This window comes from Akkermansia sp. N21116 (assembly GCF_029854705.2).
GTDB lineage: Bacteria > Verrucomicrobiota > Verrucomicrobiia > Verrucomicrobiales > Akkermansiaceae > Akkermansia.
Genome location: NZ_CP139035.1, coordinates 288,358 through 346,028, shown reverse-complemented (window position 1 = coordinate 346,028; position 57,671 = coordinate 288,358). Strand labels below are relative to the sequence as shown.

Genomic DNA, 57,671 nt, shown 5'->3' with positions numbered 1-57,671 from the left:
TCCACGGCACCATGGCGGAGGAAACCTGTTCCAGGCACCCGTAGGGGTAGTTCAGAAGGAAGCGCATGCTGTCCGCCATGAACACCATCGGGGAGGTTGACAATTCCACATTCAGTGAGCCTTTGGCCTGTTGCAATTCGCGCGAGAGTGTCTTGGCAGGATCCCACGATGTTGACTGGTCGAGGGAGAAGGCGTGGCGTTCCCGAAGCAGGGGGGCGGGGAAGGTGACCGGGAAGCGCGATTCCACGCGGTCGGAGAGCCCCACCGCATCGGCTTCGGACAGGGGCTTGCCCTCCTCATCAACCGGGCGGACAATCCAGGTCAGGGCGGCTTCTCCGGTTCCCGTGAAGGTGACGGGGAGCGAGGCGATGGCGGTGCCTTTGTCCGGGATGGTGAGCGTGCAGGAGGCGGTGTTGACGCGGGCGATAGACGGGTCTGCCGATTCCAGCGTCACCTGCCATTTGCCTTGGCGGGGGGTAGTCTTGGAGAGCTCGACAGTAAGCTCCAGTTCGTCGCCTTGCGACGCGAACATTGGCGTTCTGGGGTCTGCCATCACAGGCTTGTTGACGACGTAGGCGGAGGCCCCCGTGCCGAAACGCGCGCCCTGGACGGCAACGGCTACGACGCGGTAGCGCGTCAGGGTGTCCGGGTTGGTGTAGCTGACCTCGAAGCCCCCCTTGTCATCGGTGACCAGATCAGCCTTCCAGAAGGCGCTGGGGTTGAAGTTGCGGCGCAGGCGACCAGTAAGGTCGGAGTTCATGCTGAGCGAATCTCCGCCGCCGACGAAGATCCCTTTATTGTCGAAGCTTCTCGACGTCAGGTTTTCATCCAGAAGCCGCCCCAGAGGGGAGAATGTTTTGACGTCCAGAATGCGCGTCTGGTAGAAGTGATCCAGGGGCATGGGGTTCTTGTAACCCAGGATGGAAAGGATGCCTTCATCCTCGACGAAGAGGGTGACTTCGGCACCTTTGACGGGCTGGTTGGCTGCGTCGGTTACCGTCCCTGAAAGCTTCTGCTGAGAGCCGGGCAAGACGCTGGTTTCAGGCGTGTTGCAAGCGACCTTGAGGCGGTATGCTTCGGGGTCAACATTGAGGCGGCAGTAGCCGAGTTTCAACTGAGGCATGCCTGCGATGCGTTCGCTGTCGATGGCTCCCTTGACCAGGAAGATGGAGGCATAGACATTGGGGGCATCGCCTTCTTCGATAGGTACTTCGACGACGCTGTCCGACAGGGTGACGCGCTTGCAGAAGGCCCTCATCACGCGCTCGCGTTCCACCATGACGACTACGTCGCCTTCAATCGGGGTTTGGAGAAGGATTTTGGCCGTGTCGCCTGCCCTGTAGAGCGTCTTGTCCGGGACGAGCGTCATCCCCAGACCGTTGTAGCACCGCCAGGGGGAACATCCCTCGCCGTACACCCAGTATTCGGACGCGGTGAGGAAGGAGTGGCCTTCTTCATCCTGCCCGGTGATGGTAACGGTGTAGATACCCGGCTGGTTGGTGGGTATGGTGACGCGCTTCGGCAGGACTGCTTCGGGGCGTTCCGGGTGAGCCGGGATGAGGGCTTCGTCCGAGAAGACGCTGATTTGTTCTTCTTCGTTTTTGACTGTCGTCTCTTCGCCGGAGAGGAAGCAGGTGGGGACGAATATCTGTCGAGTCACATCAATTTTGACGGGAATATCGCGGGAGTATGACTTGCCGTCGAGTCCGACGGCGATCAAGTCCAGCTGGAGGGGACAATTCATGCTGCTCACGCGGGAATCGCGCTTGAGTCCGATGTAAACCTTGGCGGGGTCGATGCGGGTGGTGGCGGATCGTAAGACGTTGGTTTTGTTGTCATTGGTGATGATGCAGGAGGCTTCGAGCAACTGGGCTCGGTTTTGCTTGTCGCGAGTCAAAGTGAGTTCGGCACGCGCCTTGCCTTCCATATCTGTGGCTCCGGTTTGAGTGTTGGAGAGGGACATTTTGTGCCAGTCGTCACCCGCGCCGTAGTAGTGGGCCCAGTAATCGGAGTCGCCATTGCGATAATCTCCGAATTCGTAATCGGACAGGTTTTTCGGATAGAAATTGACGGGGCAGGATCGCAGGAACCAGTTTACTTTGGCTCCAGAGGCCGGGATGCCCGTCAGATTGATGGCAGTGGCGGATACGGGAACGGTGGTGGCCCCCGGTTGAAGCGGGGCTATGTCCATGGTAACCTCGAGGCTCTGGCGTTTGAAGTCGTGAACCGGGATGTCGATGGTGAACTCACGGTTGGTCTGTTCCCATTGGCGCTGTACGAAGTCAAGATCGCTGAGGGCATCATCATCGCGGAACGAGATCGCCTTTTTGTCCTCCTTGTTCTTCGGGAAGTACAGGGTTGCCGTGTAGGTGCCCGTGACATCGTCGGGGAAGGTGACGGTGATGTCGAATGTACCTTCCGGCGAGATGCGAACGGGCTGTTGTGCAAAGGTTTGTCCATTGACTGGCGACTGAATCGAGAAGACGGCCTGGGCATACGCATCGGTATCGTTGAGAATATCGTTGACGAGCAGGGAACGGACAATCCCCTTGATGTGAGCCTGTTCTCCGGGTTTGTACAGGTTTCTATTCGTGAACATGAATACGGTGCGGAGGGGCAACTTCGTCAGATCATCCTCCGATACAGCCATCCAGTATGGGGCATGGGCGATCTTGTCGTCTCCATGGGAGATTTCGGAGTCCCAGCTGTATATTTCTGCTTGATCCAGGGACAGAGTCAGCGAATCGTCACCGGAGAACAGACGGAGCATCTTGGCATTAGCGGGCACCTCCATCGTGCATAAACCATCCTTGATGCTTCCGCGAGCCAATACCTGGCCGTTGTCTTTTGTGATTTGGCAATCACCGTTGGGGAGAGCCTTGCCGGTCGAGAGTCTGTAGGCATACATGGAGATGGTGTCTCCTGCCCGCTTCCACAATATACCCAGATCGGTTACCTGGACGAGTGCCTGAGCCGTGCAGGACACGGTGGTACGGTCGGAGAACCGATAGTAAGGCCACCCGTTCCCACCAAATTTTTTGTAGGCTTTCAGGGTGTTTTCCGGGACATTACCAGTAATGTTGACGAAGTACATTCCCGGGGCAATCCTCCGGGAGAAGAGTTTGTCGAGGGAAAGTGCCATCTCGCCTGTGGTGGCCTCGATGGAAACTTCCGGGGATTCGAATTCATAGGGTAGGAGATCGTAGGGAAGCAGGCGCATTTCCCTTTGTTTGACGGATTCGTCCTCGCGGTCGTCTCCAGCGTCCTTGCAGTAACGGTCATAATGGGCCAGAGCCTGGGGGGCAAACGAGAGAGGCAGCTTTTTGGCCTTCACGTTGATATTTTCAATCCTGGTGTAGTCGATCTGGAAGCTGTGTGTTCCATCTGCCAGCATGATGGAGTTGCCGGCATCCAGCCCGACGGACGGATCGTCCGGCCTGACTTCAGCCTCCGCGCCACACTTCTCATGGGAAAGGTACTGTCCGTCGATGGCGACCAGGTCATGGGCTTTGACCTCGCATCTAAAGGGGGTATAGGCATCAATGGCAATCGGAATGCTTGAGGTGAAGCTACCTCCGCTACGGCCATATTCATCCGGTTGAATGACTTTGTTGGAGTCCAGATAAAAGGTGATTTCCTCATTGCCCAGCTGGACTGTTTTGGCAAGACCGTTCGAGGTGTTGACGGCTTCCTTGCCGTCCGCCCTGATGGTGATTTTGTCCCGGAAAATGTCTAACATATCTTTCGTGGCAATGGGGACGGATGTATGTAAGATGAATCTCTTGCCATTGTTTGTCACTTTGCCGGAATTAATCGCAAATGCATTGATGTCGAATATCTGCACTGTTGTTCCGCTTCTGGGCTTGTCGAAGGGAGCGGGTGGTGCCTGTTCGCGGATGGTGACACTGTAGCGATGACCGATGGTCAGGGGAGATTCCGGAATGAAGCCCAGGATGACCGGGATGGTATCTTCCGGGGCATATCCCTTGTTCTTTTGGAGCCAGTTTTTCAGTTCCCAGGAGTAATATGAGTTGTTTTTCTTCTCCAACTCGATGGCTTCAGCGACAGTGAAGCGAATGGCTTTGGCCGGGATAGTCTCTTTGTTGGAGTTATCCTTGAAGACGGGCTTCTCGAATTGATCGTTCGAGATAGGCTTGTCGGCTCCGACATACACAATGGGAAGCCTGCCCCGGTGACTGAATGTCTCGACCGAAAAATCGTTGAATAGCTTGCCATGGGATTGGCACAGCACCTCAGGCAGAGCATTGCCGGAGATGTAACGCGCGGACGGATCTGCCTTCCATGTGTAGATGGAGCGGAAGGGAGGCTCTTCACCAACGGTGATGGCGGCGATGTTCGGGGTTTCCCATGTGGCCTCGAATTGCAGGGCTGGCTCGGTTTTCAGAAAACCGCTTGATACAGGCGTCCCCACCAGCTCTCGTTCTACGACGGCTTCGTCAAAGACAATCAGCATTTTTTTATCCTTCATCATCATCTCACCATTTTGATGGTAAATGACTTTTGGGATAGCATCCGCTACAATGGCAGATGTGAAAAAAAGGCTTAACAAAACCCCATAAAAGCGAACATTCATTTGTCCGTTTTTATGGGTAAAAAATACTTGATTTACAAGAACTTTATCCGGCTTTACGTCGTTTTTCACGAAGGATCATTTTTCTTCTTTCCCGGGAGTGATGAACAGGCGTTCGCTGAGGGACAATCCGTACACCTGGGGTTCGTACATGAGTTCGGTTTTGGCGGGTGGAGCGGTTGCTTCCCCGGTGCGAACGACGCGGGCGAGGTAGGTGGTCTGGAAGGAATCCTCCTTTCCCATGTTGTCTTCAATGGCGACATTGCGGCAACCCGCCTGCTTCGTGGTGACGATCAGAGAGATGCGTACGATGTCTCCAAGGTGTAACTCGGAGGCCGCCTTCCATGTATTATCGTCTTGCAGCACTTCATAGGTACGTGTAACGCGCATGCCTTTGCCTGTGACGCCGGGGAAGTCGATTTGCTCGGGCTTGCCTTCGGCTTGGATATGGACGTAGGCTCTCCCGTGACCGGAGACGGCGAGGCTGCCTGCTTCCTTGCAGGGGAAAGGGAGTGTCTGGCTGACGGATTTGCCATCGGTGGGGACGCTGGCAGCAGTATTGGGCGACAGTTTTTTCCAGCCGAGGATGACTCCTGTGTCGGTGCAGGGGCGGTTTTGAGGAATCCTGCACGGGCTTTCCTTTGAAGTCGTTGCCCTGATCATCCTTCCCGGTGATGGAAAGAACGGCGTTTTCCTGTGTGGGCATACCGATGGTATTACCTCTTAAATTGCGGACGAGTCCTTTGATATGGGCTGTTTCTCCGGGCTGGTACATGCTTCGGTCGGTGAACATATATACTTGGCGGAGATCATACTGGTCGATGTCGATTCCAGGGAGATCCAATTCACCGGGGAGTGTTTTGACGTTTTCAGCATAAAAGCTTAACAAGTCAATATTATGACGATTACGGAACGGGCCCGAGGAAGAATCTTCCATCAAACTGGAATGGTCGAACGGTTGAGTGAGGGCATCATTCTCCGAGTTGATGCGGATGATGTCGGTCCCTTCCGGGATACTGAGTTTAGCCATGCCCTTGTCGATCTTTCCCTGGGTGAGTACTTGCCCATCGTCATCCATCAATTGTGCTATGCCATCTTGTACGGCTTTCCCCTTGCATTCCTTCGCAAAAGGAGCTCTCCGTGGAAAAAGAAGGAAACATTACTTTTTTGTCTGTAAATCGGGCGGAATCCAAGTCTCTCCTTGACTATGGAAAAGAGGTAGGGTATGAGCTAAGTTTCCCAAGAATTTGATAATCGTGAATACAGATTCCTCCATACTATTCGGTCACATTGACGACTTCCTCTGGATTCGATGCTCGGGCCGCGGCTCCTTTGCCAACAGTCCGCTGGTCAAGGACATTGCTGAACCTTTTATTAACGACGGCGGCAGATTTGTGATCATTGACCTGGAAGTCTGCGTTGGCGTTGATTCTACATTTATGGGGACATTAGCCGGCATTGCACGGCGCTTGATTCCATTGGGCGGCAGTGTGCAGATCGCCTCCCCTACGGATCGTGCCCGTGCGGCTCTGGAAGGCCTTGGCCTGGATGCCCTGCTGGATATAGAGCCTCCCTCCGCTCCCTGGCGCGGCCATTTGGATCAGATCCGCAATCATCTTCAACCAGCCGTTTTGGGAGACGCTCCCCTGCGCGGCGTGGAGCAAACGAGGCACGTTTTAGATTCTCATTTGACGCTGAGTGAATTGAGTGAAGATAATGCCGCCAAGTTTAAAATGGTAACGGAATGCCTTCGCAAGGAGCTCGATAAACATTCCGACGAGTCCTGATTACCTGTAGAATTATCGTTTCATGGACGTATCCGGATCATGGCCCGGAGATTCCGGTGTCGGAAGTCTTGCCTTTTCCTATGCGGAATGGACACATGCGTCTTGTGTCCGGGAATACCGGCTTGATCGGACAGATCTTCCTCCGGAAATTCAAATTCAGATTCTTTGGCTGGAGGGATTGCTGGGACGGGAGTTTACCGATGATTCCGGTCGCAAGGTTGCTGTGCTGGATCCGGGGAGTTGGAACAGGAATGCCGGTCCGGACTTTTTAGGAGCCCGTATTGCTTTCGATGGCGATGTCGTCCGGGGAGATGTGGAATTGGATGCCACCCCCGAGGACTGGGAGGAACACCGCCATGGCTGCAATCCGGCGTTTGACCGGGTTGTACTCCATGTTTCCTGCCTTCCGCCGGCACATGGATGGTTTACACGTAATTCCCGGCACACCCGGGTGCCTCTGGCGGTCATTCCGGAGAGGATCCTGGTCGAAGCGGCGGCATTGCCGGCTTCGGATGTTTTCGTACCTCCGTGCGGTGCGTGTTCTCCTTTGTTTCAAACAATGTCGACAAGCCAGGTGGAGCGTGTGATGCTGGCTGCGGCTGCTTACCGCATGGAACGCAAGAGGAAGGCTTGGCGCATATTGGCCGGAGCGGTGGGAGAGGAACAGGCTCTTTTCGAACTTCTGGCGGAAACGCTTGGCTACCATGCCAACAAGGCTGCCATGAAACATTTGGTGCGGAGGGCTCCTCTGAAGGAAATCAGGGGTAATTCCGAGGCTTTTTTATTTGGAACGGCTGGTTTCCTGGTGCCTGTCCTCCCGGAATCGTGTTCTGACGAAGCGAGGCTTTACCACAAGAAACTCTGGGATTGCTGGTGGATGAACAGGGAGCGCCTGGAACTGGCCCCGGAACGGGCCGTGAGATGGGTTTTGTCGGGAATTCGTCCCGCCAACCATCCCCAAAGGCGTGTGGCGGCTTTAGCCGTGCTCGCCTCCCGGCTGGATGAGTTGCATGCGTTGTGCTCCATGAAATGTGTTCGGAGTTTGCAGGAATTCCTGGCGGGTATACGGCATCCTTATTGGAGTTTCCATACGACGCTGCCGTCCAATCGCCGGACATCCCCTCTTTCCTTGATCGGGAAGGATCGCTCTCTGGACTTTGTCATCAATCATGTTCTGCCCATGGACGATACTCCGGAAGCTTGGAATCTTTATCTGCAAATTCCTGCCGGGCAGACGAGTTCACGAGTTGAAAAAGCGGCTATGCGCCTGTTGGGAAAACGGGACGACTCCGGGCAATGGCTTCGCAAAGCCTGGATGCACCAGGCCCTATTGCAACTTGATGCGGATTTTTGTGGTAAATCCCCATGTGAAAAATGCCCGCTCCCGTCACAAGTCCCGGAATGGTTGTGACGAGAACGGGTAATGGATACCAGGAATGATCCCGTACCTGCTGTTACCTCAACAGGTACGGGAGATAGGTTAGCAATATAACCAGAAGCTGGATGAAGACAATGAACTGGAAGACAGAACCGGATCATCAGGGTAGGGATCAGCCCATGAGCTGGAACTGTATTCATCACCGGATCCGCTGGAATCCAAGGAACTGGACGGTGGCGGCATGCTGGAAGAACTCCGTTGCGTGATGGTAATGGTGTTCTTATAGGGTGTTCTCGGATTATTGACGTCGTCCGCATTGTCGGCGACGGTGACTGTCCAGAAACAGGTCCGGTCTTTAACTTGGCCGTCGTGGCAGGTGATATCGAGGTAATACTCGTTATTGACGAATCTCGTCGTGACGACAGCCGGTTTCACCCAGCTTTGGTCGCCTCCGATTTTGAAGTATTTTTTGTTGGATTTCATGTAGCAGTAGGCTTTTCCGTTTTCGAGCAAGGTGACGAATCCGGGGAAAAGCCCCAACTCCTCATCTCCGAAAAGATACGGAGGAAAATCCGGCCCCGTTGCGGAAGGCGGATCGTAGATGTGTGCTACTGAGTCGGAGAATACGTCTGAGTTTGAACTTGTACTCATATATTTGTTTTCTATTTGGTTATTATTTTTATATGGAATCGGTTGTTGCTGAATGCAGCCGACTGTTAAACAATAGAGATTTTTAGAACGTTTGACAAATAATGTCGAATTGTCTTATTCCCAACTATTTGTAAATAATTTATATGAATGACAAGATGTGCCGCGGCGAAATTCTACCCGGAATCGGAAAACGGCGGATTTTCCCATTAAAGAAGGGGTTGCCTCACCCGTTTGTGAGACAACCCCTTCCTGTTTTTTGATGCTGTTTCCAGATAGGATCCGGGATCAGAATGTGTAGTGCACGGAGGCGTTACAACCCTGGTTAAGCATGCCGGAACGGTATTCCAGGTCATAGGCTGCTCCTATGGACCATTCCGGGGTGATGACCCAGTTTACACCGGCTCCTGCTTTGAGGGCATTGCGTCCGGGATGGATACCGTCGGCCTTGATCGTATCACCATAGGAATCCAGCTTGACGGAAGGATTGTTGCGGGATACGTCTCCGACATAGGCTACGGTTGCAAAGGGCAGGAGGCACTGTCCGTTGCCAAGACCATAGCGGGCTTTCCAGGTAATGCCGACGGGGACGCTCCAGTTTTGCATGGAACCGTCTTTGTAGCTGATACGGCCTGTGCCGTAGTTTTGGGTGAAGTCGTCCTGTGCTCCATGGACGAAGTCGATTCCCGCGAACGGAGTCAGGCTATGCTTGTCGTTGATCTTGATTTCCCAGGTTGCTTGAAGAGCGAACTGGAAGACGTTGTCGTCCCATTTGGCATGGGCCGGAGAGCCGATGACAGTGGTATCCGCCTTGTTCTCGACGGATCCGTAGGCAAAGGAAGCCTGGATGCCCCAAGTATTCCGGGCGTTGACTTCTTTGAGATAGCTTCCGTAAAGGGCGACCATCATGGCGTCCTGGTCGATCTTCCCAAGCCCATTGTCGGCCTTGTTGGAACCGAATGTCTGGCCGACGGCCAATCCGGTAGTCCATGCCTTGGCGAAGGAATAATCTCCACCGACGGCATAGCCGCCTCCATTGTAATCGAACCCGCTGCCATTCTTGGACATGCTGGTGAAGTCACCCAGTCCGGCGACCCAGACATTGCCGCGTCCCTGATGGGGGAGGCTGGCCTGGGAAGAGGCGGTATGTGAGAAGTTGGAGACGCTCCGGGTGCTGCTCCATAAAGCGTTGGCCAGGGTGCTTGCCTCGGCTACCTTGATGGATTCGGCCGTTTGGCGGTCAATGGTTCCCGTCATGATCAGCTGATTGCCGATCCATGAGAGGGAGTATTCCTTGAGAATGTCCGTTGCTCCGTCAAGCTTCGAAAAAACGGGAGTGTCTGTTCCCGTGACGGAGGAAGCTCCCGAGGCATCGATCAGATTGAGGCGGATGTCCGTGCTGTCAGCCGTTAGCAGGTTACTGCCCAGCTCAAGGACGACTTCCGGTGCATTCCAGACAAGACTGCCCTGAATGTCCATGGCGGAGTAGGTACTGGTTCCTTTGTTGCTAGTCGTAGCGCGTGTCGTGCCGTCGATGAAGAACGTCACGGAACCTCCATCGACGGACAGTCCGTTCCGGTAGTCCTGGTAACCGGGGCTGTTGCCGACATAGAGTCCGGCTTGCGACAGGGTGACACTGTCGGTGAACGTCCCGCTGCCTTTCAGCTGGCTGCCTTCGTGGACAGTCAATGCCCCTTGTACGGTGGCATCGCGCAGGACGAGTCCGGCCGGGGATTCGCTGCCTACGGTTACGGTGCCTCCCTGGGTACCCAACATGGCATCCTTTCCGTCCAGTTCCAGCGTAGACTGGTCGATGACGGCTTCTTGAACGATGTAGCTGCCTGTTGCCTTGACCGTACCGTTATTGGCCTTAACGGTCAATTTACCGGCAGGAGTGGAACTATCGGAGCCGGAGATGCTGTAGCCGGCCGTTCCGGCGGCATTCCAGACCATTTCCTGTCCATTGCCCATGATGAGGTTGCCGCTTTCGCCGCTAACCTGGCTGGAGGTCACGCTCGTCATGTTTGACTGGGACAAATCCGCCGTCCCGCCCGAGAGAGTCAGGGAGGCATCTCCCTTGATCGAATCGACGATGATCGTAGATCCTTCTCCGATTTGGACATTGGAGCCGTCGGGAATTTCCACCGGCTTGTCGGTACCGGCGAGGATTTTGCCGGAAAGCAGGTAGGAAAGCGTGTAATCGTCTGGGTTGAACCCATTGATCAGCTGGGAGAACAAGGCTTTTTGACCGTCGAAAATCTGCTCGGCGTTGATATACCATGTAGTATCACCCGTATTTGCGATGGTGGTGCCCAATCCGGCTCCGGCATCGGCTGTGACGGTGATGCTGCTGCTTAGTCCGGTGGAAACGGGAGTCAGGATACTGCCGGAAAGGATCAGGTTGCCTGTTGTAAATGTTTGTCCGTCAGATACGTGGATTGTTCCCGTACTGTTGATGGTTCCTTGGTTGGTGATACTTGCTCCGTCGCGCAGGAATGATAGATCGGAGGAGGTCAGCGAGGAACCGACTCCAATGTTCAGTTCATTGACCAAGTCTCTTTGTCCGGTGATTTCCCAGTGGGCGGGGGTATGATCCGCTCCTACAGCCATTCGAACATAGGAAACGGTATCGCCACGATTTTCAGCCATGTTGATAGTTGTTCGGATGTCGTAGTCGAAAACACCCTTGGAATCGGTCGTGCCTCCTAGGAGATTGATGGCATCCTGGCCGTCGCCGGATCCTCCCAGTTCGACAATGCCGTCAATTTGGGCACCGGCGTGGAGTGTCAGGATATCCGCCAGGTTGTAGATGTTCAGTTGTCTGCTGGCTGCGTCGATTATCTGGCCCGATGAAGCGAAATTTTGCTGGTAACAACCGCTGAACAAGGCATAAACTTTGTCGGAGCCCTCTGCTCCCGTGGCGGAGATTTGGGCATGTTCGCCAATTTCCGTGGTAATACCAAGCCCCATAATTGCGAAAGAATAATCCCCTCCTGTTGTAGCCCGGATGGTCCCGTCAAGTTTCCCAGTTGTAAGGCGCCCATGGGAATATATGGCATATGCGGCGGCTTTGTCCGAGGAGGAAGCCGTGATGGAACCGTTGATTCCGAGATTTCCCATGGTGACGCTGCTTTCGGAATATATGGCTCCGGAGATGCCGGAGACTGCCGATGTAGAAATGTTGCCATTGACGGATCCAATTTCCAGTGTCGCGATAGTATTGACAGCCATGGAGCCGCCGTCTTTACCCGTGAAGAAGGCAAAAGCATCCGCTCCCGCACTTTCAACGGTCAGACTGGAGCCTGCCCCGAAGTCTCCGGTGATAATACCCCATTGAGCGGCAAGACCAACGGCGGAAAGGCGCTTGGATATATCTTCGCTCTTGGACTGTACATGAATATGGCCGTCCATATTGCCCAGTTTGTTGACGGTGATGATACCGGGCATATCGCCAACGGTGATGTCCCCCAAGACCAGGAAACCATAGGAAGCGCTTAGAGCGCAGGCTTCAAACCCCCCGGTTTGTACGGAAATGTTGGATGTCGATGCGATGGATCCGATGACAAGATTACTGCGGATGGTCGAGTCATTGCTCAATGCCGTCAAGGCATAGGCAACATTGCCGGTTTCCGATGTGACGGAGATATTTCCTGCAATGGCATTCTTGATAGTTAAACCGGTTTTGGCATACATGCCGTATGAGGAGAAATTGCCCGTGACGTCAATGTTGCCCGTACTTCCGATGGAATCGAGGGTGATATCTCCCGTTTTAGCCCACAGCCCGTAAACTGTCGTGCCATGGCCCAGCACTTTGACGGTACCGTCGATGGAGCCGGTAATACCTATGCTGCCGTTTTCGGTGGAGATACCGTAGAGGCGGCCCGCCTTTTCCGGTTGGGGGGTGGCAACGATGATTTTCCCGCTAGCCTGGATGCCTCCCAGGGCGATATCTCCGGATTTGGCGTAAATTCCATAGCCGTACGCGGAGGCACCGGTAGTTTCGTTGTTGACGCTTGCGGTGATGGCTCCGGCTATAGAATCCCGGATGGAGATCCCGCCCGAGGTTGTAGCGATGGCATAAGCGTAGTTCCCGGATACTGAAGCACTGATCGATGCACTGGACGTGATGGTATCAATACTGATGGCACTGGAGGCACTGATCCCATAGGCATAATGTGCGGACGATGTTGCCGAAATGGTCGAACTGATCGTACCGATGGGTTGGGTATACCCGTAAGCTGTTATTGGAGAGGAATAATTTCCTGCTCCATCAACTACTAGCGGGGAGGTGATATCTTCTGCATGGGCAGACACGACCATGCCGGAAGCGGCAAGGGACAGGGCTAGTCCGCAGAGGATAGTTCTGGCACTGCGGCGGGAATGACTGGGCATTCCGGAGGAGCAGGCCGGTTCGTTCCCGAATGGGTACGAAAATGCGTCGTTACCTTTCAGGGAAGGTAACCCGTCATGATGAGCTTCAAGCAAGTGAAGCGCTGGAGTATAATTCATGGTTTGGTCTAGACTGCCGGAAAACCCGCCGGCGGTTAGTAATAACTCTCAGGCTGGCGATCTGGCTTCATGAATTCCTTGGCATGGAACCCACATACAGTGGCGGTACCGCTCCGGATTTGCACCGGATTCCCCATCTATTCCCTGTCCGTGCGACGGACTTCCCAGAGAGGAATGTCATGATAACGGATTTGACATCCGTTACAATCCTAAAGTAGAGAATGTATTATATTGCTGATTGTGAGTGATATGCGGGAATATGAATCATGCTGGACTATTTCCGGGAAATAGAATGGTAATTTCCGTGATATCCTGTGATTAAACCATGCGCAGGCTTCATCTGGCGGATGTCAAATACGCCCTCCAATCCAGCTGCCGTCAATTCCTGGAGAGGAATTGAAACCGGGAAATTTCTTCCAGAGACATGATATGCTCAATGCCACAGGCAACTTCATCCGCACGCGCTTCTTCCATGTCCATCTTGCTCATAAGAAATTCTTTCACCATGTTGTGGCAAGAGATGACGCGATCGGCTTGTTTCCGGCCTTCCCGGGTGAGCGTGATGGGGCAGTATTGTTCGTATGCCACCAGTCCCCGTTCTTTTAGTTGTTTCATGGCAAGCGAAACAGAAGGTTTTGTAACGGTCAACGCGTCGGATATATCTCCTACCGTGGCACATCCTTTTTCCAGCTCAATGTGGCGGATTGCTTCCAGATAGTCTTCCAGGCTGTTGCTCAGTTCCAGTGTGGAGATTTTTTTGCGCATGAGAACAAGTGTTAGGTTTATCTAACAACACTAGGGATCGAGACACTCGAAGTCAATTTTTTCTTCTGAAATCCATCTGAATATCGATGGAAACCGATCTTTCAAATGTCTTAAATTAGATTGAACTAATTTTTATTTCTGGAGAATTTTACTGCATGGATTACATATAAATATTTAATAATAATGGTATTATGTATTTGAAAAGAGAAGGGCGATCAAGGGTGTTTCAAAGGGGAGCGAGGAAAAGAGTTGACTAAATGTTAGCCAAAGCTAACTTTGCTGTGTTGCGTGACTCCTTCTCATGCGAAATCCGGGAAATTGCTGCTTTCGGTCTGATGCGGTGGAACCGGGTCAGCCATCCAAAGGGTGGATCGTGAGGAGGAGGAGCATAAGCGGCAAATACTATCAAAGAAACAGCACGAACTATGAAGACTAGCTACCTGATACCCGCCCTGATGACCTGTTCCGGCCTTTGCATGGTCGGCTTGGCATCGGCAGCCGTTTCCGACGTCGCTCCGGTAGTGGAGGACCTCGTCGAAGGCAAAGGCTCCATTCTGAATGACATTGATTTGTTCGGAGATGAATATGGCGATGAGAGTACACCCATACCCAATGATGCATTGACCAGGGCATTGACGGATTTGCACAAGAGCGCCTACGAGAAGGCTAGGTTGCAATTTGTGCTGGAGCAGGCATTTCTGTATACCCGGGGGCAGCATTCAGCACCGGAAACCGCATCTTCCCAGAGCTGGTATAAGTTGCACGCACAAGCCGGTTTGCAATTGATTTCTTCCGATCGTCACCAGGGCACGTGGATCAAGAGCGAGCTTTCCGGTTCCGTGGCTATGAACCGTCACACGCATCGTACGACTCTTGACGATTCGTGGGGAGCAAGTGGTCCTGCCAATTGCGACGTTTTCGAGGACGGGTATTTTTACATTCCCGAACTTCTTCTCACCCAAGGGTTTCTGGATGGACGTCTCGTCATTATGGGAGGTATTGTCAATCAAACGAATTACTTTGACGCCAATACCTATGCCAACAGTACGTTCGGACAGTTCGGCGGGGCGCCTTTCGTGAATAACCAGGTGCTGCCTTTGGGGGATTCCAATTTCGGTTTTGTGACGCAATACCAGTTTAACGAGAATTGGTTTGTCCAAATTGGCGGCAACATGATGGATAATGAACCGCAACGCAATCCCTTCCACAATACACGGGGCGATTGTTTCAATGTGATTGGTGAAATTGGCTGGACGCATGAGAAGGCCTTAGGCATTGGAACGGGAACCTACCGTTTGCAACCGTTCATGTTCCATGCGGATGGCGAGAATCACGGAGGCGTCGCTTTGAACCTGGAACAGGATCTCGGTGACAGCCCTTTTGCTCTATTTGCTCGTGCCGGATGGTGCAGTGCGGAAGTTGGCAATGTCTGCGGTGCGGAAGTCCAGGCCTCGGCCGGGGTGATTTTCAAGAAGCCGTTGGAGATGATGACGGGGTTGAAGGAAGCCGACGGCAACTTCCTGGGAGTCGGTTTCTCCGTGAGCAAGCCGGATGGCGATACGCTGGCGGAAGAACATTCTGCACATGACCGTGAAATGATTCTGGAATGTACGTATAGTTTCTCTATCACACCCTATTGCCTGATTCAGCCCGCTTTCCAGTATGTGAAGAATCCTTCCGGTCGCGATGATGTGGATTCGGCCAGCATCTTCTCCATCCAATGTGTGGTGACGATGTAAGTACGAATGTGTCTGCATATGACCGTTTCATCTTCCTTGTCGTGCATGTATAGAGAAGTTCATCCTTCTATTCCGCATCGGCATTGAAGGGGTCTTGATGACCCAGCAACGCCGCTTTCTCAATTAAGCAGGGGGGAGCGGCGTTGTTTTTTGTTTATCGCAAAGGAAGAGAGAGGCGTTTGAAACGTCTGTGTTCCTGAACGGGTTGGGTTTTCTTGTCGGGCGAAGATACCGTAGTTTTTCCCGGGGTAGAAGCAGTGACGGATTGGTTCTGTACGGTTTCCGAGCGGGCGGTGTTTGCCTGGCAAGCCCCTGTTAACAGGCAGCCGAGGCTCAATATAAGGCAAATGTATCGATTCATGATTTGTTGTAGGCGACTGGTTGTAGCCGCTGATCGTTAGATTAGCATGTATGTCCATTCGTTGAAAGGTTTTTGGATTGACTAACAACAAGTTAGGCAAACTTAACGCACGGAATGGAGTTATGGTGAACAGTTTAGGAAACGGTGAATTTATGACAAACGGCAATGACATCGGAGTTCCCTGCATGGGATTGGATTGTACCGGTGATGAAATCCAGAGAAAAAAAAGAGCTCCGGAATTTGAACTCCGAAGCCTTTGAAAACACGGGAGAAACAGTGTCCTTTTCTGGAACTTACTTCTTGGTGTTTTTAGTAATGGTTTCCTTGTAATCAAGCGCCTCTTTTTCGACATCCTGATGGATGAAGACGGGAGTCCCGAGGGAGGTCTCCTTATACAAGATTTTTGCCGTGGACGGCTGGAGGCGGATGCAACCGTGAGAAACGGGACGGCGGCGGACATTGCCGACATGAAGTCCGAGTCCGGCTCCTGTCAGACGCTGCCAGTACGGCATGGGAGAACCGACAAATTTACCGCCTTCGGGAACCGGATCGGTTGCGTTGGCGTTGGAGTCGATGCATTTGCCATCCGCATCGTACATTCTACCGTACAAGTTGGATGTATGATCGACTTCCTTGGCGATGACTGTATAATTTCCTGCTTTGGTCGGGAAGGCGCTGACGCCTGTCGAAGTCGGAAAGTCGATGGCAACCTGATGATCAATGTAGAGTCTGCCGCGCTGTTCCTTAAGACAGATGTGAATTTTCTTCTGATGCTTGCCGGGCAGATTCAGGAGAGTTTTGTCGATATAGGTGCCGTAGGTCTTAGGGTAGTCCTTGCTTGCCACGAAGTGGGCATAACTTGTCGGCGAAAACGGATTAACGTAGGAAGGATCTTGCTTATTCAATTGCCGGGGAGCGACCTCGTCAACCTGTTCTTCCTGCAGGGAAGAACAGGCTGTTAACAAGGAAAATCCAAGGACAGGAAGCAAGCGATAAAAGGTAGCTGTCATAAGAAAGGGATCTCCCGGCAATTATTTGCGGGGGATGGACAGCTTCTGGTTGATGCCGATCAGATCGGATTTCAGGCCATTTGCTCGCTTGATGGCGGTAACAGTTGTTCCATAGCGTTTGGCAATGGCTCCGAGCGTGTCACCCTTCTTGACGGTGTAGGTTCTGGAGGAAGATCTCTTGGGTGTCGATTTTTTGGAGCCGCTCCTGGTGTTCTTCTTGGCAACAGACTTCTTGCTGCTGGAAGAGTTGCTTACCTTGGGCTTGGCGGGAGGATTGTATGTGTACGGATTGTCAGTTCCGGAAACGGAGTTGTAGACTCCGGTTTCGCTCGTGTCTGCATTTTCCGCGATCCACGGAGGAATGGTGCCGCTGGCGATCGGATCTGCCAGTTCGGGTTCGTCGGGATAACCACTGTTTTGGTGGGTACAGGAAGAGAAGGACACGGCTAGAGCCGCGCAAAATGCCGGAATAATGAACTGCGCTTTCATGCTGCCAGATTGCATATCAGAATGACGGGGGACAATTCAAGGCGCGAGCGCGTTTTTATAACTTTTTTTTCAATCCTGGGATATTGAAGAAGCTGATGGCCGTATTTGTTGTGATTTCAGAGAGTTGTTGCAGGGAAACATTCCTGAGTTTGGCGATGAATTCGGCCGTCTTGACGAGATGGGACGGTTCATTTCTTTTTCCTCGTAACGGTACCGGGCTGAGATAGGGGGAATCTGTCTCCAGCATCAGGCGTTCCGGCGGGCACCAGGCAGCTACGTCGGGAAGGTGTCCGGCGTTTTTGAAGGTCACAACCCCGGTGAAAGAAATCAAACCGTCCACGAGGTCGAAAATCTGCCGTGCATGGCTGATTGTGCCGATAAAGCAGTGGAAGACGGGACGGACCCGCCCGGCGTATTGTTTTGCGATGGATAGGGCATTCCGGAAGGAGGAGTCTCCTTCACGGTCTCTTGTATGAAGGACGATGTTGATCCCCAGTCGGGCAGCCAGTTCGAAGTGGTATTCCAGGGATTCGTGCTGGCGGGTCTTGTAGACGGTTTCGCTGCATTCCCTGGGAGCGGGGTAGAAATAATCGAGACCGGTTTCTCCAATGGCGGCCGGGGTGATATCGGCGAGCATGGCCTCCAGTTGCAGCGGCCAGTCGTCGGTGGTTTCCATGACATCCATAGGGTGCAGTCCCAGACAAGCGGAAACGGCATCCGGGAATTCCCTTGCCCATTCGATACTTCCTGACCAGTCTTTCTGGCAGGAACCGAGGGTGACCATGTGAAGGACTCCGTTTTCGACGGCTCTCCGGATCAAGTCATGGCGCTGGTCGGAAGCGAATTGGCGGGAAGCCAGGTGGCAATGGGTATCGATGAGCATGGCGGGAAAAGGAAGGGGTGAACACTGCGAGAACTAAGGCATTTTTCGCACCGGGGAAAGGGAATTTTACAAAACATGCGATGACACGTTTTCTGGTGAACCGGGTATTTTGCCGCTTGAAAGGCGTTCTCTTTCGTGTCAGTGCGTATAGGCATGCGCTTGATGTTATTGACGAGTGTTCTGGCTGCCGCGTGTATTTGGATAGGCCGGGCACAAGCTGGTTCTGTCCCTTTTGCGGCTTTTCCTGGGCAATCAAGTCTTGATCTTTCGGCATCGGCTCCTCAGGAACGGGCTTCCTTCGGCATCCAGCTGGATAACGATTTATTTGTCGGTAGCGACTGTAATTACACGAACGGTATCCGTTTTGCCTATTTGTCGGAAAGTACCCCGGTGACGGGTTCCAGCTTCTGGGACTGGCAGGCTTTCGGTATGGATCGGACGCCGGCTCTGAGAAACCAATGGGCACTGACGCTGACCCAGCTCATGTTCACTCCCGAGAACAAGTCCAACATGCCCCTGTATGGAGAACATCCCTATGCCGGGTATCTGGGCCTTGGGTTCGGCAATCTGGTCAAAAACGAGGATAGAGCCAATTCTCTCGAATTCCAGATCGGCGTTACGGGCAAATGTTCTCTGGCGGACGATGCCCAGTATACGGTTCACCATTTCTGGGAGATGGATCAGTGGCCCGGCTGGCAGTACCAGATTCCGTCCGAAGTTGTATTTGAAATGTATTTCAAGCGGTTTTACCGCATCTCCGGTTTGGAATACAAGCATCCCTCCGGATTTGCAACGGATGGATACGGCTATTGGAATGTGGATGCCGGGACCGTTTATGTTCGCGCCGGAGGTGGGGCTGCCTACCGCTTTGGCTATAATCTGCCCAATGATTCTCCTACGGAATATTCCCTGAACGGAGCTAATTTCCAGACTTCGCCTTTTGTTCGGAATGAACGGTCGATATCCGACTGGAGTGTTTACGGAACCGCAGCCTTGGGGGTCCAGGGCGTGGCCTACAATGCCTTTCTGGATGGTCCCGTCTTCCATAACTTCCCAAAATATGTGACCAAATATCCTGTCGTGGGCAATGCCTCCCTGGGGGTAGGCATGCGCTACAAATCCTTCGAAGGATTCTTTGGATATCAATGGGTTACGAAGGAATACTCGACTCAAAAGGGAATCCATTGCATCGGTACGATCGAATTGCGTTACCTGTTCTAACGAGTTTCCGCTTCCTGTCCTTGCCTTTTGTACGCGATGTGCATGATGGCGTTTTTTTGGGGAAGATAAAATTTTGCTTGTCATAAAGTTGCTTTGTTTTGTAGACTGAAGTGCTTCGCCGCATCTACATCCTCTTATTCCGATGAATTCATACGGAAAGATTATCAAAGCACTTATAGGTATAATCGGCGCAGCGGCCGTTTTTCTGATTCCATTCGACAGTATGGGAGTCATTTTGAGTCCTGTCGAAGTCAGGGTTATTGCTCTTTTTGTCTTGGCTGCCTTATTCTGGATTCTGGAACCGGTTCCCATTTGGACAACATCAGTATTAGTGATTACGTTGTCCCTGTTGCTGTTTTCCAACCAGAGTCTCGTCTTTCTCCGATATGGGGAAGATGGCCAGAAATTCACCAATCTGGTAGACCAGAAGGCAACCATGGCGACATTTGCCGACCCGATTATCATGTTGTTCCTGGGAGGGTTCTTCCTGGCCGCCGCCGCTACCAAATACCGGTTGGATATGAACCTTGCCAAAGTCCTCCTCAAACCGTTTGGAACAAATCCCAAGTTCGTTCTTCTTGGTCTGATGTCGGTAACGGCTCTTTTTTCCATGTTCATGAGCAATACGGCGACGGCTGCCATGATGCTAGCCATTCTTGCCCCTGTCCTGTCTTTGTTTCAGCAGGAAGACAAGGGGAGAATAGCTTTTGCCTTAGCTATTCCGATTGCTTCCAATATTGGCGGGATGGGAACTCCGATCGGGACTCCACCCAACGCGATTGCTCTGAAGGCCTTGCAAGACATGGGATTGAACGTGTCATTTGGAAAATGGATGATGTTCGGTGTGCCTTTCGTTTTCTTGTTGATTATTATGGCATGGCTGCTTCTCTTAAAGTTGTTTCCCATTTCCCAGAAATCTCTTGAATTGAAGGTGGGAGGTAGTTTCCTCAAGTCTACCAAGGCCATCATTGTCTATATTACATTTGCCGTAACCGTTATCCTATGGGTGACGGGGAGCGGTCTGCATGGTATGGACTCCAATACGATTGCCATGATTCCCATTGCGGTGTTTGCCATTACACAGGTTATTACAAAAGAAGACCTCAAACAGATGGGATGGGACGTGTTGTGGTTGGTTGCCGGCGGTTTCGCTCTTGGGCTTGCTCTGCAGAATACCGGACTTGCGGAACATTTGATCGGTTCCATTCCTTTTGCTTCCTGGTCTCCCTTCCTGTTGATGATTGGTACAGGTGTTATTTGTTTGTTCATGGCCAATTTCATGAGCCATACGGCAACGGCCTCCCTATTGATCCCGATCATTGCTGTTGTCGGTATGAATATGGGAGATCGGCTGGATCCTGTCGGAGGAGTGACGGCTCTTCTTGTCTCTGTCGCATTTGCTTCGTCTCTTGGCATGTGTTTGCCGATCAGTACTCCTCCTAACGCCCTGGCTTATGCAACAGGACTGGTCAATTCCAAAGGAATGGCTATAACAGGAGTTATCCTGGGGATCGCCGGTATGGTGTTGACGTACACCATGATGAAAATTCTGTCCGTTCTCCACTTTTTATAAAAATCCCAACCGCCTTATACGGCCCCTCTATTGGAATTATGATTCTGGAACAGAAAGATTTCCTGCGGAAGCTGGAACGAATCAACGAGACGTATTTTTCCGATCCGTCTCGCTGGTTGAGTTTTTCCAAGGGGAGATCCATTGTCATGCAGGGAGAATTCACCAAACGACTGTACCTGATCCGCTCGGGAGAAGTTGTTGCTTATAGGCATTTTGTAGATGAAGTCCCCGAAACGGCATCTGCCTCGCATAAAATCTATGAAATCTTCCGAGCCGGTCCTGGGGCATATGTTGGAGTTCAGAGTTATTTTTCCCAGTGGTTCCGGAGTTCGTCGGACATTGTTGCCTTGACCGATGTAGAACTTGCCTACATTGATGATGCGGTTCAAGTTGTCGATGAAGTGCATTATGGAAATAGGTTGGAGCAATTCATCCCTATCATTCTTCATGAACTTGCTCTGCGAAACATGAGGGTTTTTACTCGTTCTGCGGAGAAGGAAGAAGCCCTTCGTGCCTTGCACCGTTCGGAAATGGCAGCTACGCTGGGGCAGTTGTCGGCAGGTATCGCCCACGAACTCAACAATTCCATCGGGGTTTTACAACGCAAAACGGATTTCGTCTCCGATTTTATCGAAAAGAGCCTCGCCGGCAAGGAGGATGAAGCCCCTAACTCTCTCTATTTGCTCGCTAAAGATAGCAATGCCGAGGTTCTATCGACGGACTGTTTGCGGAGAATGGCCCGCCAGTATGAAGATCAATATGCCTTGGATCAAAGAACGGCGAAAATTCTCACCAAAATTGCACCGGATGGCGATGCCGAAAAGAAATTCGGGCTTAATGTCATCCATAACCTGGATCAATATGCAGCGTATTGGGAACTGGGGAACGATATACGGGACATGAAACTGGCAGCCCGGCATGCTTCGGGAATCGTACGTTCCGTAAAGTTGCTGGGAGGAGGCAATACCAACAGAGAAACGGGTGTCAGTGTCTCGGATTCCATTACGGTCGCCATTGCCTTGCTGAAATCGAGACTGAACGGGGTAACGTTCGAGACGGATATGCCTGAGCAGGACGGCATACCTACTGTGACGGCCGATCTTACGGAACTTGTACAGATATGGATTAATCTTTTGACGAACGCCTTGGAAGCTATGGATTTGGATGGGACCCCGTCTCCGTCCATCAGGATTGCCTGCAGTTTCGTTCCTGATGAAAATTCCATTGATTCTGCGGATTGCCGCGCCGGGAATATTCTGGTTTCCGTGACAGACAATGGGCCTGGCGTTCCTCCTTCCATTCGAGAAAAAATTTTTCGCCCCAACTTCACGACCAAAAAGAAGGGTCTTTCCTTCGGTCTTGGACTGGGACTTGCCATTGTCCGGCGTATTGTCGATAGCTACGGAGGGACAATCTCTCTGGACAGTATGCCCGGTAAAACTACGTTTACGATTACCATCCCTATAGATTATTCTAATGGAAACAATTAATATTATATGCGTTGACGACCAACCAGATGTTTTGGATGCCGTTGTCCGCGATCTACGGCCTCTCCAACAATACTTTCGGATTGAAGAATCCGAATCCGCCTCCGACTGTTTTGCCCTGATGGAAGAATTGGATTCCAGAGGTGAATTGATCGGTCTTGTCATTTCCGACCATGTTATGCCTGGAGAGTCTGGTGTCGACCTGTTGGGAAGGATCTCGAAAGATCCTCGTTTTGCCGACTGTAAAAAAATCCTTCTGACTGGTCAGGCAACCCACGCCGATACGATTCAAGCTGTCAATGAAGCCCATATCGACAATTATCAGGAGAAACCTTGGGATGCGAGTGTTTTGCTCAACATGTCCAAGCGATTGTTGACTCAGTTTATTCTGGAACGTGGAATGGATTATGTCGATTGGTTGCCTATTTTGGATCAACTGGTGCTTCTAAATCGTCTTCATAAAGGCTAAAAAAGAGGACTTTTGCTTAAAAGAATTGATGTGGACGGATGTGAAATTGTCCACAGGCGATCAATTCTTTGTCTTTCTCTGATTTTCTACTCTGTTCGTACATATCTTTCCGTATCACGATGAAATTATTCCTACCTATTCTTGTGATTTCCATGTTGGGGATCTCGGGCGAATGTATGTCGGTCGAAAACACGCCCTCGGCTGCCGCTTCATCATCGTTCCTGAACCCGTTGGAATCGGTGATCAGTTCAAGAAAAACGCCTGCGTGTTTGTACAAAAACGACTCCAACCCTTGGATTCAGGAATTTAATCTGAGCCTTCGTGCGCAATATCAGTGCGGATGGGTAGATCCCCATGAGTCGCTGTACCCCGGATCCAGCGGATATGACGACGAAGTCCGGCGTCTCAGGGCCGGATGGAACATGACATTCCTGCACGACTGGAAATTGGTCAATATTTGGAACCTCGGAGGTTTGGACGGGTTTGGATATTACAGCAACGGGTATTGGCATCACCATAAAAGTATGACCGGCAATCTTTACGATCTTCATCTGGAGTACAAAACAAGAGGCGTGAAAATTTCCGTAGGTAAAAATTTCCCTGCACATATGATGGAATTCCGGGAAAGCAGTGCCGATTATCTTGTTCCGGAAATTGTTGTCGCGGAAGAATCGGTCCGTGGAGATAACAGCTATGGGTTGATCGTCTCCAATGACAACAAAAAAGACCCGTTCGGATGGATTGCTGCTGCCTGGTCCGCTACTCTTACGGGGGAACGTCTTGCCTGGACAAACTGGGAATCGGCTTTTACCCAGGTGCAATTGTCCCATGAGGTCAAGTTGCGGGGAATGGAGGAAAGCCGTGTCTATTTGGACTGGTTGCATACGTTTTCCAACATGAACGATTATGCCTTGAATGATTTTCATGCCAAATACAGCGGTACCAAGGCTCAAAACATTTTTGCCCTTTATTACCGGGGCAAGAGCGGCCCATTCAGTATCATGACTGAAGTCTTGTGGGCGAGCGACCCTATGTCGCGCAAGGTGGATGGAGAGGTCATGTGCCCCTCAGACATTTATGGTTTCATCCTGACTCCCGGCTGGATGTTGACGGATCATATCCAGGCAATTGTCCGCTATCAGTGGGCCAAGGGAAAAAATGCCTTGAAACTGAATCCCCATTACTCCGCTATGGCTCGTACGGGAGGTTCTTATGTCGATACTTACCAGGCAATCTCTCTGGGGTTCAATTTTTATCTTTTGCCAGAGGATCCCTCCCGGTTCAAAATCATGACGATGGCGGAATATGCACATTCGGGGAGAGATACCGGCCCGGCGGGTTTTTCGGGATGGACGTATATTGTCGGTGCCTATTTCAATATCTGACAAATTGATCGGATAGGTTTTCTTCTCAAAAAATTCTCCCGCATGAATCCATGCAGAAGAAAAATAAGTTCGATTTCCGATTTGGTTCCGATATAATTCCGGAACAATTGAGACACGGAGAGCAGGCAGGATGGCGCGACAAACCATCCTTATAATCCTCGGAGTCAATTTGAAGTATCCTACTTCGCCTTCAGGGTACTCGTTTTATCCTCTCGGGGGATGAACCTGCTTTCCGTGTCTCGTTCCGTACTACCAATGGTTTTGATTCATTGGAAGATGTCCAGCAGCCCGGTGCCTGACAGGCAGGGTAAGGGACGCAGTTTGCCTGCGGGAAGAATATTTGGCAAAACTCCGGGCTGTTCATAATGTGGTGAAAGAAAATGTGGCGCAGTAGCAACACTCTCTCGTCCGCAGGAGGCGGAATCCGGATTTAAACAAAGACTGCAACCAAGTTTTCCTCCGGAAAATCCGGTAAGGAAAATGGTTATAACCGTAGTTCATCCTTTCGCGAGATGCCGATACTGTATGTGTGCAGGTCGTCTTCTGGCTTCCGGTCTTCGATTTGCGAGCCAACATAACTTCCCATCCCCTAAGAGGACAGTGTTATGCCGGAATCTACCGGTTACAGCGGCGCGTCCGCGACGGATTTTCACCGTCTTCCGTTTCCTGCGCTGGTTTGTTAGTTATCCGATTGCCTTTCCCAAAGCAACAGAATTCTTTCAAATCTATGTCTTTCGGCATCTTGGTATTTGCAATGCATGTTTCCGCAATGGATACGCACTGATTTCTTGCGTATTTGCGAACCGCGTGTATAGTCCGCGCGACTGCAAGGGTTGCAGCGTGAAAGACTAACCACTTTTTTCAATTGTGAACGCTACTCGTACTTTTACGACAGGGTTGGGAACGGAGGGGATTTATTATTCTCTTCCTGCTCTGGCCGAAGCCGGTTATGCCGGGCTGGACCGTTTGCCCGTATCCATCCGCATTGTTTTGGAATCCTTGTTGCGCAACTGCGACGGGCTGAAAGTGACGGAAAAGGATGTGGACAATCTCGCTTCCTGGAATGCCAAGGCACCGGGCGACTATGAAATCCCTTTCACCGTGGCGCGAATTGTCTTGCAGGACTTTACGGGAGTTCCCCTTTTGGTGGACCTGGCGGCCATGCGTTCCTCCGTCGAACGCCTGGGCAAGGATCCCGGTGTGATCGAACCCCTCGTCCCGGTGGATCTCGTCGTCGATCATTCCGTCCAGGTGGACTGGGCTGGTTGCGACGGGGCTCTGGAAAAGAACCTCGACAGGGAATTTTTCCGGAATGCCGAACGTTACGAATTCCTGAAATGGGGCAAGGGTGCGTTCGACACGTTTTCCGTTGTTCCTCCGTCGGTGGGGATTGTTCATCAGGTGAATCTGGAACACCTTGCTCAGGGAGTGATGGAAAAGGATGGCGTTTATTTCCCCGATACGCTTGTCGGTACGGATTCCCATACGACAATGATCAACGGCCTCGGCGTAGTTGCCTGGGGCGTTGGCGGCATTGAAGCGGAAGCCGGCATGCTGGGGCAGCCCGTGACCTTCCTTGTTCCGGAAGTGGTCGGCGTTCATATGACGGGTTCGTTGCGCGAAGGGGTAACGGCTACCGACCTTGCTTTGCACGTGACGCAGATACTGCGCAAGCACGGCGTGGTAGGCAAGTTTGTCGAATTCTTCGGTGAAGGTGCTGCTTCCTTGTCCTTGCCGGATCGTGCGACGGTGGCGAATATGGCTCCGGAATACGGAGCAACCATGGGCTTTTTCCCAATTGACGAACGTTGTGCCGATTACTTGCGCCAGACCGGCCGCAGCGAAGCTGCCGTCCAAACGTACGAAAACTACTTCAAGGCCCAGGGCCTCTGGGGGATGCCGCGTCTGGGCGACATTGATTACACGGATGTTTTGGAATTGAACCTTGGTGATGTTGTCCCGGCCGTTTCCGGACCTCGCCGACCGCAGGACCGTATTGAACTGTCGCAGGTCAAACCGCATTTTGAAGCCCTGCTGAAAGCTTCGGTGGCCGAAGGCGGCTATGGCAAGGATGCTGTGGATTCGGTCAAAGTCTCCATGCACGCTCCCGCCGGTGTCCCCGAAGATATGGACGGATACGAGAAGGATGTGGAGCTTCGCGATGGCAGTGTCCTGATTGCTGCCATCACATCCTGTACCAATACGTCCAATCCGGGGTTGATGCTGGCAGCCGGCTTGCTGGCAAAGAAGGCCGTGGAAAGAGGCCTCAAGGTTCCTCCCTACGTCAAGACCTCTTTGGCTCCAGGTTCGCGCATAGCTTCAGACTATTTCGCCGCTAACGATCTGCAGAAACCGCTGGATGCCCTCGGCTTCCAGACAGTAGGCTACGGTTGTACAACCTGCATCGGCAACTCCGGTCCTCTGAATGCCCAGGTGGAAGATGCCGTGCGTTCCCATAACATTGTGGGGGCCTCCGTGCTTTCCGGTAATCGCAACTTCGAGGCTCGTGTACATGCGTCCGTGAGAGCCAATTTTTTGATGTCTCCTCCGTTGGTTGTGGCTTTTGCTCTGGCCGGGCGCATAGACATCGACTTTGAAACGGAACCCGTCGGCATGGCTGCGGACGGTCGGTCCGTCTTTCTGCGCGACCTGTGGCCTACATCTGGCGAAATAGGAGAAGCCGTGGCAAAATCTCTCAATCCGGATATGTTCCGCAAGCGTTACAGTCTGACGGCTTCTTCCAATCCCCGTTGGGAAAGAGTCCCTGCTCCCGGAGGAGCCGTCTATGCTTGGAAGACTGGTTCTTCCTATATTCAGGAACCGCCGTTTTTCGACAATTACACGGGAGAAATGCGTGATATCAATGATATTCTGGATGCCCGTCCTCTGGGTATTTTCGGAGATTCCGTGACGACCGACCACATTTCTCCTGCCGGTGCCATCCGTGAAACCAGCCCGGCCGGGGAATACCTGAAAGCTATGGGTATTGCGAAGGCTGACTTTAATTCCTACGGTTCCCGTCGTGGCAATGACCGTGTGATGACGCGCGGAACTTTTGCCAATGTACGGATCAAAAACCTGATGGTCGATGGCGTGGAGGGAGGGTATACGCTGTATTTTGGCGGTGGCTGTGTGCCGGCGCCGGACAAGGATATTTCTTCCTGTTGCGGGAAGCCGACTTTCATTTACGATGCCGCCATGGCCTATGCCTCTGAAGGTATCCCCCTCGTCGTTATCGGAGGCGAGGATTACGGGATGGGGTCATCCCGCGACTGGGCTGCCAAGGGAACCAATCTTCTGGGAGTCAAGGCTGTTGTGGCCAAGAGCTTTGAACGTATCCACCGTTCCAATCTTGTTGGCATGGGAGTTCTACCGCTGGTCTTTGCCGACAAGAAGGATTACGACTGGATTGCCGGTCTGAAGGATGTGAAGTTCTCCATCATCGGACTTGGCAATGACGTCAAGCCACGGCAGACCGTGACACTCCGCGTGAATGCTTGCGGCGTGACCCGGGATATTCCCGTTGTTGTCCGGATCGATACGCCGATTGAGAAGGAATACTACCGCGCCGGAGGCATCCTGCCTTACGTACTCGGGCAGATTTTGAAAAACAAATAACGATCCTGCCTAACAGTAAAAAGAAGGGGGAGTAAAGTTGAATAGCTTTGCTCCCCCTTCCTTATCCTGGGATTTATTTCTCCCGCGCATTCTTTCGGAATTGGGACGGTGTTTTACCGACTCGTTTGGAGAAGAGGGTTGCGAAGTGCTGGGAGGAATAGAATCCGCATTCGGCGGCGATACCGGTGATGTTTTGCCGGTCGGCAATCAGAAGTTCTTTAGCTGCGTCAAGCTTGAGTTCGATCAGGTAATCGGCAGGAGAATAACCTGTGAGCGTCTTGACTTTGTTGTTGAATGACGTCGCACTCATGCCGAAGGCATAGGCAAGATCGGCTACCTTGATTTTCCGGTTGAAATCTTCTTTTAGGATACGGGTCAAATGCGCGACGAAATCGTCGTCCCGTTCTTTACAGGATTCTCGCGTTTTCAGAATGCGCGCCAGCCGGATAACCAGAGAATCAAGTAGAAGATGGATTTTTTCCTCGTATCCGATGTCTTGATTGCTGATTTCCCGGTGAAGTTTCCGGAAAAGTTCGATGAGATTGCTTCCTTTGGGAATGACGGGGTTGGTATTGCCGGCCAACAGGCGCCCTATTTCCATCTGGGTCTCTGCTTTGATGCGCGACCAATGGCCCAGGCAGAGCCTCCCGTCCTGTGAGAAAGTTGCGGGCTTCAGGATCATCCACGATAAAATACCGCGATCCAGGATTTTCTCCGGGCTGCCGTGGTATTCCCACGGACAGGTGATAAAGGCTTCGCCCGGATACAATTGGTAATGTTTCCCTTCGACGACCCATTTGTAGGTTCCTTTGACAACGTAGTTCAGTTCAATGCCTTCGTTGTAGTGCATATCGAGGGAGTGCGGGGAGATCCCGGAAAATTTCAAGACGCCCACTTCCCTGAGGTATTGGGAAAATGGAGCTAGCATCGGGCAGTTATTCCAGTGGACAAAAAGGGAGTTTTCGGGATCCATGCCTGTACTCTAGCCCATATGGGAGGGAAAAGTCTGGAAGAAAAATGTTCATAATTCGACAAAGTAGAAAAATGAACGCATTGGGAAAAATAAATATGTATATTATGAGATATTCAATCCCATTTCAACCATGTCTAAATCTTCGCTAAAACTATTGACAATGTTTTTTGTCTTCCTGCTGGGTGTGCTGACGGCATCCGGTGAATCCTGGAAAACATCGGTTCGTCTGGATGCGGCGAATGCTTCCGAGGCTGCTCCCTGGGGCCGTTTCGAGTCGTATGAATGCCCGGCCGGAGCCGTTGCTCCATGGAAGGGGGAAAGGAAAATTTTTTTCGGAAACCCTCTTGAGTTCAATTTCGAAGGACTCGAAGACGGACGGGACTGCATGATTAAAGCTACATTTTTGAGCGATGGACCGAGGGAACTTGCCCTGGATACCAACGGAACCGAATTGGAAGCTGGATTGAAACTGGAGAAGGGCCAGCCGCATTCCTCTCAATGGATCATTCCGTCATCCCGTCTGTATGGAGGGCGCCTGACTCTGACCATTAATGCCATGAGCGGTCCCAATGCCGTTATCCAGACATTGGAAATCTTGACCCGTGACGGTCGGAAGTTGAAGCCGGGCGAACACAAGGAATTCAAGGAACCGACCCAAGACGAGTTGGAAAAGCTGGTGATGCCTATGCCCGGAATGGCTCCACGTCCGACAGCAGTGGAAGGTACGTCAACTCCGATTCTATCGTTGGATGGGACATGGGAATTTTCATCGACCGGCAACACGGGAGAATTCAAGCCCATCCAGGTCCCCGGAGAGTGGAAAATGCAAGGGTTTGACGTGCCTCGTGGTCAATTTGCACGTTACCGTAAATCGGTGTCTGTCCCTGCAGATTGGAAGGGAAGGCGAATGAAAATGCGTTTCGACGCCGTGCATGCCGTCTGCCGGGTAGTGGTTAATGGCAGTGAGGTGGGAAGCCACGAGGGCGGAATGGTCCCCTTTGAACTGGATGTCACGGATGCCGTCCGTCCTGGGGAGGACAATGTGGTTGAGGTCATGGTGCAAAGTGAATCCGTTGCGGACTCGGTCGGCTGCATTTCCCAATATGCGGCTCACCAGGTGGGAGGAATTCTCCGCAAGGTGGCCATGATTGCCTTGCCGGATTTACATGTGGCCTCCGATAATAGCCGTACGACTCTTGATGGTGCCGATGCTGTCTTCCATTACGAAGCGAATATCGCCAATGCCGGGGATTCAGTCCGTCCTGTCGTACTGACTGCCGCACTCAAGGATGCGAATGGTCGGGAAGTCGTTTCCCGGAAGATACCGGTGGAAGCTGTTCCCGGCAAATCCACGGGAGTAGAATTCACCCTTCCTGTGAAAAAGGCGAATTTGTGGACATCGGAAACTCCCTATCTTTACACGCTGGTGTGTACCTTAAGCGAGAAAGGCAAACCTCTCTCCCGCTATGAACGCAAAATTGGACTCCGCACGGTGGCGGTTAGCGGCAATCGTCTTTTGGTCAATGGTTCGCCCGTTAAATTGCTGGCCGTCAACCATCATGAAGTTCATCCCCTGCGTGGCAGGAGCCTGACACCCGAACTGTGCAGGAAAGACGCTGAACTTTACAAGGCAGCCGGGGTCAATACAGTGCGGACGTCTCACTATCCGCCCAGTGAAGAGTTCCTTCAGGCATGCGATGAATTGGGGCTTTTTGTCGAGTCGGAGTCGGCTGTTTGCTGGATCCAGCATGGAGCAAGCCCTGTCTGGAGACGCTGGAATTATCGCAATCCCGACTATCTTCCCTATCTTCTGCGTCCGACGCTGGATCAAATGGCGGCAAACCGCCACCATCCGTCCATCATCATGTGGTCCCTGGGCAATGAGTCCGTGTGGAGCTGTTTATGGGAAAAAGTGCTGGAAGTGGCCAAACGCTATGAATCGTCACGCCCCCTTGTCTTCCATGACCAATGCTGGGGTGGCTACAACAACGCCGGTAGCCATGCCGATATTGCCAACTACCATTATCCCTCCGAGAATAATCCGGACGAATGGAGTAAAACGGGCCGTCCCGTCTGGTTTGGGGAATACGCTCATCTTCAGTGCTACAACCGCCGTGAATTGGCGACGGACCCCGGAATCCGGGAGGATTGGAGCCGTCCTCTCCAGCGCATGGTGGATTTGATGTGGGACCAACCGGGATGCCTGGGCGGCGCCCTGTGGAGCGGCATTGACGATGTGTTCCATCTTCCTGACGGCAACCTCTGCGGCTATGGTCATTGGGGGCCCATCGATGGCTGGCGGCGTGCCAAGCCGGAATACCATGGCATGCGTATGGCCTACACGCCTTTCCGTGTGTTTGGCGTTCGGGCCGATTCCGGAAAGCCGGTTTGCCTCGATGTCCAGAACCGTCAGAATTTCCTGAACCTCCGGGACAACCGGATAACCTGGTCGTGCAAGGGGAAAACGGGAGTAATCCGGGCGGATATCGCCCCTCATGCCCGGGGAGAAATAACTCTGGGATCCGGTTTTCGCAAAGGAGATGAAGTGACCTTGTCTGTCAAGGATCCGTCCGGACGTGAAATAGCCCGTGAAGTCATTACAATTCCCGGTGGAGAAAACAGGGAAAATCTTTCATCCGACGGCAAGATTGCCCCGATGACTCTGGTGTCCAACGGTGTAAAAATCCATGGTATTGAAGTTCCTCTTCCGGTTCCGATGGTGCTGGATATCAATGATTCCGGTGGTTCTTCAGGCCCTGCGGGCAGTACGTTGACCAATCAGATTGACCCTTATACTCCCGTGGAAGTCTGGACATGGAAGAGCGATGGTTCCTACAAGGGAGCCGGCAGGCGCTGGACGGGTGACGGTGCGTGGGGAAGCGGGGAATTGGAATTTATTCCCCGGAAGGGAGGAAGCATGCTCGTCCGCTATGCTGTAACTGTCAATCAAGACGTCAATCCGCGTCAATGGGGGCTTGTCTGGACGCTTCCCCGGGAGTTCGACAGGATGGAGTGGGATCGCAAAGCCCATTGGTCCTGGTATCCCGAGGACCAGATTGGTCGTCCTCGTGGAACTGCACAGGCTTTACCGGTCGTACGAGAATGGGTTGAAGAACCTGGCAAAGAGCCTCGGCATGCTTGGAAAGATGATGCCAATGCGTTGGGTTGCAATGACTTTATCGCAACGAAAATGAATATCCGCCGTGTCTTGATGAAGAATGAACAAGGCCGTTGCTTCGCTTTTCGCCCCGCATCCGATACTGCTCCCCAGGCTTTGAGAGCCTGGGTGTCGCCGGAGGGAGTGCGCGTGTTGATGGCCGGGTTTAATACCGGCGGAGCGGACCACTTTTTCGCAACTCACTACAGCGGAGAACGACGGCCCCTCAAGAAGGGCGATACTATCCGGTCGGAGTTCATAATATCCGGTGCGGAAATGAAATAACGGAACATCTCAACATAAGAAACATATATGAATTCCAAGGCAAGACTCATCCATGCTGTCAATTTCCGGGAGACCGACCGTCCGCCCGTGTTTTGCAGTATCGTTCCTCAGTTGGCGGACAAACTGGGAAGTTATTTCGGCATGGCGGTAGAGGCTCCTATTGATTCGCCCATGAGTTCCAACCGTATTTCATGGATGGATCTGATGCTGAGACTGGGAAGCGACTGTGTCTGCGTGGCCTCCTGCGCTCCGGATACGGCTCCGACGCGTACGTTGGATGACGGACTCATGGTGAATGAATGGGGAATCGGCATGCGCAATCATGGATTATACGACGATTTCGAGCTTCATCCTCTTGCCCACGTAGAAACCGTGGAGGATGTCGAGGCCTTTCCCTTTCCCGATCCGGATGCCCCGGGACGCTTTCGGCTGGCGCAGGAAGCTATTGAAAAATACGGAAAGGACTACGGAATTATCGGAGACTTGGAATGCTCGATCTTCGAAACATCCTGGTATCTGGTCGGATTGGAAAAACTGTTCATGGGTATGGCAATGGAAGAACCCTGGGTGGATGCCTTGTTCGACAAGGTAGCTGCATTTCATACTCGGGTAGGGTGTACCCTGGCAGCCTTGGGCGCGGATGTTATTTGGTGCGGTGACGATATCGGTTCCCAGAATGGGCCGATGATTAGTGTCGAGATGTTTGATCGATATTTCTTCCCTCGTATTCGAACTATGTTCGCCGAATTCAAGAAAGTGAAGCCGGATGTGAAAATTGCCTGGCATAGTTGCGGATCCATTTTGCCGTTCATTCCGCGCTTCATTGAGGCGGGGCTCGACATCCTGAATCCCATCCAGCCACTTGCCGCCGGGATGGATCCCGTGTGGTTGAAGGAGACCTATGGCGATCGCCTGGTTTTCTTCGGAGGGATTTGTGTTCAGGAACTCCTGCCGCATGGCACGACGACCCAGGTGAAGGAAGAGGTTCTCCGTCGGATTGCCATTCTGGCGAAAGGCGGCGGCTACATTCTTGCACCGGCTCACAATATTCAGGCAGATACGCCCATCGAAAACATTCTTGCAATGTTCGAGGCGGTACGTTCCCTGGAGCAAGTTCACTAAAATTCTAACCAACCATCATCACATTATGTCTGATACGGATACCCTGTATGAATCCATCCTCTGCGGCAAACCTCTTCCGGCGCTGGACGCGACCCGTGCCGCCGTTACCTCCGGTGCGGCCCCCGGAGATATCATCCACGACCATATGATAAGGGCCATGGAGGAAGTAGGGAGGCGGTTTGAACAAGGAAAAGCCTTTGTCCCGGAACTCCTGATGGCCGCACAAGCGATGAAGAAATGCCTTGAATTTTTGAAACCTCTCCTGAAAGAAGATGAGTCTATCCAGGCCGGTCGCATTATTGTCGGTACCGTTAAGGGGGACTTGCACGACATCGGAAAGAACCTGGTGGCTTCCATGTTGGAAGGATGCGGGTTTGAGATTGTCAACCTCGGCACGAACGTGAGCAGTGAACAGTTTGTCGCTGCCGTCCGCGAACACAAGGCGGATATCCTCGGTATGTCTGCCCTGCTGACGACAACCATGCCCTACATGCAGGAAGTTGTGGCGGCACTGGAAGCGGAGGGCCTGCGTAATTCCATCAAGATCATGATTGGTGGGGCTCCGGTGACGGAAGAATTTGCCCGTACCATTGGTGCGGACGGTTTCAGCCCGAATGCCAATGCCGCCGTGTCTCTGGCACGTTCTCTTGTCCAGAGTGCATAAAATGCCCTTTTCTCTCCGGCCATGAAGACCTCCCTTCCGCCTATGCTGGAGACAGTTCCCGTGGATTTTGTCTCCCTGTCCGTTCCGGACATTGAAGTCTGCCGTTACATGGGATATGGCGACCATGAGGCTGATCCCAGGATTCTGGTCATACTGGATGACATGAAGCGGGAGCTGGCCTCCATTTGTGCGCCGTCGTTCGGGTTTAGAACTGTTGAGGGAGATATTGTAGATGGCCGTACGCTTCGTTTGGAAGATAAAGAATTCCATCCGGACCGGATCATTATGCACTGCCTTCGCGGAAGTGAAGACTTCTTCCTTTTGGTGGCAACGGCAGGGTCCGCTTACGATGCCTGGCGGCACGATGTGGAATGTTCCGGAGACATGGTCAGGCTTTTGGTTGCGGATTCCCTGGGATCTGCCATTGTGGAAGCCGTTGCTGCACGGGCTCTGGACGCTCTGGAAACCATTTGTGCCCGGGAAGGACTGCATATTTCCAATTCGTACAGTCCCGGTTATTGCGGCTGGGACGTAATGGAGCAGAAAATGCTGTTTTCTCTGCTTCCCGACGCTTTTTGCGGCGTGTCCCTGACGGAGTCCTGTCTCATGGTGCCGATTAAATCCGTGAGTTCTGTCGTAGGATTGGGGCATGGACTGGTCAAAATGCCGTACGGGTGCGCTATTTGCCGGAAAAAAGATTGTTACAAACGCCGCCTCCCCCAAGAGAGGCATTCAATTAAACCTGAATCGATATGAATAGAAAAATGAAACAATGGGTGGCGGATTGTATCGCCTCCTCCGAATGCAGGGCCATGCCCATTCTTTCGTTCCCTGCAGTCTCCCTGATGGGGATTACCGTCAAGGAACTGATTTCCGACAGTAGCTTGCAGGCCCGTGCCATGGAAACGGTTGCTCGGCAAGTGGATTCCGTAGCAGCCGTCAGCTTGATGGATTTGTCCGTGGAAGCGGAATGCTTTGGCGGAACCGTCCATGTATCCGACGACGAAGTTCCGACTATTGTTGGGAGCCTCGTTTCAACGCCTGAGGAAGTAGAGCGGCTGGTCATACCTGCCGTTGGTACCGGGCGATCCGGGCTTTATGTCGACGCCGTTTCGCAAGCCGTCGAATTGATTCGGGACCGTCCCGTGTTTGCCGGCATGATTGGCCCGTTCTCTTTGGCCGGACGTCTGATGGATATTACCGGCATCATGATGGCCTGCTATGAATCTCCCGAAACCGTACATACCCTGCTAGACAAAACGACCTCCTTTTTGGAAGAGTACGCTCTGGCATTCAAGCGGGCCGGAGCCGACGGTGTTGTGATGGCGGAGCCGATGGCCGGCCTCCTTTCCCCCGAGTTCGGAGATGAATTCTCATCCCGGTACGTCAAACACATTGTGGAACGTGTCCAGGACGACGACTTTATCGTGATCTACCATAATTGCGGAGGCAGTGCCGTGCACATGGTTGACTCCATTGCCGGAACGGGTGCCGCCGCCCTGCACTTCGGCAATGCCGTGGACATGGCGGACGTCATGCCCCAGGTCCCTCCGCATGTTCTTGCCATGGGGAACGTGGATCCGTCCGGACAATTCCGTGAAGGAACGCCGGAATCTATTCGGGCAACCACGGTTGCCTTGCTGGGAAAATGCGCGAAGTGGCCCAATTTCATGATTTCTTCAGGATGTGATATTCCTCCTTCGACATCCTGGGAGAATATACGGGCGTTTTTCGAGGCCGTGCGGGAATTCGACCCGCATCTGTGAGGGAATTTCTGCCGCGTCAGGCTCTCTGTGCGGGTTTGACGCGGTAACCTGCCACATAAGGCAAAAGGGCGGGAGCATACTTCCTGATCAGGAAGAATACGGCGCATATTATTGCATAGATCGCGGGAACGAGGACCAGCCAGGTAACGTCCCAAAGCCATCCTTTACAGGAAATCCATCCGCTGTCCTGAAGCAGGATGATGATAATATGGTGGGCTCCGAAAACGAGGAATCCGGCAGGAGCCAGTTGCGCCAGCCATTTCCCGATGCGTGGGAGATGGTCTTCCGTCAGCATGGCGACGGAAATGAGACTGACGAGACCGATCATGACCAAAATGATGGAATGTTGGTCGCGGTTCAGGATCAGCCATACTGTCAGGGGAATCAATACTGCCGCGAAGAACGCCGCTACCGGGCGGATGATGGCGTGGAGTTCGTCCAGTGAATGCCGGGACAGGAACAAGCCCAGGCAGAAGAATCCCAGACTGTCGGGTGTCGGCCAGTCATGCCCCAGATCTCCCTGGGCAAAGAAATTGAAGGAAAGGAGGACAAGGCCGACAGGCAGCACGTACTTTCCCAGTCGCATGAGCAGCGGGGCAATAAACGTGAAAAGAATGATGTCCCTCAAAAACCATAGCGGAGCATCCACGGGGTGACCACCCAATCCGTAACATTTGGCGAGTGCTTTGAAGGCATCCGTCCAGGGAAGGGATCCTCCGTGCAGCCAGGCAAAAAAAGGGGCGAAGGTTTCGACATGGGGAGTATGGGGAGACGTTCCCGTCAGTACCAAGGCCGCCGTACACCAGAGAAGGTAGGGATAGAACAGAAACCTTGCCCGCTTGATCAGGAACAATTGGTTGAGCCGAAATGTTCCGAATGCTCCTCTTCCGACAAAATAAGCGGCAAGAATTAAGAAAAACGGAGTTCTGGCAAAAAGGAATTGCGCCCACAGGGTTCGGTAAAGATCCGGAGAGAACAGGTTGAGGTGGTTGGCAATGATGATGATCGCGGCATAGACGCGTGCGATGTCCACCCAGGCGACGCGCCGGGCTCCTGATTGGGGGGGCTGTACGGTCGAATCCTGTTGCATGTGCATACCCTATGCGTTTTTTCTGTCGGGAACGCAAGCGGATTCCGAGTCGTCGGAATCGTATCTATCAGTTTTCTCAAGACATGGCGGGAATCCGGCAGTGTATTAGCAGGAACTGAAACAGGCCCGTCCCGGTACGACGGGGCGAGCCTGGATGTGGGCTTGATAAACGGGAGGCTATTTCTCTTCGCTTTCGAAGACGAGTCTGCCGTTTTTGACGTGAACGGTGATGACGGAGCCTTCGGGGAATTTCCCTTCCAGCAACTGAAGGCTGAGGGGATCGAGGATGTCTTGCTGAATAGCTCTCTTGAGAGGCCGGGCCCCATAGACGGGGTCGAAACCGTGGTCGGCGACGAGGGCGGTTGCTTCCGGCGTCATTTTCAGGAACATTCCCTTGGCTTCGAGGCGTTTGCGGACACGTTCAAGCTGGATGTCGACAATGCCTTTGAGTTCTTCGGCAGTGAGACGGTCGAAGATGATAATTTCGTCGATGCGGTTGAGGAACTCGGGCCTGAAGTGCGAGCGCAGGGTTTCCATGGCCTTTGCTTCGCGTTGCTCTGCATTGGATTCATTGAGGATGAATTGGCTGCCGATGTTGGACGTCATGATGATGACCGTGTTTCGGAAATCGACCGTGCGGCCCTGTCCGTCGGTGATGCGTCCGTCGTCAAGCACTTGGAGCAGGACATTGAAAACGTCCGGGTGGGCCTTTTCGATTTCGTCGAAGAGGACGACGCAGTACGGCTTGCGCCGAACGGCTTCCGAGAGCTGTCCGCCTTCATCGTAGCCGACGTATCCGGGAGGTGCTCCGATCAGGCGGGCGACTGAGTGCTTTTCCATATATTCCGACATGTCGATACGGATCATGGCCCCTTCGTTGTCGAAGAGGAATTCCGCCAGAGCCTTGCTGAGTTCGGTTTTGCCAACCCCGGTCGGACCGAGGAAGAGGAATGAACCGATCGGGCGGTTTTCATCCTGCAAGCCTGCTCGCGCACGGCGAACGGCATCAGCGACTGCCTTGACGGCTTTCTGCTGGCCGATGACGCGTTTGCCGATGCGTTCTTCCATGTGGACGAGTTTTTCACGTTCTCCCTCCTGCATGCGTGCGGCGGGGATGCCCGTCCAGCTGGAAACGACCTTGGCGATGTCCATTTCGGTGACTTCCTCCTTAAGAAGTCCGCCTCCATCCTGTTGTTGGAGTTCGCTCAGGTGTTGCTGGGCTTCCTTGAGGTTTTTTTCCGCTTCGGGGATGTCGCCGTAAGTAATCTGGGATGCTTTGCCGAGGTCGCCCAGGCGTTTGGCCTGTTCGGCGTCGGTACGCAGTTGGTCGATCCGTTCCTGTTCTTTGCGGACAGCGTCGATGACTGCTTTTTCATTCTTCCATTTGGCGATCATGGACGAGGATTTTTCCTTGAGGTCGGCCAGTTCCTTGACGATTTTTTCGAGGCGCGCCTTGCTGTCGGCGTCCTTTTCCTTGACTAGGGCCTGGCGTTCCATTTCAAGCTGCATGGATTCGCGTTCGATCTGGTCGATTTCCGAGGGCATGGAGTCGAGTTCGATTTTCAGGCGGGCAGCGGCTTCATCGACGAGGTCGACGGCTTTGTCAGGCAGGAAGCGGTCGGAAATGTAGCGGTCGGACAATGTGGCAGCGGCGACGAGTGCCGAGTCCGTGATGTGGACACCGTGGTGGACTTCGTAGCGTTCTTTCAACCCGCGCAGGATGGCGATGGTATCTTCCACGCTGGGTTCTCCGACGAGGACGGGTTGGAAGCGGCGTTCGAGGGCCGGATCTTTTTCGATGTACTTGCGGTATTCGTCCAGAGTGGTAGCTCCGATGGTGCGGAGTTCTCCACGGGCAAGAGCCGGCTTGAGCAGGTTGGAGGCGTCGACGGCTCCTTCGCTGGCTCCGGCGCCGACGATGGTATGGAGTTCGTCAATGAAGAGAATGATTTCTCCATTGGAATCCGTTACTTCTTTGAGGAATGCTTTGAGACGTTCTTCGAATTCGCCCCGGTATTTGGCACCGGCCAGCATGGAGCCGATGCTGAGTGAGACGATGCGCTTGTTCTTCATGCTCTCCGGCACGTCGCCGTTGACGATACGCCGGGCGAGGCCTTCGGCGATGGCGGTTTTGCCGACGCCCGGTTCGCCGATGAGAACGGGGTTGTTCTTGGTACGTCGGGACAGGATTTGCAGGACACGGCGGATTTCTTCGTCGCGGCCGATTACCGGGTCGATTTTTCCGGCGCGGGCGCGAGCCGTCAGGTCGGTTCCGTATTTTTCCAGCGTCTGATATTTGCCTTCAGGGTTGTCGTCGGTAACGCGCTGGTTGCCGCGGACTTCCTTCATGGCGGTCATGTAATTGTTTTTGTCCAGACCGAAGGTTTTGACGAGAGCGGAAGCTTTGGAATTCGTTTCCAGAACGCCGAGCATAAAATGTTCGACACTCAGGTAGTCGTCTTTGAGGGCTTCGCGTTCCTTGTCGGCTGCTTGGAGAACGCCGGCGAGATCCTGCCCGATCTGGGGCTGGGTCGTGCTTCCTTTTTGGGACGGTTCGCGTTCCAATTCCTTTTTTGCGGCTTGGAGAAGAAGTCCCGGATCGCAGGCAGCTTTCCGGAGGATAGGTGAAAGGATGCCTCCGTCCTGTTCCAGCAAGGAGCAGAGGACATCAAGCGAATTGATTTCGGGACGGCCCGCCTGAGCGGCGGAACGCTGAGCCTGCATCAATGCTTCCTGAAATTTAGTGGTAAGGTTGTTGAGCATAATTGAATATATTTGGATGGAGCGGGTACGCCATGGGAATGACCGCATGCCACCTTTGTTACATGGGGATTATGACAATAAAGGAAGGCAGAATGTTGAAAAATTTATAAATATGGATAATGGACTTTACCCGGACGGTTGGGATCGGTTATTGGTATGGGTTGTGAAGCAGATTCTTTCTATCCTTTTCTGTTGCGGTAGCATTTTGTCGGCCTGGGCCGGCGGCGACTGGTCCGAGGATTTGAAATCCGGAGCCTTGTGGGACATGCCGTTGAAAGAATTTGCCGGTAAATATCTCAAAAACGAACGGGGGGAATGGGTGGATCAGGGAAAGACGACGCTTCGTATTGCCCGGCCCCGATTTACTGTCGGTTCGATCAAACTGGGAGAAACACTGATCTCCGTGGAGAAGGGCAAGTTGTCCCATGTTCAGGCGATGCTGTACAATAAGGGGGATAATGGGGAGATCGCGGAAAAGGAATTTGAGGCGCTGGTGGATGCCTCCGTGGCGGCTCTGGACGGGATGACGGAGCAGAAAGCTCGGCCCTACAAGCCTTCCCGCAAGGAAAGTGCCGTCAGAATCAAGGGCTCCGAATGGAAGTGGGACAAGGGCACGGCCATTCTTGAGGCCAGCTCGACAGGGAAGGGAAGCAAGTTCGAACCCGAATTTGTCCGTCTGAAATTGGGTGCCGACGAACAGGTTCTTATGCGCGGCTCTTCCGGGGAACGGGCGGTCAAGGACAGTCTGAAAAGCCATGTGAAAAAAATCGGAACCCAGGGAGCGGTTATTGAGGGGATTCCCATGGTGGACCAGGGGCAAAAGGGGTATTGCGTCGTGGCAACGGCAGCGCGTATTTTTTCTTATTACGGGATGGATTACATCGACCAGCACCAGCTGGCTTCTATTGCAGATGCTTCCGGAGATGGCGGAACATCGGTTTCGAAGATGGTGGAAGCACTCAAGAAAATCGGAAACCGTTTCCAGATCCGGGTGCGCGATATCGATTCTCTTCTTGAGTACAAGGACTATCTCCGTCTGATTAAGGAGTACAACCGTGCCGCCCGCAAACTCGACAAACCTAAATTCGAATCCAAGGATGTGGTCTCGATCTGGGAAAAGGGTGATGCCGAAGTGCTGAAACAGGCTCGATGTTCTTCCGAACAACAGATGGAGCGGTGGATCAAGCCTATCAAACAATACGTCGATGCCGGAATCCCGGTGTTCTGGTCCGTTCAGTTGGGACTTGTCCCGGAACCGATGCGGATCAGCCAGACGCGTGGAGGCCATATGCGCCTGATTACCGGCTACGATATGGAGAAAAAGGTTATTTATTTTTCCGACTCCTGGGGCAGTGAACATACCTGCAAGGAAATGCCGATCGACAATGCCGCGGCTATTACGATTTGCAGACTGGTGGTGATGCCTACCAAGTGAGGATGATTCCCGGGTTCTTCTTGTTTTCCGGCGAGCTGTGCCGGAATGGTTGGCGGACGCTGTAAGATCCTTTGATTTCGGCAAACCAATCCCAAGAAGAATCTGTCGAAAATAGTTTTTTTGATTGAACGGGAGTACGGCATTTGGAATCAGATTCCTTTGGAGCTTATGGAACCGAATACTCAGCAAAAGCCCGGCCTTGACTCGGAAGTGCCGGAGTTGGAACCCATGCCATGGAAGCCTGGGGAAACTTTGGGTGAAGTCATGGAAAGACGAGGCATTTCGCGACGCCAGTTTAATTCATGGTGCCTGAAATTGGCCGGATTGATGGGGATTGCTTCTGCTTTTGGCGGAGAAACCCGGGCGGAGGAAATTGCCCGGAAGATTGCCGATCTGAAACGTCCTGTCGTCGTATGGCTTCAGTTGCAGGAATGTACGGGATGTTTGGAAAGTACAATACGCAGTTACAATGAAGAAATCGGCAATCTGGTATTGTCTGTGGTGTCAATGCCGTATGTGGAACTCTTGATGGCTCCTTCCGGGACAGCCGCCAACAAGGCTTTGGAGGACGCCCTGAAGGAACCGCATATTCTCGTAGTCAACGGTTCCATTCCGATGAAGGACGGTGGCGTATATTGTACGATCGGCGGTGAAACGACTGAAGCGGTTTTGCGCCGTGCGGCCAAGAATGCCTCCTACGTGCTGGCTGTCGGGGCCTGTGCTTTTTTCGGATCCGTGCAAGCAGCTCGTCCGAATCCGACGGGAGCAGTTGGCGTCCGTGATGTCTTGACCGATGTACCCGTTATCAATGTACCGGGTTGTCCTCCGATCGGAGATGTGATTACGGCTGTGATCATGTACATTTTAACGATGGGGCAAGCTCCTCCTTGCGATGGGCTGGGAAGGCCGTTGATGGGCTATGGACAGAGGATTCACAACAATTGCCCGCGCCGCGCCCATTTCGATGCGGGACAATTTGTCCAGTCGTTCGACGATGAGAATGCCCGCCAGGGATTCTGCCTGTACAAGATGGGTTGCAAGGGACCCAATACGTTTTCACCTTGTCCCATTGTCCGGTGGAACGGCAATGTCACGTTTCCGATCCAGGCGGGACATCCCTGCATCGGTTGTACGGAATTGTATTTTTTCGATCGCATGTCGCCATTCTACACGGAATTGCCCGATGTTCATGGATTCGGGATTGAGGCGAATGCCAACAAGGTAGGTGTTGCGGCCATGGCTGCCGCCGGTGCGGCCATTGCCGCCCATGTGGCCGGAACGGCGATTCACTACAAACGCCAGTATTTGAAGGAAGAAACGCGGGTTTCTCTGCCTGCCTACGGAGATGAACCCGGAGCTCGGGATTATGGGGAAGACGATGAACCGCGGCATGCAGATTCTCCCTGTTGCGACAGCTCTCCCCGGAAGGAAAAAACGGATGGAAACAACTAACCAGATTACTACAAAACGATGAATTCCAAGACTTCCGAGAACGTCGAGCCCTCCCGCAGAGTTGTCGTTGACCCGGTGACCCGCATCGAAGGCCATTTGCGCCTGGAATTGGAGGCTGCCGACGGTGTGATCAAGGACGCCTGGGTGTCCACGACGCAGTACCGCGGTATTGAAACCATCGCCTGCAATCGCGATCCCCGAGACGTGTGGGCGTTTGTGGAGCGCATTTGTGGCGTATGTACGGGTTCTCACGCCGTGGCGTCGATACTAGCTGTGGAAGATGCCTTGGATTACAAGGTACCCGTCCAGGCCCGCTTGATCCGGGATCTGGTGAATGGCGCTCTCGGTATCCAGGACCATGTGATCCATTTCTACCAGCTCCATGCGTTGGACTGGGTGGATGTTGTCTCCGCCTTGAAGGCTGATCCGGCCGAGGCGGCGAAATTGGCGCAGAAGTTGTCCGACTGGCCGATGTCGTCTGTGGAGTATTTTGCCGGCGTTCAGAAGAAGCTTAAGGAATCGATTGCCTACGGACAGTATTCGATTTTTACAAATGGTTATTGGGGGCATCCCGCCTACAAATTGCCGCCGGAAGCCAATCTAATGGCCGTGGGGCACTATCTGCAGGCTCTGACCTGGCAGCGGGACATGATCAAAATTCATACGATTTTCGGAGGCAAGAACCCTCATCCGAATTTTCTGGTCGGTGGTATGGCCTGTGCTATTAACATGGACAATTACCAAACGGTCAACCAGTATGCCATCAGCCTGGTTAAGCAGTTGATTGATCTGAGCCACGATTTCATCCATAAGGTGTATTATCCCGACGTGATGGCGATCGGATCGTTTTACAAGGATTACTTCCATATTGGAGCTTCCAACCCGAATGTGTTCTGTACGGGTGATCCCGCTTCGTCCTGTTCCGGGAAACCGAAGGGAGACGGCTTGATCAAGCCTGGTGTTCTCCTCCGTGGAGATTACAAAAATGTCATCGATTTCGACCAGGACAAGATTGCCGAGTTTATTTCCAGCGGGTGGTACACCTACACCCAAGGCGATAATGTCGGCCTGGATCCATACTCCGGTGAAACCAATCCGAAGTACACGGGGCCCACGCCTCCGTACGAATGGCTCTCGGACCGCCAGAAATACACATGGACAAAGGCTCCCCGTTACGATGGTTTTGCCATGGCGACGGGACCGAATGCCCGCATGATGCTGGGGTATGCCCAGGGAGTTCCCAATATTGTCGAGAGGGTTCATGCCATGTTCGACCAATTGGGGCTGCCTCATGACAACGGTCTGCTCAATTCCACGATGGGGCGGACATATGGACGTGCGTTGGACGCCATGATTACGGTGGACAAGATGGTGGCGCAATTCGATGAATTCGTCGCCCGTATCAAGGCGGGGGATACGACGACCTTCAATCAGGAAAAATGGGAGCCGGATTCCTGGCCGAGAAAGTGCAAAGGCGTCGGGTGGGTGGAAGCCCCACGCGGCAGTCTGAGTCACTGGGTCCATATCGAAAACAAGACAGTGACTAATTACCAGTGTGTGGTTCCCAGTACCTGGAATAGTTCCGGCCGAGATCCCGAGGGGCAGATGGGACCGTATGAGTATTCCCTGGGTCATAGCGGCAGGCACCCTCTGGTGGATCCTTCGCAGCCCTTGGAAGCGTTGAGAACTGTCCATAGTTACGATCCGTGTCAGTCGTGTGCGGTACACCTTTTCGATGAACGGGGGAATGCCATTTCAACTCATCAGGATCCATGAAGACGCGTGTAGAAATAGGGGATGTCGGTGTGATGGTGCGCGACCCGCTCCCTTCCGGTTCGACAACGGCGCAGGAACTCCTGAGGATGGCTGCCGCTGCTTCCTGCAATGGCGGTGACGATCCGGGCGATGCCGCGCTGGTGCGTGCGGCAGTCGAGGAAACAGGAAGCATCGGCTTTAGCCAAAAGGAGGGATCTTGGATCGCTCCCGGCCGGACAAGGCCGTATAGTACGGCCCGGATCAAGTCGGAGGGCGGAGGGGAGGAACTGGAAGTAGCCCGTGGCGATTTGTCGTTTTTGATGCGTATGTGCGGTGTATCGCGCGAAACATGCATGCAGATGGAAAAAGCGATGCATGCCTATGCCCACCAAGGCTACCGGGCCGTCGCCCTTGCGACGCGCCGGAACGGCGGGGCGTGGGAATTCCGGGGTGCGATCCCCATGATTGCCAACCGGTTGGTGAAGAGCATCCGTGATGCTCGTACGGATTTCCGTTATTTCCCCTTGTGGGACTGGCCCCTCCGCGTTCTCCACTGGATGTGGGTAGCGAGTGTGCTGACGTTGGCGGCTACCGGTATTTGTATTGCGGAAGGGTGGTTTCTGATACGCGGCGAATTGACGAGCCGGTTTGAGTTTGGAGACGTGCGTTTCATTCATTATGCCGTGGCCTGGATTTTGGTGGCGGTGTTGATTTTGCGGTTTAGCCTCTTCTTTTTTGCCTCCAACAAGTACCAGACTTTTGCTTCTTTGTTTCCGGTGTCGCGTCAGCGCTGGGTCGACCTTTATCAAACCGCGCTGGATTATTTTTTCGCACGCAGTTTCGACGGTCCCCGTTACATCGGTCACAATCCTCTCCAGCAGTGGACGTACACGGGCGTTTACGGTCTGTTTACCTTCATGGTGGTAACGGGCTTTGCCCTGTATGCCTTGTACCAGCCGACGCATTGGTTTTATAGTTGGTTCATGCCGTTGAACGATTGGATCGGGGTTGCCAATGTCCGTCTGCTCCACTTGATCGGCATGTGGTGCTTCCTGCTGTTTGCTACGATACACGTTTACCTGAGTATTCTTGCAGGTAATGTGGATCGCGACGGAACGATTTCTTCCATGTTCAGCGGCGGCCGCTGGGTTCGCCGCGGAGTACGGTTCCACGATGAATAATTTTTTCCAGACGTTTGCCGCGGATGCCTGTGCTTCCGGTCGCGATCCTTGCCGCCTTCTTGTCCTTGGGCTCGGGAATCCCGTGATGGGGGACGATGGGGCGGGTATTGAGCTTCTGCACTTGGTGCGCGATGGGGGGGGATGGCCGGAATCCGTCGTTTTTGAGGATGGCGGTACAATGGCGATGTCCCTGCTTCCTCTGATTGAGGATGCCCGTGGCGTCTTGTTCCTGGATGCAATGAAGACAGGGGCTGCTCCAGGCTCTGTTTTGCACAGGATGCGTGAAGAATTGCCGGGGTTTTTTTCGCGGACATTGTCACCGCACGAACTGGGGCTTCATGAGGTGCTGGGGGCTGCCCAGTTGCGGGGGACGCTACCTCCGTTTATGGAAATGGTCGGTATCGAGGCGGAGGATGCCGGGTTTGCCCGGCCGATGAGTCCGCCTGTTCGAGCCGCGCTGGAAGCCGCCGCTCGTTTGGCCAGGGAGAGAATTGCCGCCATATTGCAGCAATGTGGGGAGGAGGGTGCTCATGCATGAGGCGGGGATTGTGGCCGGAGCTTTGTCCATGGCCCGTGAGATTGCGGTGGGCAAGGGAGGGCGCCGCATCACGCGGATGGTACTGACGGTCGGATCGCTTAGCAGCGTTGTTCCGGAAGCATTGGAAAATGCCTTCCGTGCCTTGTCGCACGGTACGATGGCGGAGGGCGCTTCCCTGGAAGTGGAGTGGGTAGAGGCTTGCTGCCGGTGCAGTACTTGCGGCAGCGATTTCGAATTTGCCGGCAACGGTTATGTGTGTCCCGGTTGCGGAGAACCCAGCATGGTGATCCTCCGGGGGCGTGAATTGGAACTCAAAACAGTAGAATGGATCTAAGAAATTATGTGCAAGGAATGCGGATGCGATCACGGAGGAGACGTTAGAATTGACGGTTGCCCTGTCGAGCCCCGGGAACACGGTCACTCCCATGAGGAGGGACATACCCATGCGGAGGATGTTCACATGCCCATTTTGGATGAAAATGCGCGGGTGGCGGAACGTAACCGCGGATATTTCGAGGCGAAGAATGTCTGGGTGCTGAATGTCCTGTCGTCTCCCGGTTCAGGCAAGACGACTCTGCTGGCGGAAACGGCCCGGCGCTTGAAGGCGCAAGGAGCGGAAGTGGGTATGATCGTCGGGGATCTGGCGACGGACAACGATGCCGTCCGCCTGCGCGAAGCCGGGATTCCCGTGGTGCAGATTACGACGGGAACCATGTGTCACCTGGATGCGTCCATGGTGGCCCGTGCGGCACGTCAAATGGATCTGGACTCCTTGGATATATTGATTATCGAGAACGTCGGCAATCTCGTTTGTCCGGCGGATTTCGATCTCGGCGAACATGCCCGTGCGGTTTTGTTATCTACGACGGAGGGTGAGGATAAGCCATTGAAATATCCTCCCATGTTCCATATGGCGGACATCGTTGTTATTACCAAGACTGATCTCGCAGGACCGGCGGGATTTGACCGGACGGCAGCTCTGGCTAACCTGAATCGGATTGCCCACCATGCGGATATCCTGGAAGTGTCGGCAAGGACGGGCGACGGCATAGATACCTGGTGCGATGTTCTTCGGCACCTTCGTACACGCGGTTATGCGGGGGATGGACATCACCATCATTGATTGTGATTCGGCATGGAGACGGTATGCAGGCTTCAGCTTTCCCTGACGGGGACTGTACAAGGGGTGGGATTTCGTCCTTTCGCGTACCGTCTTGCTTGTGAAGAAGGACTATCCGGCTGGATCAGGAATGATCCCGGCGGCGTGGCGATTGAGGTAGAAGGTCCGCGGAATTGCCTCCTGGCTTTCGTTGAACGACTGGAAACGGAAAAGCCGCCCCTGGCGTCCATTTATAGCATGGAGCCCTGTTGGCTGGAGCCGTCCGGTTTATCCGGCATGGAGATTCTGGAAAGTTCCTGCGACGGTGCGACGGAACCGGTTCTTCTGCCTGATCTGGTGATTTGTCCGGTTTGCTCTGCCGAAATCCGAGATCCGGCGAACCGCCGCTTCGGTTATCCGTTTACCAATTGTACGCACTGCGGACCCCGCTATTCCATCATCGAATCCCTTCCGTATGACCGTGGAAATACGAGCATGAAACATTTTGCCATGTGTCCGGATTGCCGGAGGGAATATGGGGATATGGCGGATAGGCGTTTTCATGCCCAGCCGGTGTCATGTCCTGCATGCGGCCCGTCTCTGGCGTTGTATGGGGAAGATGGTTCCATGGTGGAATCGGGGAGATCCGGGGAGAAGACCTCGTCAATGATTGCCGCTGCCGCCGATTGCCTGAATGGCGGTGGTATCGTGGCTCTGCTGGGGTTGGGTGGAGTCCAGCTTTTGACGGATGCCCGCAATGAGAAAGCTGTATGCAGGCTTCGCGAGCGCAAGAGACGGGATGCCAGGCCGTTTGCCCTGATGGCTCTATCGGAGGCGGTAGTGCGGGAAATTGCCTTTTTATCGCCGGAAGAACGCCGGGTGTTGTCTTCACCGGCGGCTCCGATCGTGTTGTTGCGGCGCAGGGACGATGTTCCGCCAGAATGTTTGCCGGCTCCGTCCGTGTGTATGTTCAGCCCTTGGGTGGGAGTCATGCTGCCGACGACTCCCTTGCATCATCTATTGCTGGATTCCTGGGGAGGGCTTCCCGTGGCAACTAGTGGAAACCTCAGCGACGAGCCCCTGTGCGTGTCGCCTGAGGAAGCCTTGTGCAAACTGGCCGGTATTGCAGATTTGTTTTTGATGCACGATCGGCCCGTCCTGCGTCCGGTGGACGATTCGGTCGTGCGGGTATGGCGAGGCCGCGAACTTGTGGTGCGCCGGGCACGGGGATATGCTCCCTTGCCTGTGTGCGGCCATGGGGGGGAAGGTGAACCGGTAATTCTGGCTCTGGGAGGGCAGATGAAGAATGCCCTCGGCTGGCGCGTCCGCGGAAGGTCTGTTCTGAGCCAGCATATGGGAGATTTGGATACCGAGGCTTCACTGGTCTCGTTTCGCCGGGAGGCGGATGATCTGGGACACCTGCTGCATGCTTCGCCGGAACTTGTTGTTGTAGATTCCCATCCCGACTACCAGGCTTCCCTGTATGGGCGTGATCTGGCTGAGAGGAAAGGCTTGCCGCTGGTGGAGGTCCAGCATCATGTGGCGCATGTTCTTGCGTGCATGGAGGAGAACGAAGTTCCTTTCCCATGCCTTGGCGTAGCTTGGGACGGTACGGGGTACGGTCCGGATGGTACTGTGTGGGGAGGGGAATGGTTTGCTTTGGAAGAAACTGCTTGGAAGCGTGTGGGACATCTGCGGACATTTCATTTGCCGGGTGGGGATGCCGCCGTCCGGGACCCGCGCCGTGTGGCGTTTTCCCTGCTTGCCGCGCCGGAACTGCAGTCTTGCCGGACATTGCGCGGAAGGTTGCAGGCGGCTTTGGCCCCGGATTTGTCGAAGGCGTGCCGGTTGATGATAGAGAGGGGACTGAATGCGCCGCTTTGCAGCAGTATGGGACGTATTTTTGATGCAGTGGCCTTTTTTCTGGGATTCGACGGATTGATTCGGTGCGAAGGACAGGCTGCCATGCAGCTGGAAGCGTGGGCATGGGAATATCCGGAGGCGGAGTGGGGGCACGTTCCTCCTCTTTCCTGGGGAGAAGGGGACACCGGCGGCGTGATGGACTGGGTTCCGGCATTGCAAGCGTTGGAAACCGGGTTGGCGGCAGGTTGTTCACGGGCGCGGCTGGCATGGTGTTTTCATGACGGTCTGGCGGAATTGATCGTGACGCATGCTTTGAAATCGGGTAGAAACAGAGTTTGTGTAGGCGGCGGGTGTTTTCAGAATGTTCTGTTGCTCGAATTGCTAATGCGCCGGGCGGAACGTGCCGGAGTAACACTCCATGTTCCCCAGCGGGTGCCGGCCCATGACGGAGGGTTGGCGGCCGGACAGATTGCGGCCGTGCTTCACCATTATCCAGCTTATTGATATTATGTGTCTTGCAGTACCAGGTTTAATCACGGGCATTTCGGACGCCGATCCGCTTTTTCGGATGGGCATGGTTGATTTCGGCGGTATTTCCCGCGAGGTCAATCTTGGTTGCGTACCGGAAGCGGAGGTAGGGGATTACGTCATCGTCCATGTGGGAATGGCGTTAAGTGTGATGGATCGCGAGTCCGCCCTGCAGGCGAGGGACGATTTGAGGAAGATGGTGGAGGAGAGCGATACCGGGCGTGGGGAAGGCGCCTCCGAATCGTGAATGTAGCGGCTTTCTATCGTGACCCGGAGGCTGTTTCCCGGCTGGCCGGGGAAATTGCCGCCTTGGTGGCGCACCCCTGGAAGCTGATGGAGGTGTGTGGCGGGCAGACGCATGCCATTGCGAAGTATGGTCTGGAGGAACTGCTTCCGCCGGAGATTGAGTTGATCCATGGACCGGGATGCCCCGTTTGCGTAACTTCTGTCGGGCTGATTGATCTGGCGGTAGAACTGGCAGGGAAACCTGGAATGATTCTTGGCAGCTACGGAGATATGCTGCGGGTGCCGGGAAGTCGTGGCGATCTGTTGTCGGCTCGTGCCCGTGGTGCCGATGTCCGGATGTTCTATGCTCCGATGGATGCTGTACTGACGGCTCGTGATAACCCGGACAGACAGGTAGTGTTTTTTGCCGTCGGTTTTGAAACGACGGCTCCCGCCAGTGCATTGGCCGTGAAGATGGCTGCCCGGATGGGATTGGACAATTTCTCCTTGCTCGTCGCTCATGTGGCTGCGCCTCCTGCCATGAAAATGCTTTTGGAATCGCCTGACGCTCGTCCGGATGCTTTTTTGGCTCCGGGACACGTGTGTGCCGTGACTGGCGAACGCGAATATGCGGAACTGGCTGTCCGGTATCATGTACCGGTAGCGGTCACGGGGTTCGAACCGGTCGATTTGATGGCGGGTATTCTGGCATGTGTCCGTCAGTTGGAACAGGGTGAAGCGCGTGTTGACAATACCTATGCGCGTGCGGTGAGGCCGGAAGGCAATCCGTCGGCGTTGGAATTGATGCGTGACGTATTTAGTCCGGTGGACAGATTGTGGCGTGGTTTGGGAGTGATTCCCGGCGGAGGCATGGATCTTTCGGAAAGTTATGCCGCGTTCGATGCCCGGAAGAAATTCAGTCTTGCCCTGCCTGCTCTATCTGAAGTACATCTGGAATGCAGGGCTGGGGACGTTTTACGGGGTATCCTGAAGCCGGACTGTTGTCCTGCGTTTGGCGTACGCTGCCGTCCCGAATCCCCCCTGGGGGCGCCGATGGTATCCGGAGAAGGGGCTTGCGCTGCTTATTACCGATACAAAATGAATAGATAACCTTCATGAACACTTGGAGAATCAATCAATGGGGAGCGTTTGCCGCATTCTTTCTGATAGGAAGCATGGCGGGGCAGGTCCGTGCCGGAACGGAGATGAAGCAGCAGCCTAATGTCCTGCTTATCCTCGTCGATGACATGGGATGGCAGGATACGTCCGTTCCTTTTCATTACGGGGACAGCGGCAAGGCTATTCCCTCTCCGGGTAATGCCGTGTTTAAGACGCCGGGCATGGAGAAACTGGCTGCCCAGGGCATGATTTTTACCCAGGCGTATACCCCCAGTGTGTGTTCTCCGAGCCGTACCGCCCTGATGACCGGAAACAATCCGTCCCGCACCCATATCAGTAACTGGACGAATCCTGACAAGCCGGCGGATACGAGTATGCGGGGAATCAAAACCATGCGTCCTCCTGCCTGGAGAATGCAGGGGATGACGTCAGATGATCCGAGCCTTGCCCGTATGCTGCACGACGCCGGTTACCGGACTCTCTTTGTCGGGAAAGCCCATTTCGGACCGACTTCCAATTCAGCCGCTCAACCGGAAAATCTGGGATTCGACGTGAATGTCGGCGGATCGGGAGCCGGGCATCCCGCCTCGTACCTCGGAGAGGATTGCTATGCCGAAAAGTCTTATAAGGAAACGGGAATACACGGAGTCAGGGATGTGCCCAATCTGGAAAAATACTACAACACCGATACGTTCCTGACAGATGCTCTCAGCACGGAGATGGCTTCCGAAATCCGGGAATCCGTGAAAACGGGCAAGCCGTTTTTTGCCTACATGGGGCACTATGCCGTCCATTCCCCCCTGATGAAGGATCCTCAGTTCCAGGCTCTGTATCCCTCCTTGAAGGGAGCTCTTCTGAATTATGCCACCTTGATTTCCGGGATGGACAAATCGATTCTCCATCTTCTGGGAACATTAGACGAAGCGGGTGTTGCCGACCGTACTCTGGTCGTGTTCGCTTCCGACAATGGTGGAACCGCTCCCTGGAAAAACAAATGCCTTCCGCTTCGGGGTATGAAGGGGACTCCCTATGAGGGCGGCATCAGAACGCCCATGATCGTTTCCTGGGCGAAATTGAATCCCGCTCAGCCTCTCCAGCAGCAGTATCCGATCGTCCCCGGTAGCCGGTGTGACCGTGTCGTGGCCTTGCAGGACATGTTTGCGACGCTCGGGAGCATGGCGGGAGGCAAGGTCCCGGACGGTCTGGATTCGTACGATATCAGCGGTCTTCTTCGCGGGGACGGCTCATGCAACCGTCCGCAAACGTATTTCCTCAATTTCCCGCACCAGCACAACGATGCCTATTACGTCCTGTACCGGGAGGGAGACTGGAAGGTTATCTACCGGTACCATACGAAAAAGTGGGAACTTTACAATCTCAAGTCGGATATGGAGGAACAGCATGATTTGACCCGGGAATGTCCGGAACAGTTGCAGGCCATGGCTCGCAAACTGGTGACGGAACATACCAGGCATGGCGCTCAGTTTCCGATTGATACTCAAACAGGACTTCCGGCGGTTTTCGTTATGCCGGATCAATCTTCAAAATAACCGGTTCCATGTTTTCCTGCCCGGTTCCCTACGATGATTCCGACCGCGTGTCTCTGGCTTGCGGCGGAGGCGGATTGCTGATGAACCGTCTGCTGGAGGAAGTGTTTTTTCCGGCTTTCGGGACAGATTCGTCTTCTCTGCATGACTCTTCCCTGCGTTCCGTACCGGGGGGAACGCTGGCAATGACGACGGACAGCTTTGTCGTCCATCCACTGGTGTTTCCCGGCGGAGACATCGGCTCGCTGGCTGTTCATGGGACGACGAATGATTTGGCGATGAGCGGTGCCCGTCCCTTGTATTTGAGTGCGGGATTTATTCTGGAGGAGGGTCTTGAAGTGGCCGTCCTGAAACGAATCGTCAAGTCGATGGCCCGTGCCGCCTCCGAGCTGGGAGTGAGCATTGTGACGGGCGATACCAAGGTCGTGGAAAAAGGGAAGGGCGATGGCGTTTATATCAATACATGCGGCATCGGTTCTCCGGAATACCCGGGATTGATTGCTCCCTCTTCTATCCGAGAGGGAGATGCGGTGATCGTCAGCGGTGATTTGGGACGGCATGGAATGACGATTATGAGCGTGCGGGAAGGATTGGGGTTCTCCTCGTCGCTGGAGAGCGATTCGGCTCCTTTGTGGCCGTCGGTTGATGCTTTGATCCGGAGCGGCGCCGACATCCATTGCTTGCGGGACATAACCCGCGGAGGCCTGACAACAACCCTGAATGAAATTGCCGATTCGTCCGGATTGGGTATTGTTCTGGACGAAGTATCAATCCCGGTCTGCGACGAAGTGCGTTCTGCCTGTGACGTTCTGGGGTTGGATCCCCTCCAGGTGGCTTGCGAAGGGCGTTTCCTGGCGATCGTCCCGGCGGATGCCGCCGCGCGGACTTTGGCTGCCCTGCGTTCCGTTCCCGTTTCGTCCGGAGCATGCGTTGTGGGGCGGGTAGAAGGCCGCATGGCAGCACCTCTTGTGATGAATGGAGTTATGGGGGTGAGGCGTATACTGGGCATGCCATCCGGAGCCCAGCTGCCCAGGATCTGCTAAACTTTGGCGTGTTGATGGGGTGGATTGTAGAGGAAAAATAAGTTGAAAGACATTTTTTTCGTGAATGAAATGCCGGGAGAATTTGTCTACCCTGCATGCCAGAATTCTCAAATGCATTTAGCGGGCTCAAGGAAGACCGGAAGCTGACGGATAAGGAGTTGATTCGTGCCATCCGGTTTATGATTGCAGCGGAATATGAAGCCATCCAACTTTATGAGCAGTTGGCGGAATCCATTGACAACGAACTTGCCAAAAAAGTCCTGATTGAAATCTCCAATGAAGAAAAGGAACATGCGGGCGAGTTTTACAGGCTCCTTCAAGAGTTGGCCCCCGAAGAACAGGGCTACTATGATGAAGGAAGTGAGGAAACAGAGGAAAAAATCAAAAAATTGGGTAAATCCTGACCGTTTCATTCCGGGAGTATCCCGTTGACAGTTATTCGTGAACCCTCGTGTTCATCGTGCCCGGTTCGACATTTTTGTCGAGTCGGGCTTTTTTTGTGTAGAAACGTTTTTGCCTTAATCTGGGATGGGGATCATTTTTCTGATCGTAAGGTGGTTATAATTGGTTATTTGGTGGATGTGGGGAGAAATTACAGTTAATTAACCCTCATGATGTCGACTTTGTTGAAGCGGTTTGGCAATCCGTTATAAGTATCAATAAGTCATTTATTGTAAATAGATAATAATACAATAAGAAGCAGAATAAAGATTTATTGTAGAAACCTACATTGAGGCTATTTCCTGCGAGAAATTTGACCTTGATAACGGATTGCCAAACTGTTATTAGAAGACAATATCCAAATTCTTCTACGATGAAACTCAGATTACCCCTCCTTTTGGCAACGGCCGTTATGGCTTGCTATTCCCATGTTTCTGCTGATACGGCAACCGGTTTTAGTGTCAATTTTGTTTCCGTGAATGGTAATCCCATTAGCGGAACTGAAGAAATTGGAGTTGTCGGTTCCGACTTTACCGTTCAGGCCGATAATTGGAATAATATTACGCCATCAGTTGCTAATCAATGGTATAATGTGACGAAGGGTAACTCCGGTGCTGCCCTGAGTGGCCTGCGAATTGCTTCGACCAGGGCCATTTCAACGTGGACTGCCGGAGTCAAAGAGACTGAAACCGACAAGCTTCTTTCCAATTACATCGATACCAATTCTACGACCGCCTATACGGTGACGATCGCAGGAGTGCCCTATATTTCTTCGACGGTTTACATCATTATGTCCGGCGACGGAGGAACGTTTACGGCGATGAATGTCAATGGGACGGATTGGACATCCGACGGTACGAATACGGTAGAGGGAAATACGCCGTGGGGGAACCGGGCTGCCAGTCAAGGGGCTTTGACTCCCGGAACGAATACGCTGGTTGTGGAAGGTGTTATTGGAGGAACGATCAAGATCGGCAACGTTTTAAGCGGTTCGGCCCGAGGAACAATGGCGGGACTCCAGGTGGTGGATTCATACCAGGGAACGTATAGATATCGCCTTGTGGAGGCCGACGGCAACTGGAATGGGAATGTATGGGGCAGTAATGCGACGGATCCGGGGACAAATGCCTGGAGCGGGACGCGGGAAGCGGCGGTCCTGTATTCCTCCGCTACGGGGAATAGCAGTTACACTTTGTCGTTGGGGAATGGGCAGGTTCATGCGGACGGCATTATTCTGATGCAGGGCAACTTGACACTGGATAGCGGGACGCTTGTCCTGGAGAATGAAAAGGTTATTACGGTTCAGCAGGGAGCAGCTCTGACCTTGGGGGGGAATTTGACTCTGGAAAATTTCAACAACGCTTTTGGAGGCTGGGGTACTATTTATTACAATATACTCGGTACGTCCTATAACTTGAAGGATCTGGCTTTCGAAGGGTCTATTATTTTCGGCGACGATAAAGAGGTTACGCTGACGGATTCGGCGCAGGCGGGTCTTTTGCAAACAGGAGATGGCAAGCTGAATTTGGGAGCCTCCGGGACCTATGGCGTTAATGGATTTGCTCTGACAATCGGGGAGAATGCCTGTTCGGGGTTGACGGCTAATGCTGCCGATCAATCCTTGACTCTGTCGGCATCCAGTACCGCTTCAATCACCGGATTGACGGTAAGCGGAGGCAAGCTGGTGATTCCCGGTGATATTAGTTTGTCAGTATTCAATGTTGCCGATAATTGTGAATTTACGCTCGCCGGAACGGGGACTCTTTCCGTACCCGGCGGCAAAACATGGACGGGAGTGACCAGTCATTTTGGAGACGGTACCGGATTATTGTTTGACAGTGATTTAACGTTTAGAACGACCGCATCTACCATTAGTGGCGGAGCCGATTCTCTGGGTATTACCGTCAATGGAAAGACTTCTCTATTTACGACGCTGACCGTGAGTGGAAAACTGACGACGAATACCATGGAAACCAACGGTTCCGGGGCTGTGGGAACACTTGAGGTTGTCCAGGGGGGATATGTCCACTTTTTGGAGCAGATCCAGTTAACCAACTACTCGTTGGGGAATTCCCATTTCAACCTGAACATTTCGGGAGGAACTGTTGTTTCCGATAAAAATCTGACCATGTCCAACGATGGATATTCCATCATCACCCTGACTGCCGGAGAATTGACCGTTAATGGTCTCAAGGTTGGGAGAAACCGTATGCTGACGGGGAACATGGATAACGGGGGCAAAAGCAATGTCGTGAATTTGGGCGATTCTGAGAATGGATGGGCCGGTTCCGGCGTTTTGACGATCGGAGAGGGTGGATTATACGGAATTGAAGCGGGCTTTAAGAAAGGCGACATTGATTTTGCCGCATCTGCCGTGAATCTGGGGCAGGGAACGGTCAAAGCCTCTGCCGATTGGGAAACTGCCAGCAGTTCTCAAGTCTCCGGTTCCGGCAATGTCACATTGCATATGATGAGTACCGCAGGTACGACATTCGATACCAATGGGTATACGATTACGTTGAATCACGGATTGGACGGTGCCGGTAAACTGATCAAGACAGGGGGCGGAACGCTTGTCCTGAATAATCTTGCAGCCCATGAAGGAGGAACGGAATTAAAAGGAGGCTCTCTTAATATTGTCAATGGGAAGGTAGCCGGGAATATTACAGCCGACGGGTCGTCGACTCTCATCGCTGCCGCAACATCGTTTTTGTCTTCCGGCTCCATGACATTGAATGGAGCGACGCTGGATTGGCGCAACGGTTATTTTACCAAGGCCTATGATTTTATTACGGCAACGGGAGGATCGACTGATAATTCTCTTATTCTTACCTTATCAAAGGAACCGGTTTCCCTGTTGGGGACAGCCGAGCAGTTCCAGGCCCACTTTTCATCAGTCGAGCTGGCTGTGGGAGATCGATTGGAAGCCGGGGATTATGTTCTCGGCGGCGGGTTGACAACAGCCGATCTTTACAAGAACGGAGCTTCGTTGGGATTGTTGAATAATGGAGAGAGCGTGGCGGCCGATTCCTATACAACCCTCACTCTGAACGATAATACGATTCAAGTTTCTCTGAATACGACAGCGCTCGAAGCGGACGGCTATCAAACCATAACCTGGTATGATCAAAGCTGGGGAAGCCAGAATCCTCCCGGATATGCTGTGCCGGAATCGCTGACGGCTTCTTTCAGCCTTTCCGGGCAAACCGATGCCAAATATTTTTATACGGATTCGACGGGATCCGCATCGGCGGCAGTGGTGATTACAGATGCGACGGGAAACAATCTCATCCTGGCCGGCGGCAGGTTGTCCGATGGCTCCGGAGCAACGGACAAGACTGTGACGATTACGAAAAACGTGTGGATGGATGTTCGTGGCGGAGCTTTTCAAATGATTGTCGGAGCCAATGTCAACAGTTGGGGCACCGGTGAAAACAGACCGTTTGTAGGGGATACTCATGTCCAGTTGATTGGTGATACGACGGCCAATCTCGTCATGGGCATGGGACCGGCGTTTGGAGCCAGTATGACGGGGAGTTCCTATATTTACATTGGAGAGAATGCCCAGATTTTAAATGGTTCCGGAGGGTATCTTTCCCATATGAATGGCAATGTTTACGGGGGCGGTTACTCTCCGGACAATGTCAGTGTCAACTTTACCGGGGATACTCATATTACGATTGCCAATGTGCAAACGACCGCGGGTAACGTG

40 protein-coding genes and 2 riboswitches (2 of these 42 only partly in view) are annotated in these 57,671 nt (G+C 53.2%); of the genes, 28 read left to right on the top strand and 12 right to left on the bottom strand.

The genetic code is table 11. The features are described 5' to 3' along the window. On the bottom strand, positions 1-4,495 hold the 5' portion of the coding sequence (locus QET93_RS01330) for an alpha-2-macroglobulin family protein (RefSeq protein ID WP_322190052.1). 1,328 nt of this gene lie to the left of the window's left edge; the window shows 4,495 of its 5,823 coding nt (coding positions 1-4,495); it begins with the start codon at positions 4,493-4,495; the stop codon falls past the left edge of the window. Between the two features lie 174 nt (positions 4,496-4,669). After that, positions 4,670-5,254 carry a hypothetical protein gene (locus QET93_RS01325; RefSeq protein ID WP_280132985.1) on the bottom strand — a complete coding sequence of 195 codons (585 nt, stop codon included), beginning with the start codon at positions 5,252-5,254 and terminating at the stop codon, positions 4,670-4,672. Between the two features lie 593 nt (positions 5,255-5,847). Between QET93_RS01325 and QET93_RS01320 the strand changes: the two genes are divergently transcribed. Together QET93_RS01320 and QET93_RS01315 are read left to right on the top strand one after the other, a co-directional pair. Continuing rightward, on the top strand, positions 5,848-6,378 hold the full coding sequence (locus QET93_RS01320) for an STAS domain-containing protein (protein ID WP_280125833.1): 531 nt from the start codon (positions 5,848-5,850) through the stop codon (positions 6,376-6,378). A gap of 22 nt (positions 6,379-6,400) precedes the next feature. Further along, entirely contained in the window at positions 6,401-7,789 is a 1,389-nt protein-coding gene (locus QET93_RS01315; RefSeq protein WP_280132983.1) for a DUF2851 family protein, read from the top strand. 69 nt (positions 7,790-7,858) lie between these two features. Here QET93_RS01315 and QET93_RS01310 read toward each other — a convergent pair whose 3' ends face one another. The 3 genes from QET93_RS01310 to QET93_RS01300 all read right to left on the bottom strand — a co-directional run bounded on the left by QET93_RS01310 (position 7,859) and on the right by QET93_RS01300 (position 13,678). Continuing rightward, the gene (locus tag QET93_RS01310) at positions 7,859-8,407 is read right to left on the bottom strand and encodes a hypothetical protein (RefSeq protein ID WP_280132982.1); all 549 of its coding nucleotides are present in this window, start codon (positions 8,405-8,407) and stop codon (positions 7,859-7,861) included. A 285-nt stretch (positions 8,408-8,692) separates the two neighbouring features. Then, entirely contained in the window at positions 8,693-12,913 is a 4,221-nt protein-coding gene (locus tag QET93_RS01305; RefSeq protein WP_280132981.1) for an autotransporter outer membrane beta-barrel domain-containing protein, read from the bottom strand. 33 nt (positions 12,914-12,946) lie between these two features. Next, positions 12,947-13,097: riboswitch (cobalamin riboswitch) on the bottom strand. A gap of 194 nt (positions 13,098-13,291) precedes the next feature. Then, positions 13,292-13,678, bottom strand: a complete 387-nt coding sequence (locus QET93_RS01300) for a metal-dependent transcriptional regulator (RefSeq protein ID WP_280125829.1) — start codon at positions 13,676-13,678, stop codon at positions 13,292-13,294. A 425-nt stretch (positions 13,679-14,103) separates the two neighbouring features. Here QET93_RS01300 and QET93_RS01295 point away from each other — a divergent pair, with 425 nt between their 5' ends. After that, entirely contained in the window at positions 14,104-15,417 is a 1,314-nt protein-coding gene (locus tag QET93_RS01295; protein WP_280132980.1) for a carbohydrate porin, read from the top strand. Positions 15,418-15,571: 154 nt separating this feature from the next. Here the strand turns inward: QET93_RS01295 and QET93_RS01290 are convergent, their stop codons facing one another. From QET93_RS01290 to QET93_RS01275, 4 genes are all read right to left on the bottom strand, one after another. After that, on the bottom strand, positions 15,572-15,778 hold the full coding sequence (locus tag QET93_RS01290) for a hypothetical protein (protein ID WP_280125827.1): 207 nt from the start codon (positions 15,776-15,778) through the stop codon (positions 15,572-15,574). 293 nt (positions 15,779-16,071) lie between these two features. Next, the gene (locus tag QET93_RS01285; protein ID WP_280125826.1) at positions 16,072-16,788 is read right to left on the bottom strand and encodes a L,D-transpeptidase; all 717 of its coding nucleotides are present in this window, start codon (positions 16,786-16,788) and stop codon (positions 16,072-16,074) included. A gap of 21 nt (positions 16,789-16,809) precedes the next feature. After that, entirely contained in the window at positions 16,810-17,277 is a 468-nt protein-coding gene (locus QET93_RS01280) for a LysM peptidoglycan-binding domain-containing protein (protein WP_280125825.1), read from the bottom strand. A gap of 55 nt (positions 17,278-17,332) precedes the next feature. Then, a complete protein-coding gene (locus tag QET93_RS01275) occupies positions 17,333-18,160 on the bottom strand; it encodes a TatD family hydrolase (RefSeq protein WP_280125824.1) in 828 nt (275 codons plus the stop codon). A 153-nt stretch (positions 18,161-18,313) separates the two neighbouring features. Between QET93_RS01275 and QET93_RS01270 the strand changes: the two genes are divergently transcribed. The 6 genes from QET93_RS01270 (at position 18,314) to acnA (ending at position 27,913) form a co-directional block, all read left to right on the top strand. Continuing rightward, the gene (locus tag QET93_RS01270; protein WP_280125823.1) at positions 18,314-19,381 is read left to right on the top strand and encodes a lipid A deacylase LpxR family protein; all 1,068 of its coding nucleotides are present in this window, start codon (positions 18,314-18,316) and stop codon (positions 19,379-19,381) included. 142 nt (positions 19,382-19,523) lie between these two features. Next, positions 19,524-20,954, top strand: coding sequence for an SLC13 family permease (locus tag QET93_RS01265; protein ID WP_280132979.1), 1,431 nt, complete (start codon positions 19,524-19,526; stop codon positions 20,952-20,954). 38 nt (positions 20,955-20,992) lie between these two features. Beyond that, complete coding sequence (locus tag QET93_RS01260) at positions 20,993-22,444, top strand: ATP-binding protein (protein WP_280132978.1); 1,452 nt, start codon at positions 20,993-20,995, stop codon at positions 22,442-22,444. Further along, positions 22,431-22,910 carry a response regulator gene (locus QET93_RS01255; protein WP_280132977.1) on the top strand — a complete coding sequence of 160 codons (480 nt, stop codon included), beginning with the start codon at positions 22,431-22,433 and terminating at the stop codon, positions 22,908-22,910. Before QET93_RS01260 ends, QET93_RS01255 begins: the two co-directional genes overlap by 14 nt. 119 nt (positions 22,911-23,029) lie before the next feature. Further along, positions 23,030-24,295, top strand: coding sequence for a hypothetical protein (locus QET93_RS01250; protein ID WP_280132976.1), 1,266 nt, complete (start codon positions 23,030-23,032; stop codon positions 24,293-24,295). 516 nt (positions 24,296-24,811) lie between these two features. Then, a riboswitch (cobalamin riboswitch) is annotated at positions 24,812-24,980 on the bottom strand. Between the two features lie 182 nt (positions 24,981-25,162). Next, on the top strand, positions 25,163-27,913 hold the full coding sequence (gene acnA, locus QET93_RS01245) for an aconitate hydratase AcnA (protein ID WP_280132975.1): 2,751 nt from the start codon (positions 25,163-25,165) through the stop codon (positions 27,911-27,913). A 73-nt stretch (positions 27,914-27,986) separates the two neighbouring features. Here acnA and QET93_RS01240 read toward each other — a convergent pair whose 3' ends face one another. Continuing rightward, positions 27,987-28,886 (bottom strand): AraC family transcriptional regulator, encoded by a 900-nt coding sequence (locus tag QET93_RS01240; protein WP_280125820.1) that lies wholly within the window; start codon positions 28,884-28,886, stop codon positions 27,987-27,989. A gap of 130 nt (positions 28,887-29,016) precedes the next feature. Here QET93_RS01240 and QET93_RS01235 point away from each other — a divergent pair, with 130 nt between their 5' ends. The 5 genes from QET93_RS01235 to QET93_RS01215 are packed head-to-tail and all read left to right on the top strand — an operon-like array spanning position 29,017 to position 35,880. After that, the gene (locus QET93_RS01235; protein ID WP_280132974.1) at positions 29,017-32,328 is read left to right on the top strand and encodes a glycoside hydrolase family 2 TIM barrel-domain containing protein; all 3,312 of its coding nucleotides are present in this window, start codon (positions 29,017-29,019) and stop codon (positions 32,326-32,328) included. Positions 32,329-32,355: 27 nt separating this feature from the next. Next, positions 32,356-33,450 carry a uroporphyrinogen decarboxylase family protein gene (locus tag QET93_RS01230; RefSeq protein ID WP_280132973.1) on the top strand — a complete coding sequence of 365 codons (1,095 nt, stop codon included), beginning with the start codon at positions 32,356-32,358 and terminating at the stop codon, positions 33,448-33,450. A gap of 25 nt (positions 33,451-33,475) precedes the next feature. Further along, positions 33,476-34,114, top strand: a complete 639-nt coding sequence (locus tag QET93_RS01225) for a corrinoid protein (RefSeq protein ID WP_280125817.1) — start codon at positions 33,476-33,478, stop codon at positions 34,112-34,114. 21 nt (positions 34,115-34,135) lie between these two features. Next, positions 34,136-34,870 carry a vitamin B12 dependent-methionine synthase activation domain-containing protein gene (locus tag QET93_RS01220; protein WP_280132972.1) on the top strand — a complete coding sequence of 245 codons (735 nt, stop codon included), beginning with the start codon at positions 34,136-34,138 and terminating at the stop codon, positions 34,868-34,870. Continuing rightward, positions 34,867-35,880 carry a uroporphyrinogen decarboxylase family protein gene (locus QET93_RS01215; RefSeq protein ID WP_280132971.1) on the top strand — a complete coding sequence of 338 codons (1,014 nt, stop codon included), beginning with the start codon at positions 34,867-34,869 and terminating at the stop codon, positions 35,878-35,880. The genes QET93_RS01220 and QET93_RS01215 overlap by 4 nt, the downstream gene beginning before the upstream one ends. A 16-nt stretch (positions 35,881-35,896) precedes the next feature. On the opposite strand, the gene QET93_RS01210 is transcribed toward QET93_RS01215, so the two are convergent. Further along, positions 35,897-36,970, bottom strand: a complete 1,074-nt coding sequence (locus QET93_RS01210) for an acyltransferase (RefSeq protein ID WP_280132970.1) — start codon at positions 36,968-36,970, stop codon at positions 35,897-35,899. A gap of 177 nt (positions 36,971-37,147) precedes the next feature. Then, a complete protein-coding gene (gene clpB / locus QET93_RS01205; protein ID WP_280125813.1) occupies positions 37,148-39,733 on the bottom strand; it encodes an ATP-dependent chaperone ClpB in 2,586 nt (861 codons plus the stop codon). Between the two features lie 112 nt (positions 39,734-39,845). On the opposite strand from clpB, the gene QET93_RS01200 reads away from it, so the two are divergent. From QET93_RS01200 to QET93_RS01135, 14 genes are all read left to right on the top strand, one after another. Then, positions 39,846-41,168 (top strand): C39 family peptidase, encoded by a 1,323-nt coding sequence (locus QET93_RS01200; RefSeq protein ID WP_280132969.1) that lies wholly within the window; start codon positions 39,846-39,848, stop codon positions 41,166-41,168. A gap of 168 nt (positions 41,169-41,336) precedes the next feature. Then, the gene (locus QET93_RS01195; RefSeq protein ID WP_280132968.1) at positions 41,337-42,620 is read left to right on the top strand and encodes a hydrogenase small subunit; all 1,284 of its coding nucleotides are present in this window, start codon (positions 41,337-41,339) and stop codon (positions 42,618-42,620) included. 18 nt (positions 42,621-42,638) lie between these two features. Continuing rightward, the gene (locus tag QET93_RS01190; protein ID WP_280132967.1) at positions 42,639-44,396 is read left to right on the top strand and encodes a nickel-dependent hydrogenase large subunit; all 1,758 of its coding nucleotides are present in this window, start codon (positions 42,639-42,641) and stop codon (positions 44,394-44,396) included. Continuing rightward, a complete protein-coding gene (locus QET93_RS01185; RefSeq protein WP_280132966.1) occupies positions 44,393-45,556 on the top strand; it encodes a cytochrome b/b6 domain-containing protein in 1,164 nt (387 codons plus the stop codon). Before QET93_RS01190 ends, QET93_RS01185 begins: the two co-directional genes overlap by 4 nt. After that, entirely contained in the window at positions 45,549-46,094 is a 546-nt protein-coding gene (locus QET93_RS01180) for a hydrogenase maturation protease (protein WP_280132965.1), read from the top strand. The genes QET93_RS01185 and QET93_RS01180 overlap by 8 nt, the downstream gene beginning before the upstream one ends. Continuing rightward, complete coding sequence (locus QET93_RS01175; RefSeq protein WP_280132964.1) at positions 46,087-46,428, top strand: hydrogenase maturation nickel metallochaperone HypA; 342 nt, start codon at positions 46,087-46,089, stop codon at positions 46,426-46,428. The genes QET93_RS01180 and QET93_RS01175 overlap by 8 nt, the downstream gene beginning before the upstream one ends. Before the next feature lie 6 nt (positions 46,429-46,434). Next, a complete protein-coding gene (gene hypB / locus QET93_RS01170) occupies positions 46,435-47,217 on the top strand; it encodes a hydrogenase nickel incorporation protein HypB (RefSeq protein ID WP_280132963.1) in 783 nt (260 codons plus the stop codon). 12 nt (positions 47,218-47,229) lie between these two features. Beyond that, positions 47,230-49,560: a carbamoyltransferase HypF gene (hypF, locus tag QET93_RS01165; RefSeq protein ID WP_280132962.1), complete on the top strand. Its 2,331-nt coding sequence runs from the start codon at positions 47,230-47,232 to the stop codon at positions 49,558-49,560. Beyond that, positions 49,475-49,831, top strand: a complete 357-nt coding sequence (locus QET93_RS01160; protein WP_322190051.1) for a HypC/HybG/HupF family hydrogenase formation chaperone — start codon at positions 49,475-49,477, stop codon at positions 49,829-49,831. Before hypF ends, QET93_RS01160 begins: the two co-directional genes overlap by 86 nt. Beyond that, positions 49,828-50,919 (top strand): hydrogenase formation protein HypD, encoded by a 1,092-nt coding sequence (gene hypD, locus QET93_RS01155; RefSeq protein ID WP_280125803.1) that lies wholly within the window; start codon positions 49,828-49,830, stop codon positions 50,917-50,919. The genes QET93_RS01160 and hypD overlap by 4 nt, the downstream gene beginning before the upstream one ends. 5 nt (positions 50,920-50,924) lie before the next feature. Next, positions 50,925-52,478 (top strand): sulfatase-like hydrolase/transferase, encoded by a 1,554-nt coding sequence (locus QET93_RS01150; protein ID WP_280132961.1) that lies wholly within the window; start codon positions 50,925-50,927, stop codon positions 52,476-52,478. A gap of 8 nt (positions 52,479-52,486) precedes the next feature. Continuing rightward, positions 52,487-53,518: a hydrogenase expression/formation protein HypE gene (gene hypE / locus QET93_RS01145; RefSeq protein WP_280132960.1), complete on the top strand. Its 1,032-nt coding sequence runs from the start codon at positions 52,487-52,489 to the stop codon at positions 53,516-53,518. A 95-nt stretch (positions 53,519-53,613) separates the two neighbouring features. Beyond that, positions 53,614-53,922, top strand: coding sequence for a ferritin family protein (locus QET93_RS01140; RefSeq protein WP_280132959.1), 309 nt, complete (start codon positions 53,614-53,616; stop codon positions 53,920-53,922). Between the two features lie 410 nt (positions 53,923-54,332). Then, on the top strand, positions 54,333-57,671 hold the 5' end (the start) of the coding sequence (locus QET93_RS01135; protein ID WP_322190050.1) for an autotransporter-associated beta strand repeat-containing protein. The gene runs 7,674 nt beyond the window's last position; the window shows 3,339 of its 11,013 coding nt (coding positions 1-3,339); the start codon lies at positions 54,333-54,335; its stop codon lies beyond the right edge, outside the window.

What these genes read in the sequence shown, in the direction of transcription:
- QET93_RS01275 (WP_280125824.1), bottom strand. Translation starts at nt 18,160, where the DNA reads ATGCTCATCGATACCCATTGCCACCTGGCTTCCCGCCAATTCGCTTCC.
- QET93_RS01255 (WP_280132977.1), top strand. Translation starts at nt 22,431, where the DNA reads ATGGAAACAATTAATATTATATGCGTTGACGACCAACCAGATGTTTTG.
- clpB (WP_280125813.1), bottom strand. Translation starts at nt 39,733, where the DNA reads ATGCTCAACAACCTTACCACTAAATTTCAGGAAGCATTGATGCAGGCT.
- QET93_RS01295 (WP_280132980.1), top strand. Translation starts at nt 14,104, where the DNA reads ATGAAGACTAGCTACCTGATACCCGCCCTGATGACCTGTTCCGGCCTT.
- QET93_RS01200 (WP_280132969.1), top strand. Translation starts at nt 39,846, where the DNA reads ATGGATAATGGACTTTACCCGGACGGTTGGGATCGGTTATTGGTATGG.
- hypE (WP_280132960.1), top strand. Translation starts at nt 52,487, where the DNA reads ATGTTTTCCTGCCCGGTTCCCTACGATGATTCCGACCGCGTGTCTCTG.
- QET93_RS01290 (WP_280125827.1), bottom strand. Translation starts at nt 15,778, where the DNA reads ATGAATCGATACATTTGCCTTATATTGAGCCTCGGCTGCCTGTTAACA.
- QET93_RS01280 (WP_280125825.1), bottom strand. Translation starts at nt 17,277, where the DNA reads ATGAAAGCGCAGTTCATTATTCCGGCATTTTGCGCGGCTCTAGCCGTG.
- QET93_RS01175 (WP_280132964.1), top strand. Translation starts at nt 46,087, where the DNA reads ATGCATGAGGCGGGGATTGTGGCCGGAGCTTTGTCCATGGCCCGTGAG.
- QET93_RS01250 (WP_280132976.1), top strand. Translation starts at nt 23,030, where the DNA reads ATGAAATTATTCCTACCTATTCTTGTGATTTCCATGTTGGGGATCTCG.
- QET93_RS01225 (WP_280125817.1), top strand. Translation starts at nt 33,476, where the DNA reads ATGTCTGATACGGATACCCTGTATGAATCCATCCTCTGCGGCAAACCT.
- QET93_RS01310 (WP_280132982.1), bottom strand. Translation starts at nt 8,407, where the DNA reads ATGAGTACAAGTTCAAACTCAGACGTATTCTCCGACTCAGTAGCACAC.
- QET93_RS01305 (WP_280132981.1), bottom strand. Translation starts at nt 12,913, where the DNA reads ATGAATTATACTCCAGCGCTTCACTTGCTTGAAGCTCATCATGACGGG.
- QET93_RS01215 (WP_280132971.1), top strand. Translation starts at nt 34,867, where the DNA reads ATGAATAGAAAAATGAAACAATGGGTGGCGGATTGTATCGCCTCCTCC.
- QET93_RS01235 (WP_280132974.1), top strand. Translation starts at nt 29,017, where the DNA reads ATGTCTAAATCTTCGCTAAAACTATTGACAATGTTTTTTGTCTTCCTG.
- QET93_RS01300 (WP_280125829.1), bottom strand. Translation starts at nt 13,678, where the DNA reads ATGCGCAAAAAAATCTCCACACTGGAACTGAGCAACAGCCTGGAAGAC.
- QET93_RS01160 (WP_322190051.1), top strand. Translation starts at nt 49,475, where the DNA reads ATGTTCCCCAGCGGGTGCCGGCCCATGACGGAGGGTTGGCGGCCGGAC.
- QET93_RS01315 (WP_280132983.1), top strand. Translation starts at nt 6,401, where the DNA reads ATGGACGTATCCGGATCATGGCCCGGAGATTCCGGTGTCGGAAGTCTT.
- QET93_RS01285 (WP_280125826.1), bottom strand. Translation starts at nt 16,788, where the DNA reads ATGACAGCTACCTTTTATCGCTTGCTTCCTGTCCTTGGATTTTCCTTG.
- QET93_RS01220 (WP_280132972.1), top strand. Translation starts at nt 34,136, where the DNA reads ATGAAGACCTCCCTTCCGCCTATGCTGGAGACAGTTCCCGTGGATTTT.
- hypB (WP_280132963.1), top strand. Translation starts at nt 46,435, where the DNA reads ATGTGCAAGGAATGCGGATGCGATCACGGAGGAGACGTTAGAATTGAC.
- QET93_RS01325 (WP_280132985.1), bottom strand. Translation starts at nt 5,254, where the DNA reads ATGATCAGGGCAACGACTTCAAAGGAAAGCCCGTGCAGGATTCCTCAA.
- QET93_RS01190 (WP_280132967.1), top strand. Translation starts at nt 42,639, where the DNA reads ATGAATTCCAAGACTTCCGAGAACGTCGAGCCCTCCCGCAGAGTTGTC.
- QET93_RS01265 (WP_280132979.1), top strand. Translation starts at nt 19,524, where the DNA reads ATGAATTCATACGGAAAGATTATCAAAGCACTTATAGGTATAATCGGC.
- hypF (WP_280132962.1), top strand. Translation starts at nt 47,230, where the DNA reads ATGGAGACGGTATGCAGGCTTCAGCTTTCCCTGACGGGGACTGTACAA.
- QET93_RS01240 (WP_280125820.1), bottom strand. Translation starts at nt 28,886, where the DNA reads ATGGATCCCGAAAACTCCCTTTTTGTCCACTGGAATAACTGCCCGATG.
- QET93_RS01195 (WP_280132968.1), top strand. Translation starts at nt 41,337, where the DNA reads ATGGAACCGAATACTCAGCAAAAGCCCGGCCTTGACTCGGAAGTGCCG.
- QET93_RS01270 (WP_280125823.1), top strand. Translation starts at nt 18,314, where the DNA reads ATGCGCTTGATGTTATTGACGAGTGTTCTGGCTGCCGCGTGTATTTGG.
- QET93_RS01140 (WP_280132959.1), top strand. Translation starts at nt 53,614, where the DNA reads ATGCCAGAATTCTCAAATGCATTTAGCGGGCTCAAGGAAGACCGGAAG.
- QET93_RS01230 (WP_280132973.1), top strand. Translation starts at nt 32,356, where the DNA reads ATGAATTCCAAGGCAAGACTCATCCATGCTGTCAATTTCCGGGAGACC.
- QET93_RS01180 (WP_280132965.1), top strand. Translation starts at nt 45,549, where the DNA reads ATGAATAATTTTTTCCAGACGTTTGCCGCGGATGCCTGTGCTTCCGGT.
- QET93_RS01150 (WP_280132961.1), top strand. Translation starts at nt 50,925, where the DNA reads ATGAACACTTGGAGAATCAATCAATGGGGAGCGTTTGCCGCATTCTTT.
- QET93_RS01260 (WP_280132978.1), top strand. Translation starts at nt 20,993, where the DNA reads ATGATTCTGGAACAGAAAGATTTCCTGCGGAAGCTGGAACGAATCAAC.
- QET93_RS01185 (WP_280132966.1), top strand. Translation starts at nt 44,393, where the DNA reads ATGAAGACGCGTGTAGAAATAGGGGATGTCGGTGTGATGGTGCGCGAC.
- QET93_RS01210 (WP_280132970.1), bottom strand. Translation starts at nt 36,970, where the DNA reads ATGCAACAGGATTCGACCGTACAGCCCCCCCAATCAGGAGCCCGGCGC.